Here is a 57,671-nt window from a genome sequence, read left to right on the forward strand (position 1 = left end):
GGCCATTTACCTCGCACGATATAGCCATCTTCTTTATCAAAATCTTCCGTCTCAAAGAAAGAAAAGTCGGTCATACCAATATTGTGGCAATACAAAACGAGATACATGTTGAATCCTTAACGCTGAACACTTAACTAAGCTAAAAACCGATCGACAACCGATCCGAAAGCCAATTCAAAAAAACAGGCTCAAGGTTACAATATAAAAAGCAAATCGAACACTCAATCGAATAGCACATAGAAAACTTAAGCAGCCTGCACTTTTTCGTTAATCATCAAACATCATATTAATTGCAGCACCTAACAGGATCAGACCAACAATTGGGCCCATGACTGCTAATGGCGCGCGTTCAATGTAGGGCAAGTTTTCTGCAATCATCAAACCCCATTCCGGTGCAGGAGGCTTAGCTCCCAAGCCGATGAAGCTAAGCGAGGTCAGGCTCAATGTGATTACTGGCAGCCTCAACATCGCGTGCCTTAGCAAAGGTGGCAATACATAAGGAAGCAAGTAGAAACGGAAGATTCGAAGCTTGCTAGTTCCCCATAGTGGCGCGAGATGCGTATATGGTTGAGCCTTGGCTTCTACGATTAAACTTGAGCAGTGGGCGGCTAACGGCGCCCACGACACCAATACAATCGCGATTAATGCGCTGTTCGGATTCATGCCCGTTAAGCCCGCAACCAACAGACCTGCAATGATGTAAGGAATGCCCTTAGTGATCTCGATAAGGCCTTGGCTAAAGCGGGTATTGAAGCCCATGACGATGCCCGTCACCAAGCTCAAAAACGTTGCCAAGATACCCGCTTGGAAGGTCGAGATCATACCCGAGCCGATTCTCGCCAGTAAGTCTCGGCCAATGCCATCCGCACCCAAAGGCGCTTGCCAACTAGGTGATGCCAAACGTGCGAATTGGCTAGTGTATGGGTCTCGGAATGCAGCCCATACAACGATAGCAATTAGGAAAGAGAAGATCGCAAAAGCAGTGACACGCTTTGCGCGGTTCTGGGTAAAACGAAACGAAGAGTGGCTACTGATGAGCTTGCCGCTTTTCAGGCTGTGGCCAAGAATCAATTGCTGAACAAACAAGCTCATGCTGCTCACGGCAATTGAAAATAGCAGCAACACCAATAAGCCGCCTTGCAGCGTTGGTAAGTCTTGCGCCTTAGCTGCACCAAGAATCATGCGCCCGATACCAGGGATCGAGAAGATAAGCTCAACCGCGACTGCGCCACCAGTTAAGCCAATCACGATCATCGCGATTTGCGGGATCAGACTGCTCAGCGCTCTTTTCAGCGCAAAGCGAATAATTTGATTGGAATGAACGTTGGCACTGAGCCAAGTGATCACCCAAGGTTCATTGAGAACGCGTTGTAAACTGTCTCTGAGTAGGCGACTAAACAAGCCACTTGCAGGCAGTGCGAGCGCTAAACTCGGTAGCCATATGTCTTGCCAACCTTGCCAACCATACGGTGGTAGCCAACCTAACCAGATAGAGAACACCAATATTAATACCGAGGCCACCACATACTCTGGCAACGATATTAATACGGTGCTTAAACTGCTGTAACTCTGCCCTAATTTGCCCTTCTTCCAACTGCGTAAGGTAGCAAGTAAGCCTGCACCACACAGTACGAAAGTCATCACCAATGCGCTAGACATCAAAAACAGAGACGTAGACGCTGTTTTTTGAATGCCTAATGCAACCGAGGAACCATCAATCCATGATTTACCTAGATCACCTGAAAAAGCACTTCCGACCCAGTCGATCAGGCGCTCAATGGCTGAACGGTCAAGCTGAAGATCAGCGCGTACCGCCGCTAAAGCTTCAGGCGTCAGCAGGTGTTGTTGCCCCGCCCTAGCCCGAAGGATGGATTGGCTTGGGTCGATGCCTGCAATGTCAGGCATCAAACCAACAAGAATCACCACCACAATCAGTGACGCTATTCTTGATAGCCAAGGCGTCAAGATAAATAGAGTTCGACGCAGAGTCTCAGCAGATAACATTTATTTAGTTAGCCTGTTTCACTTGTTTGATCTGTGTAGTTTGGTCAACTAAACGGCGCTCACTTGGGTCACGAACCACATTGCTTACGCGCTTGCTTTCACCTTGAATCACACGTTCGTGAAGCAGTGGAATCGCAGCAAAGTCGTTCAAGATTTTTTGCTCAGCTTCGATGATCGCTTGCTGACGTAGTGCACCTAGTGGTTGTAGGTCAGCGTGAGTCAGCGCTTGGTCTACTTCTTGAGAACAGAACTGGCCAAGGTTGAAAGAACCCTTACAGCCAAAGTCACTCATCATGTAAGCCACTGGGTCACCCGAATCTAGAACCGTTGCACGAGAAAGGATAAACGCGTCGAACTTACCAGATAGCGCATCGTTCTCGATCTGAGCGTATTCACGAATATCCAGCTCAACCTTGAAACCAGCCGCTTCAAGTTGTTGTTTCAGTAGCGCTGCCACTTCTGGAAGCTCTGCGCGGTCGGTAAAGGTACCGATAACAATGCTTTCACCGTTCGCTTTTAGCGTTTTGTCGACTGCCGGACCTTCAGGTCGAATTGGCTCAGCCCAAGCAAGTGCAGGACCTAATAGACCTTGCGCGATATCCGCGTGTTTTTCATAAACAGTGTTCACGATCTGCTCACGGTCTACTGCAGCTGCCGCAACCTTACGCAAATTGATATCACTGAACACGCCTGACTTGTTGTTCAGGTACAGCGTATTAGTACGAGGCATTGCCACTTCGTAAAGTAGGTTCGGATCAATAGTCGCGATTTGTGAAACGGGTACCGCTTCAACGACGTCAGCCGTGCCGGTTCTTAGAGCCGCAGCGCGCGCAAAACCGTTCGGAACGTATTCTGCAATCACAGATTCAACCTGTGCTTTTTGACCCCAGTAGCCATCAAAACGTTTCAGTTTCGCGCTGGTTGTACCGTTGATTTCAGTCAGCTCAAACGGGCCAGTACCTGCACCAATTGGGCTAACACGGCCATCTTCTTGATAAGCACTTGCTGCAAGAATCGCTAATTGAGGGCTTGATAAACGGCTTGGTAGAAGAGGGTCATCAAAGCTGGTTTTGATCTCTACGCGGTAGTTGTCCATCGCTTTCACTTCTAGCTCTACACCATCTAGGATGCGTGGCTTAGGTGCTGCTTCAAGCGCTTTTTGTAGAGAGTTCACTACAGAGTTTGCCGTTAATGTCGAACCATCATGGAATTTAACGCCTTGGCGAATCGTGAACTGCCAAGTCAGAGGATCAAGATGTTTCCAATCCGTTGCTAGCATAGGTTCTGCTTCTGAGGTTGGGCTCAGGTTAACCAGAGTTTCTGCTGTACTCCAACGAGATAGCTTAAAAGCATCATCAGAAAGTGGTGATAAGCCCGTTCTTGGCGGTTGCATCATCGCAACTCGGATTTCAGATTTTACTGCGGCATCGCTCGACTCTGGCTGAGAGTCAAAACAGCCCGTCAAAGGCAGAGCCAACGCAAGCGTGCAAGCCAGTTTGATTGAATTAAAACGCATAGTTATTTTCTCTGTAGCTGTATTTTTTAATAAGATGTATTTCGTTAATAAATAAGGTTGTTTTAACAAGTAGATTTCGAAAGAGGCTGAGACTCGATCAGCATCTGAGTTGCAGGGTGAGCAGGTGTACCCATCACTTGATCGGTCGGTCCGTGCTCGACCATTTCACCATGGTCGAGAACCAGTATTTCTTCACAAAGAGCTTTTGCCGCACCGAGATCATGCGTAACCAAAATAAGGCGCATATCACGCTTCTTTTTCAATGAATTAACCAAGTCCAACAACCTTTGGCGATTCACAGGGTCAAGGCTGGCAGTAGGTTCATCGGCCACCAGCACAGCGGGTCTAACGACAAGAGCCCGAGCAATAGCCACACGTTGAGCTTGACCTGTAGAAAGCTGATTAGGTTTCAGTAAGAGCAAACTGGCAGGCAATCCAACGTCTGAAAGCGCCTCTTCAATGATGGCTTCATGATTACCCGAAACATCTAAGTTTCTTAGCGGTTCGGCTAAGATCTGTCGAACGGTATAGTAAGGGTTGAGGCTAGTGTGGGGCTCTTGAGGCACCAATTGAATCAGCCGACACACCGTTGCTTGCGCTTTGCTATCGCGAATTGGGAGCGAATAACCGAACAAGTTTATTTGACCAACGGTTGGCGCTTTAAGGCCAAATAGCAGTTCAATTAACGTTGATTTACCGGCACCAGAACGCCCAACAATTGCTAGGCTTTTGTCTTCAACATTAAGGTCTATGTTCTGTAGCGCTTTGAACGCTTTACCACCCAACCAACTTGGTACGGAGTAGTAGTGAATACTCACATTGTCGAACTTAATCTCTATCGGTGTTTGTGTTTCTGAATCAGTCACTGGCATTAATGGCGAGGCTTCTGAGTTTAGTGGTAAGGTCGAGCTCATTCGATTAAGTCTCTCAATGAACAGCAGAAAGCGTGAGAGCTCGACTCAAGTGCGTGTTTTGGTGCACCGTAAGCCACCACACCACCATCATCGATGACTAACAGCTTGTCACACGACAACGCGCTATGCAGGTCATGGGTGATGAGTAAACCACCAATTTGACGCTGTTTAACATTGTGTCGAATCAGCTTAAGTATCTCTTGCTCTGTCACCGGATCTAACGCACTGGTTGGTTCATCGGCGATGATAATATCGGAGTTACTCAGCAAGCCAATCGCAATACACACACGTTGGCGTTGCCCGCCCGAAATTTGGCTCGGGTACAACGGCAAGATGGTTTCTGGATTAGGAAAACCAAGTTGAATCAGCAACTCGGTAATTTTGATTTTGTCTTTTGATTTAAGCTTAGTGCGAGTTCCCGTCAAGGCAAGGCAGAGTTGACCTTCTATTGAAACCAGAGGGTTCAAAGCTTGAAGCGCATCTTGGAAGATAACTGCGGGGCGCTGTGCGGCAGTTCTTTGCAACATAGGCAAACCACACACCGCTTCACCAGATAGAGAAATATGACCTTCAACTTCAATCGTCTCAGGCAGAAACCCGGCAATAGCGCGAGAAAGCATCGACTTACCAATGCCTGAAGGTCCCATGATCGCCAACAACTCACCGCGATAAACATCGAAGTGGATATCTTGAAAAAGGGTTCTCGAAGAGGTTTTGATCGTTAGGTGGTCAACAGACAAAAGTGGGGCGTTCACGCAGATACTCATAGATAGATGTTATAACATAACAATCTTATCATTTGGCTGAGACTATGAAAAGCGGACATTGAACTGTATCGCGTTTTACTTACAATTTTATTGACCATTTATAGTGAGTCATTACATACAAAAAAGCGCTCACCAAATTTATCGTATAAAAATAGTAAAGCGCTTTCATAAAATATTAATAATGTATTAAAAATGGCGATTAGACAGCTTAGTTAATGGCACCCTGTGCTGCATCTTCGACTGGGTAACACTTCTGCTTAACTTGTGCGATGAACGGATACAGGAACGCAATACGCCCAAGATAGAACAGAGTAAACGCAAGCCACAAACCATGATTGCCCCAAATATCGATGGTGAATGCCTGTACCGCTAAGAATACCAACAAAGTCGCGATGCTTGAGTCTCTAACCGGACGCGTGGTTCCCGTTCCGGTAAAGATGCCGTAAACCGTTAAGCCAAAGCCAGCCACTAGCGGGAACACAATCAGCCACGGGGCCATCTCTTGATACAAGGCAACCAGCACTGGAATATCGGTAAACAAGAAAACAATCATGTCTTTGAATATCAGGGTTAAAAGCGTCAGCGCAGCAATGAAACCTGCCGTCCATTGGAAGTTAAGCCTTAATACTCGATCCAACATTGAAGGATTCTTCTGTCCCACGGCTTTACCCGCAAATACACTTGATGCGTTAGCAATACCGTCAAACATGTAGCTGACAATGAAGGTCACCTGCATCAAGATCGCGTTAGCCGCAAGAACATCCGTACCCAGTCTAGAGCCCGTACGCGCCATCATGTTGAAGAACACCAAGATACAAATGGTGCGAAGCAATAAATCAGTATTCGATGAAATGATCTTCGATAGGTCTTTCTTAGTCATCTTCGAGCCTTGCAGGAACTCAGAGATCGAGATATTGCTGGTCTTCATCACCAAGGTCACACCGATCGCAAAGGTGGTAATTTGTGCAATCAAACTTGCGTAAGCCACACCTGCGACACCCAAATCGAAATAAAGCACAAACACCGCATCCAAGACAATGTTCAACACATTACCAAACACTTGTGTATAAAGAACTTCTTTGGCTTTCGCCTGTCCCATTAACCAACCAATAATGGTGTAGTTAAGCAACACGAAAGGCGCACCATAAATCAAAATACTGAAGTAGATATGCGCGTGCTCGGCCACATTGGCTTCAGGCTCTATCACCCACATTGCGCCTTGCCAGATGAGTGGTTGTATCAAGATAAAGATCAACCCCACCAAACCAGACAGCACGAACGGACGCATCAAGCTACCCGTCAAATCAGTGCGGTTTCCCTTACCCAGTGCCATCGCACTTTGCCCCGTGGTACTGACACGGAAAAAACCAAACAACCAATACATGGTGTTCATAATAATGGTGCCGATCGCTACGCCACCAATCAATTCAGCAATACCAAGTTGGCCGATAACAGCGGTATCCACCGCACCTAACAGAGGTTGTGTCACCGTTGAGATGATGAAAGGGAAAGCGATTTTCAGATAATCTTTGTGGGTAATGGTCATATTCTATCGAGTGATATTAAGAACTATTTGCAATTAGAACGAAATGCTATCGTTTAATCCGTACGTTGTCATCATTTACTTAGAGTAGATTATCAACAAAGTATCTTTATCTTAGTCCAACTGCATAGAATCGTTGGCTGCTATTGGTTGTGCTAATTTTTCTCAACAAAAGATCAAAGTCTGGTTCAACAAAACAGCACAACCATCGATTAGTAAAAGCTCACGGGAAGGTAGAAATCGAGTTCGAACACTTCATCGGTGTTGAGAAAATGATTCTGATGATAATGCACATACGCGGGAGTCGAGCGCTGTTTGAAACCAGATGTGGGTAGCCACTTTTCTAACACCATACTGATCTGTGGGAGCAGTTCTCCATAGCGACCATTCAGTCGAAACACCGCATGTAAGCCGCCCGGAATCACCATCTGGTTTACCACACTGCGATACTTAATCGGCTCATCAATCGCGATACACGCGACATAACGACACTGATCCATCTCAACCCAAGCAGGGTTTGAGTGATGTAAACCAAATTGACTCGAGAAATCACGCTGTTCCGAATTCGCCCACGCTTTCAATATCAACCACGCATTGCGAATGGATCGGTTATAGCCCGTATGTCGAACATAGGCCGCCATGCGTTCAGGCACTTCAATAATCTTGGGCTCGGGTAACACTCGCTGCGCCACATTCAAATAACCCGCCGCCACTTCGGGATCTTTCAAATAGGGCTTTTCTGCTACTTGTAAATCATGCTTACGCCACTCTCCGGGCGACATATTGAAGGTCGCTTTAAATGCTCGACTAAACGAAGATACAGAACTAAAGCCACATTTATGAGCGATCTCAACCACAGACGAGCTGGTATCAAACATCAATTGGTTGGCTGCATACTCCATTCGAGTGCGTCGGATATATTGATGCAACGACTCCCCAACCACACTTTTAAAGGTGCGATGAAAGTGCTGTTCTGAATAGGCCGCTATCTCAGATAACTCTTTTGCAGACAAAGGCTGACTGATGTCTTGGTGAATATGGAACAAGACATCATTGATTCGCGATATGTGTTGACGTGACATCGTTTAAATAGCATAAATGGACATGTTTAAGAGCATAAACGGACACGCTAGTTTTTACAATTGCCGTGTAATATCAAGCGATAGAATAAAAACGATAAACGACGAGACACAACACATGGAAATCGCACAGTCATTACAACAGATTCAATCTTCATACATTCGAGAGATCCTCGCAGCCGCAAGTGATCCAAATGTCATCTCATTGGCCGGTGGTTTACCGGACGAGAAAACATTCCCAATCGATTTAATGAAGCCAACGCTAGAAAACCTAGCGAACATGCCTGAAGTTTTCCAATATGGTTCTACTGCCGGTTACGGCCCGTTGCTTGACCACCTAACACAAAGCTACCAGTTGCCAGAGTCACACACAGCAATGATTTGTACTGGCTCTCAGCAAGGTTTGGATTTGATTGCGCGTGCGTATGTTGACCCGGGTGATGTGGTTGTGATGGAAGCGCCAAGCTACTTAGGTGCGATGCAGGTGTTTGGCCTAGTTCAAGCAAACATTTCGACCGTGTCTCAAACTGAATTTGGCCCGAACCTAGACGAGCTGGAAACGTGCTTTGCACAGCAATCACCGAAGATGTTCTATGCCGTGCCTGATTTCCACAACCCAACAGGTGTGTGCTGGGCAATAGAAACTCGTCAAAAAGTCGCTGAGCTGTGTATCAAATACAACGTGGCATTCATCGAAGATGCACCATACCGTGAGCTACGTTTCACAGGTACAGAACTGCCGTTGGTTTCTTCGTTCTGCCCTGATAACTCTATCGTTCTTCGTTCATTCTCTAAGATTGCATCGCCAGGTTTACGTATTGGCGCAGTAACAGGAAAACGCAGCTACCTTGAACCACTGATCAAAGTGAAGCAAGGCGCGGATTTACACTCAAGTGTACCAATGCAAGCGCTGCTTGTTGGTCTTCTAAAACATGAAGACTTTGGCGTGCATATGGAAAACATTCGCACCCTGTACAAATCTCGTTATGAGGTGCTGTTCTCAGAGCTAGAGAAACAACTGCCTGCAGATTGCGTGTTAAAAGCCGTAGATGGCGGGATGTTCATTTGGGTTGAGATCCCAGAATGCGACACCTTCGAACTGGCGAAAACCTTGCTATCGAATGGCGTGGCGGTTGTACCAAGCCCAGTATTTTATCCAAAAGCCGATGAAGCCAAAGCCGCACTGCGCTTAAACTTCACCAACGCCAACCCTGAAGAATTGACTGAAGCGGTAAAACGCTTAGCAGAAGTACTTAACCAAGCGTAATCGCTGACAGTACTGGCCGCTTTGGTGATTGCCTGATCGGCTTATTAACGAGAAAGCTGTCACCAGTCAGCATTAAAGGCCAATGTCATTCTCAACAAGAGAATCACATTGGCCTTAATTTTAGGTCTCCATAAAGCACAGAAAGGACATCAGTTTGCCGCATTGTATAATCGAACACTCATCCACTATTGATGGTCAGCAACTCAACCAAAAAGTGTTTCTCGGCGCGATGGAGTCTCAGTTGTTCTCACCAACAGGAGAAGACATCAAAGTACGCAGCCTTGCCTATCAGCATTACCAAACCGGTGAAGTAAAAGAAGACTTCGTGCATGTCTCTGTGCGTATTTTGTCTGGGCGTAACGAAAGCGTTAAAGCGATGCTCTCCAAGTCCATTTTGGACCAATTACTTACTCTTCCACTATCCAATACTTCACTGACCGTAGAGATCATCGATATAGAGACAAGCAGCTATTCAAAAGCCTTAGTTTAAGGACAAGTTACAAACGTACAGCCCCTCACAAATAGGGTATTTTCAAAACATTCGTTAGCAGCATGGAGCAATGAAATGGAATTGGTGATTGGTAACAACCCAGAATTGATAACGAAAGCACAGTCCATTCGTCATCAAGTATTCGTTGTTGAACAAGGTATCCCACAGGTATTAGATCTTGATGAGTTAGACCCAGTATCACATCATGCACTCATCACCGATGAAGATAATTTAGTCGCGACGGCACGCTTGCACATTGATGAATCAGGACACTCAACCATGGCGCGAGTTGCTGTTCTGCAGCCTTATCGAGGATCTGGTACCGCGTCTAAAATTGTTCGCGCACTTCTAAAACACGCCTCTGAACATGGTGCCAAAGTCATTGAAATCCACGCCCATCAATACCTAAAGGGTTACTATGAAAAGTTTGGCTTTGAGTTCATTCGTGAAGTAGAAATCGTCGGAGAACACCAACTCATTGAGATGAGATACTACATAAGTGCTTAGCCGAATATTCAATAGGCAACAAAACACCACTGCTTATTTGAGCTAACATTCCTTATCAAATAACGGCCTTTTCACCACACCTAAAGCCACACCAAAAATGATGTTATATAGCCCTACGTTTGGTTGGTTTTTGTCCCGCACCGCCTTGGTTATACTGCGCCTGATTTTAATAAGCCAACAAGACAGAACTAAGTTGAAATACTCAGTTCTGATCAAAACAGGCAACCGCTCTGGATTTACGTTCCAGCTCGCAGAAAGGAAAAACCATGTCTCAATATGTTGTATGTGCTCTGTATAAATTCGTAGCACTTGATGATTACCAAGAAATTCGCCAGCCACTAACCGACGTGTTAGAAGCCAACCAAATCCGCGGTACTTTGTTACTTGCGAGTGAAGGTATCAACGGCACCGTTGCAGGTAAACGCGAATCGATCGACGCCCTTCTTCAATGGTTCAAACAAGATTCTCGCTTGGCGGATGTTGTTTACAAAGAGTCGTTCAACGAAGAACAACCATTCAACCGAACCAAGGTTAAGCTTAAGAAAGAGATCGTAACCATGGGTGTTGAGGGCATCGACCCACGCCATGTTGTCGGCACTTACGTGAAACCAAACGAGTGGAACGCATTGATCTCTGATCCTGATGTGATTCTGGTTGATACTCGTAACGACTACGAAGTGGACATCGGCACCTTCAAAAATGCCGTAAACCCAAACACAGAAACCTTCCGTGAATTCCCTCAGTACGTTGAAGACAACCTTGATCCTAAGAAGCACAAGAAAGTTGCGATGTTCTGTACTGGCGGTATTCGTTGCGAAAAATCAACAGCCTACATGAAAGAACAAGGCTTTGATGAGGTTTATCACCTTGAAGGCGGCATTCTTAAGTACCTAGAAGAGGTACCTGAAGAAGAGAGTATGTGGGAAGGCGACTGCTACGTATTTGATGGTCGAGTTGCAGTAAACCACCAGCTAGAAAAGAGCGGTTACGATGTGTGTAACGCGTGTCGCCTGCCAATCACTGACGAAGACAAAGCCTCTAAACACTTCGAGAAAGGCGTAAGCTGCCCTAAGTGTATTGATAAGCACAGCGACGAGCAGAAAGCCCGTTTCCGCGAACGTGAAAAGCAAGTTCAACTGTCGAATGCTCGTGGCGAAACCCACGTAGGTGGCGAAGCTGCTCACCTTATCGAGCAACGCAAAAAAGAGAAGCTTGCACACAAAGAGCAGCAGCGCTCTGGCAAGAAAACTCAGTAGTATTTGATCCTACTAAAATAACAAAGGGCATTAACGCATCCAAACTGGAACGTTAGTGCCCTTTTTTGATCCTGCTCTCGCTTTGTGTTTAGGAACACATTTATCTTCAAAAATAGGCTCTATACTGAAGTTAATTAGACAAGTGAGGAAGTGCCAATGCTCAATGAAAACCATGCCTTTATCTTAGATTTCCCAGATCTTAAATTAGACATTGTTCAGCTCAACCACGACGACGAAAAATTCAAAGCAGATATGCAGAAGTACCACCAACTCGACTACGACATCCGTCAGCTAGAAATCTCTGGCAGCCCTATCGATGACGACAGCATGCACAACCTCAAAGTAGAACGCATGGAGCTCAAAGACTCGCTACACAAACAGCTCACACGCCATCACGCGCTTAAGATCGTATAACAACTCATTATGCTAGTGTGGCTGACTTGGCCACACTACTCTCCTTCTCAAAGAGTTCTTTGTTTGAAATCGAAACTACCTGCTACCCAACTTGATTATTCGCTGAAAAGTCTAAGTAAGTACTAAATTGAAGCCCATCATCTTGAGTTTCAAAACTCCAACCCATTCGCTCACAAATTCGTTGCACAATCACTAGGCCACAACCATAGCCAGCATTGTAAGTCTCATTGCCATCATGACGGTTAGTGATTACTAATTGATAACCTGTCACCACAATTCCAACATCGCCAACACTGTAGCTAAACGCATTTTTAATTAAGTTATTCAATACAATAGTAATAAAGCTCTCTGGCGCATACACAGTGACAGTCCCTTTTACGTCTAGGTTATAACTCGCATCCTGCTTGGCAAACAAAGGCGCCATTTCAAACAGCTGATTCTGAACTTCGACTTCCAGGTCATAGTGACCGAAATGGTGCTCATCGATACTCTCTTTACCAAGCAGCAAAAACATTTCAGTCAGCACTCGCATCTGTTCACTCGCTTCTTGCAAGCGGTTAATCGCTTTTAACGCAACAGGAGGTTGATTGGGTACTTTAGTTAGCAGATCAGCCGAACCTTTAATCACCATAATCGGGGTTCTTAGCTCGTGAGATGCAAATCGATTGAACTCCTCTTCCCGCTGAAAAAATCCTGAAATGTGATTCTTTGAATCTAAAAGTGTTTGCTCGATATGTCGTGTTTCAGCGTAAGACGTCTCGACTTCAAAACTTGGCTGCTCAGGGTGCATTTGCCCTATTTTCTTTTCTATCTGATTGAGTGGCCTCGACAGCGAGCGTACAACATAGATCCCATACAAAACCATGAAGATTGAGGTTAAGCCACCGAGTATGAGGGTGTAGTTGTGGAGGCTCCATTCATACTCGTCGAGGTAGTCGTCGGCGTCATCTTGAAACAAGATATACATCAGCCCTTTGCCTGACGGGTGCTCGAATACGTAAAAATGTTTATCTTCCGTACCCAACAGATGTTCATAGAAACCGGGCTCTTTGTACCAAGCTAACCAATTGGGCAGTTCTCTTTCACTCCAATAGGTTGAAAACTCATTTTTATTCGGCAACAACGCTTCTTCGCCAAGCAACTGATATTCAGACGTATAACGATTCGCTTCAGTGTCTAGCCAGTGGTGCAGGCTGATCACTTCCATCTGGTTTTCAGCGATATAAATAACTGTCCAGAAAAGTCCGAACATGACCAAGGTCATCAAACCAAAGCTGCGACGGATTTTTCGGTAGATGCTCGGGTAATCGCCGTGTCTTGAGGCGTTATGCTTTGAGTCGGTAACCTTGTCCATGAATAGTCTCTAATCGTGAGTGTTCAAACCCTTTATCGAGCGCGTTGCGGAGGCCATAAATATGGCTTCGTAGTGCATCACTGCTTGGCGATTCATCACCCCAAACGGAATCAATCACTTCAGTTCTTGAAACAATTGCTGGCGCATGGCGCATAAGGACTTTTAGTATCTTAAGCTGAATACGACTCAACTTAATAAGCCTACCTTCTCGGCATACCTCGTCTGTCTGCGAGTTGAGAGTAATATCGGCAAAAACCTGCTTTCCAATACCTTGTCGTGGCCCTCGGCTTGCCAATGCGTTGAGCCTTAAACTGAGCTCTTGCATGGCGAAAGGCTTAACTAAGTAATCATCTCCGCCCGCTTGAAAGGCAGCGACTTTGTCGTCCAACCTATCTTTAGCGGTTAAAAATAAAATTGGCGTAGGGCACTGCACCTCTTCTCTTAACTTTCTAACAGCTGAGATGCCGTCTAATTTAGGCATCATGATGTCCATGATAATCACGTCATAATGATTCTCAGACGCTAACTTCAATGCCGCTTCACCATGATAAGCACAATCGATCACCATCCCTTCCAACTCTAGATAATCGGCAATGGTTTCTGCAACATTGTGGCTGTCATCAACGATCAAAACTTTCATCGATTTATTTCACCTTTCTTCACGAGTGCTTCACGTTTGAGTTTATAAGATACACCCTCAATAAACCAAATAAAGAGTATATAGATGAAAAAGTTAGCGCTGATTTCAGTTGTCGGTTTAATTCTAACTGGCTGTGGCGGTAGTGACAGCAATAGCAATGGAAGCAACGATAACAACACGCAAGCTCCATCAGCAATTCAGGGAACCATTGACTCTGTTTCAGGCAACACCATCGTTGTTAATGGTTATAGCTATGAAGTAGACAGTGCGAACTATGCAGGCGAAGATGTGGCAATTGCAGACCTAGAAAAGAACATGATGGTCTCTATTTCATCTAATGCTCGTAGCGCTTCAGCTCACACTAGCGGAGCTCAAGTTGGTCTTGAACCGACCATCGTTGGTCTTATTTCAAACACCAACCATAATAATGGCACATTTAAAGTCAATGGCATCGCATTGACCTTTACAAATCTGTCAGGTGAAATTGAAAATGGCGATTGGGTTATGGTCTCTTCTTTACCAACAGCGAATGCAGGTTACAAAGTACTTTCTGTTGTTAAGTTTGAGCACTCTAACTTAACTGAATCCGTTGAAGTTGAAGGGCTAATAAGCGATTTAAATGAATCGACTTTCAAACTTGGTGCAAATCTAAGTGTTGATTATTCAATTGCCCACATCGACAACGATAAAAGCAGCAACGGATTATCTAACGGTCTTTGGGTTGAAGTGACAGGCTCAATGGTTGGCTCGATATTGCAAGCAGATGAAGTAGAAGTCGAAGATTTTGACGAAATCGATAATGACACTGAAATCGAAGGCATTATTACTTGGGTAGCTAACGACAAATCAGCATTTGATTTAAGCTACAAAGGTCGCTTTCTTGTCAATGACAACACTCGTTACGAAGACGGCAACAAGTCAAACTTGACCATAGGTACAGAAGTCGAAGTAACAACGAAACAAGCCAACGGCGAAAATGTTGCTACCGAAATCGAATTTGAACACAACGATGATTCACAGGATTGGAATGACAACGACATCGATTTTGAAGGTGTGGTTCAGAGTATCGACGAGCAAGCATTAAACTTTATTATTAAGACAATCTCAGGCAGTCAAACCGTATACGTTAACCAAAACACTCGCTATGAAGATGGTCTAAGTTTCCATACTTTACATGGTCAACGTATTGAGGCTGAAGCTTACAAGGTTAACAACCAGTACATCGCGAGTGAAATCGAAGCAGAAGACAACGACTAACGCATAGAACATCCTTGTTATTGAGTTCAGAAGCCACGCTCTACGCGTGGCTTTTTTGCATCAAAACAACCCGCACCTTAAGTGCAGCCTACCTCTTCAATTATGTTACTGTTTGCTTATTCAAAGGCGTTTGATAAGGAAGCGAGTAAAGTGGCAATAACAGAAGAAAATATACAGTTCCAACGTGTTTCAAATTCTGAATTCGATGAACTATTTGCGTGTGTTAAACAAGGTCTTTTCATACACGTAGATGACATTTTCGGCTGGGATGACAACTTCCAACGCCAACGACTTTTAAACGAATACCATCCATCTTGGTTTCATTGGGTATATCGCGAAAATAAAAGAGTAGGACTCGCCTGCTTTAAGCCTTATGACAACGCATACCATATTCACCTGCTGATCATTTTCCCTCAATACCAAGGTCGTTCGCTAGGCAAGAAAGTCATGACTCTCATACATAAGAGAGCCATGGAAGAGCAACGAAGCCAAGTCACTCTATCGAGTTTTAAAAGTAATGCTCGTGCTATTAACTTTTATCAATCACTGGGCTATCACGTTGCTGATGATAGTGATGTTCACTTTACCTCGTTGAAATTAAAAGTTTATAAAATACAGTGAGATATATAACAAAACCAATTGATAATCATGTAAATTACAGACACTAAACATTCACCATAGATATCACTCGCATATATAACTCAGCCAATTAGATATGTCTCTAGAATAAGTTTTCCTGCTATTTCCACTACACGCCGTTTTGATACATTCCTCTCCAATGGTGTTCAATTTATAAATAGTCATATTTATCAATGACATTCTCCCAATTGATTCCAGAGTAGTGAATTTTTATCAATAACTTAATAGGAGAACTAACATGAATGGTCAACGTTCACTGTTAGCAGTGGCAATAGCCCTAGGGATAGCAGGATGTGGTAGCGACAGTTCGGATAGCTCCACAACTGATACTGGCGGTTCAACAGCGACTTCAGCGTCTTTAACAGCAAAGGCCGCTGATGGCTATTTGGTAGGAGCCAATGCGTGTTTGGATCTAAACAGCAATAAAGTTTGTGATAAGGATGAGCCAAGTGCCGTAACGGGTGACGATGGTTCGTTTACGATTGATAATCTAACTCAAGAACAACTTGAACAAGGTACTTTGTTGATCGAAGTGGTTGCCGGACAAACCATCGATACCGATAATCCAGGTGTCGTTCTAAGCAAGAGCTATCGCCTAACTGCCCCACCAAAATCGGCATTTATTAGTCCATTAACGACTCTCATTCAAAATGAAATCGAGAGTGGTTCTTCGTTAGAAGAAGCCAAAACAGCTATTCAAGAAAAGTTGGGAACAACACTCGACTTAACGCAAGATTATATCGAAGCCAAAAACAATAATGACTTAGCCGATTCACAAAAAGCGGCTTTTGAAAGCCTACACCGCGTAGCTCAAGTTACCGCTTCAGTCATGGCAGAGAACACGGATGCGTTATCAGAAACGGCAGCGGGCGCCGGTATTTCTGTAGAAGCACTCACCGCATTGATTAATGAAGAAGTCACTCGAGTCCTCGACGAAGTTGTAAAAAATATTGAAGCCGCTGGAGAAAACTTCAACCCAAGCGACATCGCTAGCAACATTAATCGCGATCACATCGCTATTGATGACTCTAATCTTGAAGATAAAATTAAAGAAAACGAGGCAAATAAAGGCTCTAAGCAAGCCGACCTTGCGAAACTCATTAAAACGGATGGCATCAATTGGTTTGGCGGTGCGAATGAGACAGGTACAGACTTAGTGGTCGCTTATGGAACATTAAAAGCGGATACAGACAACTCAGTCACCGAAATCAGTTATATTTATGATTACTTTGCTGAGCAATTTATTGAGTTTGAATATACCCCTGACACAAATAGCATGGTGTTGGGTCAAAACGGTTGGGAAGCGAGCGATGATACCTTAACCAGCATTAAGCCGAACAAAGACGGCAGCTTAACTCTAGAATCTAGAAGCTCGATTTTTAATGAAGTTGCTAGCGCTAAGCAATTAGATATCAGTGGGCTCAATGTTCGTTCCATCATGGATCAAACGGATGATGAGAACGTTTGGTCTAACATTATGCCTGTAGGTTTAAAATTCCCGGATAACACAACGGCATACAAATTGTCTGTAGAAGATATCTACGACAATATTTATACCTTTTACAAGGGGGATTGGTGTGCTGAGTATAGCCCTGACCGCTATGAGGCACTCAATAACTCGTGCAACGGTATTAGCGCCTTTAAGAATGGCAGCGATACATGGCTTGCCACTTTGGCATCGACCATTGCTGACGATGAATCAGACCGTCATGACACAGCGTCTAACAATCATGCAGACTTAATCCCAATGGCAGGCATGGAAAGTGCAGAAATATTTGCACAGCTGCTTTCTAACGGCACCGTGGTTTATTATTCAAGAGCGTGGAATTTAGATTCTACATTTTCCAAATTATCAGAACTCGGTTCGTGGAAAGATATATCAGTAAATGGCGAGGTATTACGTCAAGTTACGATTCCTGAATCTATCCACTCGCGAGCTACATGGTCTAACTACCAAAAAGAAGATAATTCCGCTTACTTGTCTGTAGTCGATGGCTTTGTACGTATTACCTACAAGGAAGTTGAAGATGCAGGCAGTGAGGCTTATGTTTTTGATGAAGCGACTAAGCAATTCATTTTGGATAACGCATTAACACCACAACCTTTACACCCTCTCAATCTACAGGCTTGTCTTGACTCGCTACCGGATGCTGAGTTCATTGCGACAGCTAATGACGTCACGGTTTACGATGTACAACGCACACCTATGTGGGAGCCGGAGGCAGTAACACAGAACCTAACTTATGAGTTTACCTACTTGGGTGACACTTTCTCTTGGCTGAATGACGTTACGTTAGTAACTGGACTTCCAAGTTGGATTTCTTACCTAGAGGGTAACCTAGAAAAAACGCGTATCGATATTAAAAATTCGGAAGGTATTTTAATCGGGTATGAGTTCTCATATAGCTCTGAAGATCACTATCTAGGTCAAGAAGGCTTTAACTCTGATGACTCACTAGGTTGGGGGTCAGCTAAAGCAGTATTACCACTGACGATTACTGACAACCAAAAAATTATCAATCAAACGGTAGACTTTGGAACGTCAACTAACGCACCACTCGCCTCTCAGTTTGATTATTGGTGGGACGAAGACAGCGGTGAAGAGTTCGTAACTGAGTACCCTGGATTAAGAACCGTTTCTGTAGAGACCTCACTAAACGATATTATCAACGGACAACCTTACTTTCTGCCCACTTTCAACTACCAAGAAACCTACCTAGGTAAAGAGGAAATCACTGTACCTGCAGGTACTTTTGCAGCATGTAAAGTAACAAGTGAGACACAGTTCGCAGACTACGGACCTATTGATACTCAAACCACCTGGGTGACCAACCGAGGTTCAGTTAAGTCCACCCGTGAAGAATCTTCTTGGGGCATGTCGATTAACATGGAAGCAGCTAGCTTACCTTCTATTAAATAATTGATAGATGATATGAACAAGCCAGTATCTTATTGGCTTGTTCTTTTTCTTATTAGATCTTTAAGCCAACCTATTAATTTACCAAACTTGATAGCATTTCCAGCAGACCACGCCCTTAATTAAACGCCCTAGCCACTCGGCCGTTGCTGCTCAATTCGTAGTGGCCAATATAGGCAGGGATAAATACCGATTGCCCTTTGGTGAGTGTTAGGTGCTCGCCTTTCTGACTCATTAGCGATAAATCATCATCGATTGCCATTAAGATTTCAGCACCGCTTGTGATGACTTCTTCTCGCTGAGGACGATGAAAGATATTGAAATTGAAATCACTGACCGGGATATCATAACGATCACACTGACCTAACTTTGAGGGCGCTAACAACAAGCGTTCGAACGGGATTGGCGTAAACTCTGTACACGCCACTAATTCAGCGACATCAATGTGTTTTGGCGTTAAGCCAGCTCGCAGCACATTGTCTGAATTGGCCATAATCTCGAGCCCAGTTCCCTTGATGTATGCATGCGGAGTGTTCGCATTCAAATACATCGCTTCACCTGGCTTCAGTGTGATCAAGTTAAGCAGCAAAACACAAAACAGACCGATATCGTTCGGGTACTGCTGACTAAGCTCAGTAACCAAAGCAAACTCAGCTTGGTCTTGATGAGATGCTGCGTAAGTCAGAAGTTGCTCTAATGCACGGTGTTTACGTTGGTCATTCAACGTTAATAAATCACGGAAAAACGCCTCTAAACCTAGAGAATCAAGGTGGTTGCCAAACTCTTCAACCAAACCAGCCAGCTCACTCGAATCCAACTTTCTGAACAACCCTAATATTTCATCGAATTCTCGAAAGCCATTCATTGCTTGATATTCAGTGATAGCGTAAACCAATTCAGGCTTGTGGTTTGAGTCTTTGTAATTACGATGCCCTGCTGTTAGAGGGATTCTTGCTTGCTCTTCTCTTGCAAAACCAACCTCTGCTTGCTGCTTGTTTGGGTGAACCTGAACAGATAGCGCTTTTTCTGCTGCCAAGATCTTAAATAAGAACGGCAGTTCACCGAACTCCTGCGCAATATCAGTAGATAAATAAGCCGGTTTATTCTTGTTAATGAGCTCAGATAGAGGCACTAAATGTTGGTCCAGCTTGACCATTGAGCAGCCCTTCGGATGCGCTCCCATCCAAACTTCCGCTTGCGGCTCTTGTGACTCATTCTTAAAGCCAAACAGTTCACGTATCGAAGAAATGCTCCCCCATGCATAATTTTGGATGGTGTTTTCCATTGGGAAAAATGAGTGTTCTGAGAAGTGGCTGAGTGACATGGCGTTTTCCGTAGTAAGCCCTTTGAACACAATTCAGAGAGCTAATTTCTAATAACGTAAATAATTAGAAAGACTACAGAGCTCGGCTAGAACCCACATGAGATGAGGTCTTAGACGCAATAGGAAAAATTCTTAGAAACAGGTGAAAACGATGAAAAGCGTGAAAAGGGTCACATTTGAGTATCACGTATAGAAAGCGCCGAAAATAAGATAGCGGCTTGTATCGCACTGGTTACAGCAGCGATACAAGCATCTGAATCCAAACACCAGCGACTATCTTATTATCGTGAAGAGCCCTTAAAAACCAGAGCGAGCCTCTGCACTTTTCTGAGGCGATTGAGCTTGTAGGAAAGGCAGTAACAGCAAGCCAATAACGGCCGCACAAGTAGAGATGGTAATGAAGAATCCACTCCAGCCATAAGTTTCTAGAACGAGCGCCAATGGGTAACCAGAAAGTGCTGCTCCCATATAAGCAAACAAGCCAACAAAGCCTGTCGCCGCCCCGGCAGAGTCTTTATGCGAACATTCAGCCGCCGCCATACCAATGAGCATTTGAGGGCCAAAAACAAAAAAGCCAACACAAAACAACCCAGCCGCTTGAAACACAAAGTTGGTTAAAGGCATAAGCCATAAAGCGGATACCGAGAGGAAAATACCAATCGCAAACAAGATGTTCATCGGGCCTCGGTTACCACCAAACAGCCTATCCGATCCCCACCCAGCAACAAGTGAACCAACGAAACCGCCAATCTCAAACAGAGACAAGGCAGCGTTAGCGTTTATCAAACTGTAATCGTGTTCTTCGGTGAGATATAAGTTGCCCCAGTCGTTAACTGCCGTTCTTACGATGTAAACCAACACATAGCTAAAGGCGAGCAACCAAATGTACTTATTGCTGAACACATAGGTTTTCAGGATCTCTCGATAGCTTAACCCTTGCCCATGGCTCTCTTGCGCTAATTCCAGGTGATCATTACGCCACTTTCCTACCGTCGGAAGTCCCATGGTGGTGGGCTTGTCACGTAAGCGCCAGCAGACAATAAGACCGATAAAAACACCAATAACACCTGGCCAGATAAACCCAGATCGCCAACTGAACTGCAGCGTTAGATAACCCACAAGAATAGGGATAAGCGCTCCACCAACGTTGTGCGCTGTATTCCAGATTGCCCAGCGAAAGCCTCTTTCGGAGCGAGAATACCAAGTCGTCAATAACTTGGAACACGATGGCCAGCCCCAACCTTGGAACCATGCATTCAGTACCCATAGCGAGATAAAAGCCACTAACGAACTCGAAAAGCCAAACGCGATGTTTATCAGACCAGTCGCGATTAGGCCAAGCCCCATGAAGTAACGAGGGTTTGACCGATCCGATATCGTGCCTGAGATAAATTTCGATAAGCCATAAGAAAGATAAAAGAGTGTGCCAATTAAGCCGATATCGCCTTTATCCAAACCAAGATCGGTGATCATGGCAGGCGCGGCGTAATTAAAGGTTTTACGAGTGAAGTAAAAACCCGCATAGCCGACATACATACCTATCATGATATGGAGGCGCCAGTAACGATAACTCTGATTGATCTCATCATCTGTTAGAGCATCACTCTTGGACGTTGTTGAGCGCAGAAATCCAAACATATTCGTTCTCACACTTTAGGTAATGTAACGCTGATATTGGTACCCGAAGATGAGCCATTAGCGTTGATTGTCATCTTGCCGCCGAGCGCCTGAACACGCTCTTGCATACCGCGAACACCCATTCCTTTGAGAAGGTCTTGCGCTGTAAAACCAACGCCATTATCTGTAATCTGAAGGTCAGCTTGGTCGCCTAAAATCAGTTCAATTTTAATCTCGCTCGCTTTGGCGTATTTAGAGGCGTTGTTTAGAGATTCTTGGCACAGCCTGAAGATCGTGACCTTGAGCGTGTCACTCAAACACGAGTAATCACCTTGCCAATTTAATTGGATATCAACGCCGTGATCCGAAAACTCCATCTCTCGAATAAGCTGTTCCACGGAATCTTTTAAGTCCAGATCGTCCAGCATCTTAGGTCTTAGCTTTGTAAGTAGACGTTTGGTGGTGTCATAAACATTCAAAGACAATGACTCAATCGTGCCCGCACAACGAACACTCATTTCAGCGGCATCAACACGCTTAATAATGTTTGCTTGAGTTCGAATTGCCGTGATGTTTTGGCCGATTTCATCATGCAGTTCACGCGCAATATCACGACGAACCGACTCTTCAGCGGTAACTAACTGACGTGAAAGATTTTGATTTCTGGAAAGCTCACTGCGCAATTTCGAGTTGAGATCTTTCTGCTTTTGAACCGCTAAACCAAGCAGTATACCTGTGATGGTTTGAGCAGATAGAGACAAGAGTAAGTCGGTAATTTCGAGTTTGGATGTTCCGCTGTGGGCTGCAATCAACGCGACACTATTTAGCATTGTTGCAAGCAGAGCGCCTTGCCATCCGTAACGAACGGCGAGCAAGATAATAGGGATCGCCATACAGAACGGGGCGAAACGCCTTAGTTCATCAGGCAAACTGGTTTGTATCAAAATACTGGCCACCAGCAACACACTGTATAAAGCGATGTGACGAATTTTGAACTCTACAACATTATGGATTAAGTAAGAGCTCAGTGGCGCCCACTTATTTTGGAATAGATAGTTCCAGACTAGATAACACATCGGCACCAGCATCAGTCCGCCAGTAATACTCACCAACCACACCATGTAAACAGCCGGAACATGAGAACCCACAACGGCAACATTAATGAATGCTGTGACCATGATTAAGCTCGTCATCACTAACAAGTGACGATTCTGGTCACCAGAATAATAACGCTTAGCAATTAGCGTGGCAGGAATACTCAATCCACTGGCGATGAGTATCGTCAGCCATTGAGGTTCATCAAGCAGCAGAGCTAAAGCGATCGCAAGCCCCCACTCGGCAATATAGATAGCAGGCCAATAGTGAGTGCGAGTGTGCAGCGTCATTCCCAGTCGAAGTGAAAACGGGAAAAGCAGAATGGCTAACTCAGGGTCATTAATGAAATAGAAGGCAATAACCCATAAACAGAACCATGCACAGCCAGCCATAAAAACCCCACACAGGGAGGTGGCTAGGTAAGAACGCATTAGTACTGGTCTTGTGTAAACAGTTTCGCTAACTCGACGTTGTTCTTAACATTGAGTTTGTCCATCGCATTGGCACGATGTACATGCACCGTTTTATGACTAACCCCTAACTCAACGGCGATAGATTTCACATCGAGCCCTGTTGCCAATAACTGACACACTTCGCTTTCTCGGCGGGTGAGCTGATTTAAAGAGGCTTTATTCTTCATGGGTGTCGCAAGCTTTATGGCGATATCAGGCGTGAGATAACAGCCACCATTTGCGCTCGTGTGTACGGCTTGGATTAACTCATCAGGGCTACAGCGCTTGCTGAGATAACCTTTGGCTCCTAACTCTAATGACTTCTCAACCATCGCCGGAGAGTCATGAACGCTCAACATGATGCTGGCAATGCCCGATGGAATCTCTTCCAATAAGCTCAGACCACTTTCGTCCTGCATTGAGATATCCAAGATCACGACATCAGGGTGACAACTTGGCAATCCTAGGCGCGCTTCTGCCGCAGAGTTGAATTCACCCACGACCGTAATATCAGCTTCAAGACTGAGTAATTGAGCAAAGCCAGATCGAACAATGACGTGGTCATCAACAAGCGCAACATTAATCATGATATTAACCAGAATTAAGAGTAAGAAAGAAAAATAGCCCCAACAGGAGCTATCTAAAATTAAGTTTATTGATAGAGATGATACTGAATCGAACTAACGATTGGTATGATCTCACGTGCTTTAAACCAATAAAGCACGTGAGACTCGCTACGCGTTTTGAGACGCTAAGTGCATTTTCTTAGCGTGGCGAATCTTCTTCTCTTCCGCAACCGCAACGAATAGCAGTAACACGATACAAATGGCAGCTGACGTATCAAGCGCTGCGAACGTGCCTTTCCAACCCGTTAAGCCAAAAATAGGCGTGCCGTCTGCAATCATACCTAGGCCAAGTTTGGCAAAGCTGTCACCAATTAAGTAAGCAAATGTGCCTTTCACACCATCCGCAACACTGATTGCTTTCTTAGGCACGAAACCTACTGCAGCAACACCAATCAGCAACTGAGGACCAAACACAAGGAAACCAAGTACAAACAGTGATGCTAGGTACATGAACTCACTGGTTGCATGCTGGTAGAACTCTAGAGAAACGATGATCAGGCCAAGTGACACACAAGCAACCAAAGCACGGCGTCCGTTCGCAAGGTCTGACAGATAACCCCACATTAACGTACCGACCAGTGCACCAACCTCAAACAGCGTGAAGCCTGAAATCGCGGTTTCTTTTGATAGACCTAGCTCTTGATACGCATAAACGGTAGACCATTGATCGATACCGATACGAACAATGTATAAGAAGATATTCGCGAAGCAGAGCAACCAGATCACTTTGTTCTTCAGGATGTATTCAACAAAGATCTCTTTCTTAGTCATTTGATTTTCTTCAGCAGCCGTATCTTCTTCGCTGACTTCTTCATCAAACAACTCTTCAACCGTACCTAGACCATAGGCTTCTGGAGAGTCATTACCAAAGCGCATACCAATAAAGCCAACCACAATCGCAATAATTGATGGGAACACGAACATACCGATCACGTTGCCATCAAATAGGTAGTTAGCACCGAACAGAGCAACACCAGCCGCACCTGCGCCACCCACGTTGTGCGACATATTCCAAAGGCCTAAATAAGAACCACGCTTGTTACGAGGCGTCCATTTAGTGATGGTCGAGTAGCTTGAAGGACCGCCGGTACTTTGAAAGAAACCACTCAACGCATAGAAGGCAACCATCAAGAATAAGCTAGCGCTGCCGCCGCCCATACTGAAGCTGAAGCCCAACATGGCAATACCAGAAAGGACAAGCATGAATGGTAGGAACTGCTTAGTGTTTTTACCATCGGCATAATAGGAAACAACAGTTTTACCGATACCGTAAGTGATAGAGAAACCCAGACCGATAAGACCTAGATCCGTCATCGATAACCCATAAGTAGAAATCATGTCATTTTGCGCGACATTGAAGTTCTTACGGATCAAATACATGGTTAGATAACCAATGAACACGACTAGGTAAGATTGTAGGAATGGCTTAAACCACATTTTTCTTCTAGTTTCGACCGGAAGATCCAGCGTCGGTTTTCGAACCTGATCTAGGAACTTTAACATTGTGAACTCTCTTATTATTTATGAGGTCTGCACGGCATAATTGCGACCATGCATTGTTTGTTATTTGACAGGGAAATAATAAGGAGTCTAAAAATCGACCGCATGAGAGAGGGTCTTAGAATAACTAGGAAAAATTCTTAGTTCAGAATTGGGAGTCAAGAAAGCGTGAACAGCATCACTTTGTTTACGGTCTGTTATGGATTGATATTACTATAACAAAAGTCTCTCATTTCAAGGCGGACGAACCTTGTAAACAAACAGAAACAAGTGAAACACTTCGCAACAAACATAGCATTATTCATAATGGTTGCCTGACATTGCATTGATAAAGTTTGGATCCTTTTTGTAAACACATTTTTAGGTTCCAACTATGAATTCAATGGTCAAATCATCACTTGCGATTGCTATCAGCCTTCCACTACTGGCTGGGTGTGTGACACCTGGTGAAGATGATCCCAATGCGAGCACCAAGCAGGGCGCAGTCGGTGGCGCACTGTTAGGGCTCACGATAGGTGCATTAACTGGTGATGCTGAGCTAGCAATGAAAAGTGCCGTTGTCGGCGGAGTAGCCGGCGGGGTCGCAGGTGCAGGTAACGACATTAGAAGTAATCGAGACAACATCCGTCACGATAGCCGTAACGAAGCCATTGCGCATACCAACGTGAACGCCGCAGCAGCAACAGCACCCACAGAGACGAAGCAACAAAATTGGGAAGAGCTCAATAATTTCATTGGCGAATGGGATGTCACTATCCACAATCACGTTAACACTCTGGATACTATCTCGGACTTAGAGTCGACAGGAAAACTGAACAGCATTAGTCAAGCAGAGGTGAGCGTAGCTAATTCACAAGGAGTCAACCTAACGGCTCAGTTCTCTTACGATGAAGCTCAAGGCTACCAAATGGATGTCACCAACCAAGCTACCCAGGTGAATGTCAACTTTGCTGGCGAGCCTCAATCTCAAAATAATCGTTACAATTTTTATCCAACTAACATCCAAGATGTCATCTATGAGGGTGTAAATAGTGCTGATGTTCGCATTGAATTGGGAATGCTCAATAGCCAGCTTTGGATCTTAGAAAGCTACGCTTACCTAGATGGTAGTGAAAAGAAAATACAATCGATTCGATTTAACAAAGCCAGCTAGCTTTTCGTTATGAGCGGTTCGTTATTAATTATTAGTTATTAACTTCTAAATCGCAGATCAAATAAAACACCAGTATCGGTTCATCACCATCAGACTCCATGGTATGGTCGATACTGGTTCAACATTCATTCTTATTAAAATAGATTCAATCGGCTTGTTACGTTTCGAGTGAATTGTACTACAGTCGTTTACCGCTACCGTCTTCCCACATCACTTCGCATTCATCCTTGATGGCGGCCTTTAATAGTTCAACCAGTGGGAACGCTCGGCTACCAATATTAACAGGTGCTTCAACCACCTCTTCTTCATTGTCGTCATCAGTATTTTCTTGCTCTACGGGCTTGCTCTGCTCTGCTGCAATCGCAGCACGTAGATTATCCAGAGCTTGAGGAACCTCTGAAGCATCCATAGCGCCTGGGATGGAGCCGCTATGCCCAAGCATCTTAATGAATTGAAGGCCAACTTCACCAAACATCGTGACGCTAGCATGAGCTTTACAACTAAAGGTAATTAACATAATGAGCCTTTCTTAATTTTGGTCGTTTACAAACTATGTGGAGTAACTCACTGGAAAGCAAGTAGATAAACATCAAACAACGGTTATAAACTTGGTGCTTAAATCTAATCTTCTAGAGATGACCTGTACCGTCGGTGATATACATCACTATTTGGAATTGGTTGAACAGTCTTTCATATGAAACCTTGATAGTAGTCACACTAAATAGACATCTAAACCTCTGCATAGCTTGTTATTTAATCTACTATTAACATCATTATCAAAAACTTTGGCACAGATCACATGAAAAGGCTCGTCGGCAGGCACCTAGAAGAAATGGCGGACATACGATCCACCCGCAAGCAAAAAATTGTCCACTCCTTTTCACTGACTGCCGCTGCGTTATTTATTTTCTATACTTGGGCTTACTTCCAAGGCCAGCATTACACGCTGTCAATGTTCGAATTGTGCTTCGCCATCATTGCCATCTCTAACGCTTTATATGTAAGAAAAGTCATCAATCCTGAGTATTCCGAATTGATTCTGAGTGGTGTTCTTCTAGTGCAGGGCGTCATCCTATTCTTGTACAGTCACGCCATCCCAGATCGCATACTTTGGCTCTACCCAATTCTGGCCGCGGTCATTTTCATTAATGATTTCAGAATTGGCATTATCTTCAGCACTTCGTTTTGCCTGTTCATCAGCACCTTGATCACAGCAATGCCTAACAACTTTTCTTTGCCATTTAACAGCACACACAGATTTGTCCTTAGCTTATTTACCATGAGCTTGGTGTGCCACACATCCGCCTATTACTACACCAAAGCCGTCAGTTATATTCAACGCCTGTATAAAGAAGGCATTGAAGATCTCGCTTACAGAGATCAGTTAACAGGCTTGGCAAACCGCTGGAGCTTTGAACGCTGGGCGACAGAAAAACTAGCTACCGTGGATAGTGAGCGGTCACTTACGGCATTGGTCTTTTTGGATATAGATGACTTTAAAGGCATTAACGACAGCTACGGGCACGATGTGGGAGACAGTGTCTTACAGCATTTTGCCAATCGCTTGAGCAACAACATTCGAACCAGAGACAGAAAAAGCCATGAATACGATTATTCCATCGCGCGCTTTGCTGGAGACGAGTTTGTTCTGATGCTCTACGATGTGCCAACTCGTAAAGATCTAGACGGCATTCTAGATAGGATTTGCGGGCTGTTCGAAAGCGGCTGCCAAACAAACGAGAGAATCAAGGAGTTGACGCTCAGTGTTGGGGTTTCTTTGTATCCGCAAGATGCACAAGAATTACATGAGCTGACGAGATGTGCTGATAAAGCGATGTATGTGGCCAAGCATTCAGGAAAAAACCGCTACGCTTATTACCACGACAACCCAGTATCGACTTTGATAGAAGAACTACCAACGAGCCTTGTTAGCTCAGCACCGGATTCATCTGAACTGGAAGATTGCTTTGAAGCGAAGATCGAAGGGAACAATGTTACGCTATTAAAAGCGCGTCAACGCTAGCCATTCCTATAACTGAGCGGCGCTGCTAACCTGCAAAGTACATAAGCCAAAGGCTCACTAACCCGATCATAATAATCCATATGACTTGACGTGTTCGGTTTGGGTTATTCCCTTTAGGTCGCCTCACCACGGTTTTAAAAGCGGCTTGCTTAGCTGACTGAATAAACGGCGCTTCTATCTCGCGTTTTTTCACGCGGCGTTTTACCGCACTGTTTGCAACCTCTGTAAAACGCTGACTTTGCTCCGTTGTAAAGTCGTTATCAAAACCCATCCGACCATGCCTTTCGCCATGTTTTTGCTGAACTGCCATAGCGGCCTCCTTGGCGGTCTACTCTCTATTCAAGTATAGACATAATTTCATATTGTTACCTGTTCAAGATTTTCGAATAAGTCACTCAACGTTGTGCCATCTTCTTTTTAAATCAAATTACATAAACTACAGCTATTCAAGTTTACGAGGGTTTCAAAATGACGAATGTAAGAGCAGTAGATCATGTGATTGCAGCACATGCCACCTCAGATGGTGATGGCGTCAAAATCCAACGACTCGCAGGTTTTAATAACGCACGTTTCTCTCCATTTTTAATGATTGATGAACTTAAGTCGGATGAAAGCAAAGACTATGTTGGCGGCTTTCCTCCACATCCTCACCGTGGGATAGAAACGCTCACTTATATGCTCCAAGGTCACTTCCAACACAAAGACCATATGGGGAATGTTGGAGAGCTACGCAGCGGTGGCGCTCAATGGATGGCCGCAGGCCGTGGTGTCATTCACAGCGAAATGCCAATGATGGAAGAAGGTGCGCTGCATGGTTTTCAGATTTGGATAAACCAACCTGCGACACACAAAATGCAGCCAGCGCAGTATCACGATTTCCAAAGTGAAAGCATCGCGGAGCATCAAAGTGAACAAAGTGGTTTGTTAAGAGTGATTGCCGGAGGGTTTGAACTGCACAACCAAACTGACGATGATTCAGAGGCTTTACGAGCGCAGGGTCCATTACAGAAAACAGGTGTGCCATTAAGCGTTGCGGATTGGCGCTCTCATTCTGGGCAAAAAGTCACGTTAGGGACTAATGTTAATCACAATGCCATGACTTACGTGTACAAGGGTAGTATTCAGATCGGCGACAAAGTGATCAACCAAGGTCAACTTGCCCTGCTCACCAAAGCTGACTTGCTGTCTTTGGGTAGCTTGGAAGATTCAGGGGTACTGATTTTTTCTGGTGAACCGATTAATGAACCTGTTGTGCACTATGGTCCGTTTGTCATGAACTCGATGGAAGAAATTGAACAGACAATTCAAGACTATAACAACGGTGTGTTTGAGACTTACTGATGTCTTGGCTTGAGCTTTGAAGATTGAAGAGATTTTGCAACGAACAATGATTTGGTCATCCATTTGATGACTACAAAAACAAGTGACACTATCCACTGCCGGTTACTATCACTTATTTAACCACGCTCCTAGAGCGTGGTTTTTTTCTATTCAATCAGAGGCAAATGATGCCCTGATTGAACAAATTTAGACCTGATTACAAGTACTCACACAGGTAAGCCGTCGCTTCTTTTACCTGTAGGTCGAATGATGAATCACCCGCAACGTCAAAAGACTCACCAGATTGGTATGTCGTCCAGTCATCATCGCCAACACGCTTTACAATCAAAGCACCTTTAACAACGGTCATCTTTTCTGGAGCCGCAGTACCAAAAGTGTACTCACCAGCCGCCATTACACCAACACTCACATCAGCACCAGACTGGTTAAACGCTAACGACTTAACGCCACCTTCAAAGTATGTGTTTTCTTTAATCATTGTACTTCCTTGTTATCTTCAAATTGCAATTATTGAGCTCACCGAGTAAGCCTATGCGTAAATTTAGGTGATAATTGTTTTAACCAATTCGAGACTTTCCTACAAGAAATAAATACGCATAGCTTAAGCATTTCTGGAATTCGCTTTCATTGATAACGTAAATAATGAGGAGCAAGGCTAAAAATCACTAACGCAACCACATTTATTAGAACATTCGATCCTGCTTCTAACTCTTAGAACAATTTTTGCAAACTAAGGTTTTAGTTAATAGAATCTAAAACAATATCAGTCGAAAAATGAAGAGATAATGGCAAAAAAGCCGACTAAAAGCAGAGATCTATTTGCCAACTCGTTACTCTACGGCTTCCTATTAGCTGGCTTTATGGTTGCCCTCACCGCCGGCTATTTTGCTTACCAAGCCCACCAGCAATCTGTCAGCCCAAGCAACGTCTATGGCACATGGATAGAGATTGCGGCGCCACCTTACAACACCGACATCCTGACACTTTCAGAAAACGGTGTGATGATGAATCATCGTCTTATCACTACCTCATTCGATTTTGACGGGAAGATCGTCACGATCAACACTGGCTCTGGAACCACCGTTTACACCATCAGTGGTACTTACGATTCGCCTCGCTTGAAGCGATTAGAGCCAAGCGTGCCATCTCAGCAATTTATTAAAGAAGGCTACGAAGATACTGCGACTGGTGATACCCATAGTGTCATGCAACAACGACGCGCTTCCCTAGCAGAGCAATTCAAAAGATAAACCTCGCTTCTCCCTACTCCAAACTGCATTCGCCTTCAAGTTTACTCGTCGATCGAACACGCTCGCTCAACATACTTCACTTTGTGATTCTGCTTCAATCCGCAGTATTTTCTTATAGTTTGTCGCACCTTTTCATAACTTCATGTCGTGTATTTTCACTTGTGAGATTTTCCTACTGAAGGATGTTTTATTTTATAAAACATGGACTCAGCCTCTCATTCATTAAGCAACAGAATTGTAACAAGATACAATTTTTTAGTTGTCCATCGAAAACGGATTTATTTTCAGTTATGAAATTAAAACTCTCTCGAATACTGACTGGGAAGCTCCTTCAAAACTGATTGGAGCCGTTTATGGGGCCAATTGGTTCTCGTAATCTTCAAGGAATGAGAGAAATAGTATGATTCGTATAAATACCTGTGCTGCAAGCATTGCTCTAGCGCTATCTGGTACAGCATTAGCTGCTCCAACAGCACCTAGCATCGACATGTACGGTTCCAATAACCTGCAATTTTCTAAAATTGAACTCGCGATGGAAACCACCTCTGGCTACAACCAGATGGTGAAATATCACGACCAAGCGAAGGTCGACGTCAAGTTCAACCAATGGAGCGGAACGTCAGGAAACACGTACAACATCTACTTTGATGGCGTTAAAGTAGCCACCGGCCCAATCACTGGCAGCCAAACCACGGCCTCATTCGAATACGGCCAAGGCGGCTTATTCGATATGGAAATTGAAGCGTGTGACGAAACTGGTTGTAGCAAGAGCGCACCCGCTAAAATCACCATCGCAGATACCGATGGCTCCCACTTAGCGCCACTTGCGATGAATGTGGATCCAAACAACAAGTCATACAACACAGATCCAAACACGGTAGTAGGTACTTACTTTGTTGAATGGGGTATTTATGGTCGTGACTACACGGTAGATAACCTACCCGCTGACAACTTGACCCATATCCTTTATGGCTTCATCCCAATTTGTGGTCCGAACGAATCAGTTAAATCAGTAGGTGGTAACAGCTACAACGCACTCATGACGGCATGTCAGGGCGTTAACGATTACGAGGTGGTGATCCATGACCCTTGGGCGGCTTTCCAGAAGAGCTTCCCTCAAGCGGGTCACGAATACAGCTCACCGATCAAGGGTAACTACGCAATGATGATGGCGCTCAAACAGCGTAATCCTGATTTGAAGATCATCCCATCAATTGGTGGCTGGACATTATCTGACCCGTTCTTTGATTTTACAACCAAAGCCAACCGTGACACCTTCGTTGCATCTGTTAAAAAATTCCTAAACACATGGAAATTCTACGATGGTGTAGATATCGACTGGGAATACCAAGGTGGTGGCGGTGCTGCGCCAGAGCTTGGTGACCCAGAAAATGATGGCCCAGCCTACATTGCACTGATGGCAGAATTACGTGCGATGCTCGATGAGCTAGAAGCAGAAAATGGCCGTACTTACGAGCTAACATCTGCGATAGGTGTTGGCCACGATAAAATTGAAGACGTGAACTACGGCGATGCTATCCAATACATGGATTACATCTTTGCGATGACTTACGACTTCTACGGCGGTTGGAACAACGTATTAGGTCACCAAGCAGCATTACACTGCGGTAACTTCATGCGCCCTGGTCAGTGTGATGGCTCAGGCATTGATGAAAATGGCAAACCATACACAGGCCCAGCTTACACAACGGACAACGGCATCCAATTGCTGCTCGAACAAGGCGTTCCAGCGAACAAACTTGTGGTTGGTGCAGCAATGTACGGTCGTGGTTGGGAAGGTGTATTACCCTCATCACTTTCGGATCCTAGCGACCCTATGACAGGTGTTGGTAACGGCAAACTGAAAGGTAGCTCTGCGCAAGGCGTCTGGGAAGATGGCGTTATCGACTACAAAGGCATTAAGGCGAACATGCTTGGTGCGAATAACCAAGGTATCAATGGCTTCGAATACGGTTACGACGAAATGGCAGAAGCGCCTTACGTATGGAACCGCACTTCAGGTCAGCTGATCACATTTGATGATGACCGCTCGGTAAAAGCAAAAGGCGCGTACGTTCGTAGCCTTGGCCTTGCAGGTCTATTCTCTTGGGAAATTGATGCAGATAACGGCGATATCCTAAATGCAATGCATGAAGGCCTTGCTGGCGGTACAACAGATCCTGTCAACCGCAAACCAACGGCAGCTGCAGGTGCAGACCAATCGGTTGAAGGCCCAGCTTCTGTTTCTCTAGATGGCAGCGCTTCAAAAGACAGCGACGGTACGATTGCGAGCTATGCTTGGTCACAAGTAAGCGGCACAGCAGTAACGCTAGCCAACGCTAATGCCGCTGTTGCAAGCTTCGATGTGGTTGAAGTCGCTCAACAAGAAGTACTCACGTTCAGCCTGACGGTAACTGACAACGAAGGCGCTACTTCTACTGACACCGCTGTTGTAACCGTAACTCCTAAGGACACAGGCCCAGTCAATACAGCACCGGTTGCTGTGGTTACGGCTCCGGCTGAAGTTAATGCGGGTGATGTAGTCGTAGTTGATGCTTCGGCTTCAAGCGATGCAGACCAAGACACATTGACCTTCACATGGGATGTACCTGCTGGTATTGATGCAACGGTTCAAGGTCCTTCAGTGAGCTTTGTCGCGGCGGAATACACGCAAGATACAACGCTGAACTTCTCTGTAACGGTCAGCGATGGCACAGAGACATCAGTAGCGGCTACTTCAGTGAAAGTTATTAAAACCACAGGCGGCGGTACGTGTACTAACGCTTGGGATTCAGGCGCGGTTTACACTGGCGGCGACCAAGTGACTCAAGGCGGTAAGGTTTGGGAAGCGAAATGGTGGACAACAGGTGAAGATCCAACAACGACAGGCCAATGGGGCGTGTGGAAAGAGATCGGCCCAGCAAGCTGTGCTAACTAAGGACAAGATTAGTTAAAGCTAACTAAGCAACTAAAAGCAAAGGCCAACCAGAACATATCTGGTTGGCCTTTTTAGTGTTTTTTTCTCAACCCACGTTCTAGTTGTTTGAGTAGTTAAAGTTAACCAATTAAGTTCTCAAAGCTCTCGAATACTTGCGGGCACTTCATCACTCGACCGTGGCCTTGGCCTTGAGTGGCAATCAAGGTAACGCGACCCATTTCATTAGCAGCACGCTGAGACACATCAAACTTAGTAAACTTGTCTTGCTCATCATGCACGATGATCGTTTGAGACTCACGAAGCGCTAGCTTTCCATAGGGATCAACAGACTGAATTGGGTAGTTAAACTGCTCTTCTACTTCTCCAACTACCGCCTCGAACAGTTTCATTGAGTAGCCAGAACGCGCAACGCTGCCAAATAGGTTTTCTAGATAATCCAGTACAGGTGCAATCAGCAATAGTGGCTTATTTTCCAATTTAACGTGCTTACATTCCAACGCAGAAGCCGTCCCCATACTATGACCGACCAAACCAGCTACCTCACCCACCGAATCTAGAATCGCTTCAAGGCCGTTCACAAATGCTGGGATATGACCATGAACACCTTCACTGCCACCATGCGCCGGGTGATCGTAAGCCAGAGCCGTAAAGCCTTTGGCTGCGATATGTTCCATAAGAGGAAAGAACTGACTCGCCGTACCAGACCAACCATGAGTCAGCACCCAAACTGGACCTGTACCCAGAGAGTACGTTTTTAGCACACCATCACGGCCTTTGATTTCGCTCTTAATCAGCCCTTTCGGATCAGCATTTTTCTGCTCGGTACGCATTGGCGTGAGCAATAACTTGCGCGCTGTTTTCTTTGCATGGCTCGGCGCGAGAATGTAATGCAGGTTGGTTGTTGCACCAATCAGGCTGCGCTTAAAGCTGAATTTGTTCGATGTATTAAAATAGATTTTGTCACTCATGACCGTTCCTTGTATCGCCATCATCATTGGCGGATCGAGCTCGGCCAAAAAACGAACGACCGTGCTATTTATTAATATAAAAAATGGCGATAGCGCTTTTTATGACTGCTTGCCGCCACTTCTCTTAAAGTCTTTTGCAACCTTAGTTAAGCAAAGTCACATGGTTTGCGAGTTAAACCGCTCTCCAGCTAGCAATTAAGCGATCTACACCACTCCAAAAATGCGTGTGGCTCGCTTGCTGCCCTCGCAATGAGTAGAACAAGTTTGCACTCAAATAGAGCCCATACAACTCGAAGGTTGCCTGTTTTGGGTCTAGATCGGCTCTAAACTGCTTGCTCTCCACCGCTTTTGCTACCTGAATCGTCAAGTAATCAATCCACACTGAAATGGTTTTCTGCAGTGCCTTCTGAATCACAGACGTTTCGCTGCCTGCATCTTTCCACGCATCAATAAACATACAGCTGCCTTGGAATGAATGATTCCAACCCAACCAGTTATCGAGCAGTTGTTTAAGCTTGGCTTCAATATCACCGTCGCCCAACTCTCTCGCAGGAATGATGACTCTTTCAGTGAATATGGCGTTGGAATATTCGAGTACAGAGAGCTGCAGGTTCTCTTTAGAGTTGAAGTGCGCAAACAAACCACTCTTAGACATGCCACACTGCTTGGCTAATTCGCCAATCGTCAAACTCTCGAGACCATTCTCACTCGCAAGTGCGAATGCATGGCTCAAAATATACTCTTTGGTTATCTTTCCCTTGCTCATTATTCACCAATAATAAATCTGATGGTTTATTTTTAGCACGCTCGTACTTTTTTTCAAGTTTTTTGCCTAACCACTGGGATTTAATTTCTCTTATCCAAGAATTATGGAAAAATGCGACAATATTCAAAGGAATTTGAGTTAACCGACTATTGAGTTTAATAACTAGGGAAGAAGAATGAACACACTTTGGGAACAGTTTGCGTTTTCGGCGTCGGTTACAGGCCCTATCTGTTTAATGCTGTTTCTTGGTGTGATGCTCAAGCGAATCGGATTAATCAATGACAATTTCATTGATGTCGCATCTAAGGTGGTCTTTCAAGTCACCCTACCCGCGATGCTATTTCTGAGTATTGTTCAATCGAATCACAACTTTTCAGCCAGTAGCGCGTTAGTTGCCTTTGGCGTCATCGCTAACTTTGTCTTTTTCTTGTTCACGATTTTCTCGACCAAGTTAGTATTTAAAGGTTCGAAAGATCAAGGTGTGATTGTCCAAGGTGGATTCCGCGCTAATACCGCGATCATCGGCCTCGCCTATGTAGCTAATATCTATGGTAACCAAGGCGTGGCATTGGCGGCGATCTATGTCGCATCCCTAACCGTGCTATATAACATTCAAGCCGTAATTGCACTGACACCCAAAGGCGAAGACACAGGCGCGAAAGCGATTAAAGTAATCGCCAAGTCGATTACCAAAAACCCATTGATCATCGCTATTTTCTTAGCGGTCGTCTTCTATGCGCTTTCTATTCCTATCCCAAAAATGGTCACTGACGCTGGTCAATACTTTGCCAACATGACGTTGCCTTTAGCACTGCTGTGTACCGGTGGGTCGCTGGACATCAGCTCGCTCAAACAAGAAAAACTGTCGACGTGGTTCGCCTCTAGCTACAAGTTAATTGCCTCACCGTTACTGATTACACTGGCGGCTGGGTACTTAGGATTTGAAGGGCTCGATCTCGGGCTTATCTTCTTGATGAGCGCAGCACCAACAGCAGCGGCAAGCTACGTTATGGCTCGTGCGATGGGAGGAAACTCAACACTCGCGGCTAACATCATCGCACTTACTACTGTTGTTTCTCTTATCACTTGTACTCTCGGTATTTTTGTACTTACTGCAATGGGTTTAATATAGCTGCGACAGGCTTCAAAAAACCGACACAAGCCTTGAAACAAAGGTCATAAGCCTTGATTTAGTACTAACTGGGTGGGCATAAAGACTGCTAGATTTCGTAAAAATTTTACTAAGAGATCTGATATGTCTTCCGTTCAACATACGCCTTCACAACACATCGCCAGTGTCGAGTTAGGCCGAGTGATTGCTATCTTGGCGATCATTGGTTTACACGGTCAAATGGCACTCACTTATTGGCAAATAGATGAAGTGCCTTGGATCGGTTATGTACTCAACCAAACCGCTCGTTTTGCGGTACCTCTGTTTTTCCTAATTTCCGGTTATCTTATTCAGCCCAAGTTGATTGTATCCCCGTGGCAAACCGTCATTAATTACTCTAAACCACTGCTTAAGGTTTGGTTGGCATGGAGCATCATTTGCCTAGTGATGCCATTCAACCTCGCGAAGGTAGAAGAGTTTGGATACCTGGGTGAGCGCCAAGGCTATTGGGGTTTCTTAATGAACACGCCGCTTAATTCTTTCTTAGAGGGTGGATTGGTTCATTTATGGTTTATTCCCGCTCTCGTATGTGCAGTGTTGATCATTGCTTTGATAGTCGAAATGAAACTCGACAAATTGCTATTACCGGCGGCTATTGTACTTTACGTTTATGGTGTTTTGGCAGGCAGCTACGCAACGCTAACCGGGTTAGAAGCACCCTTCTTCACGCGTAATGGCCCGTTCTTTAGCACGTTAATGGTGACCTTAGGTTTCCTTATTCGTCAGAATCAATGGAAGGTGTCATCAACTAAAGCGTTGGGGCTATTAGCGTTAGGCATGTTGATTCACTTTGCTGAGGCGGCATGGCTCACCACGTTCGACGTCGGATTCAACATGAATGATTTCTTGTTTGGCACGGCGCTATGGGGAATGGGCGTATTTATGTGGCTTTTGGCTAATCCAAACATGGGTAACTACGCTTGGGTTCGCGCCATTTCAAATCGCATGCTGGGTATCTACGTCTGCCATCTGCTGATCATTATCGTGTTGTTCAATGTCTGTGGAGTCTTAGGCATTACGGAATTGGCAAAAGACGTTACGGTATTTTTTGGCACCGTATTGTTGAGCTTCGGGTTGGTTGTTGGAATCGAAAAAACACCACTGCGACGCGTGCTACTTCGCTAAATCAGTTTTAAAGTGCAACAAAAAATAAAGGCAAGATAACGGACTATCTTGCCTTTATTTCATCATGTCAGTAACGAGAGTCTGTCACACGTTGAAGTGTTATCGGAACGCCATTGCGCCCTTGCCAACACCTTCATAAGCGACGATTTGTAGTGATTGGTTCTCTGCTAGGCTAGGCTCAACTTGATCCGCAATATAGCCCGCAAGTAATTCCACCGTGGTATCGGTCGGCAAGATTTCCGTCTCACTCTTAGCAATCGCTAGCTCAAATTCGCCTTGTGGCGCAGTGTAGCGGAAGCCATAGTGACTTTCATCATTCACACTGTTCGCGTTTTCACTCAGGTTAAGTGATGAAACTGAAACTTGGTCTTCTTTAGAACCTAAATAAATGTCTTCCCAACACTGAGCAAATGCTTGTTCACGTTGCTCGTCACGCTGACCATCGACCACAATTTCTACTGGAGAACGGTGACCGTGGGCGATGCGTTGGCAGTTGCCATCATGCTTTTTCAAACCATGAGTGTAGTGGTAAAACGCGCCATTAATGTTCTCATGACGTAGGGTGATCTCTAACCCTGTGACGTTACTTGGTAGGTTATCGCGAAGAATATTGTAAACGTGTGCAGTCACACTCTCGATGGTGATCGCTTCTGCATCAATCAAACAATATGCTTCATCAGGGCAATGTAGATGAAGGCTCTTGTCACCACGCAACACATCAACCTTAGAGTAGCCCGCTTTACTCGCTTGAAGAACAATTGCAGCGCTTTGCATTGGCAGCAGTAAACGGTGATCAACGTGCTCATCGACGAGCTGTTTGATCTGCTTTTTGACCTTGCTAAAATCCAGCACCATGCTCATTTCATTAAGTTCACCAGACATGGTGACATCTAAAATCCAACTATCTCCTACGACCCCTCTGTGTTCACAGATGTATGAAGAATCGATAACGGTAAGGTCTCTTACAAATAGGTTCAAGTTGAACTCCTTAATACTTTAATGAGATACGGGAGGCTGAATAATGTTCAGCAGGCACTTCGTCTCATTGGTGTCTAGATAAAATAGGACGGGCAGGATGTTACAACGAGCTTATAAAGTCCACCTTTTTACACCCTCTTCCGATAAAAGAACAAACTACATACAATTTCCGCTAAAACATAGACCAGCCTGATGCGAATAGCCATAAACCGGGTGGGGTTGTCCGGCGTTTCACGACGCATTTTGTTTTAGCCAAAGGCGTGGCGACACTCCGGCAACATGTTGAAAAGCACGCGAGAATCCTGAGTAGCTATTGTAACCCACTTCATCAGCGACCCAATTGATCGGCTTATTTTGCAATAACAGAGATTGAGCCACAGAGACTCGCCACTTTTGTACATAATCTCCCGGCGTTTCACCCACTTCCCGTTTGAACGCTTCAATAAACTGAGTACGAGACATCGCGGCCAGTGACGCCATTTCGGCAATCGAATAGTGACGAGCAGGTAATCGATGAATAGCCGTAACCACAGAAGCCAATCGTGGGTGAGCAAGTGCTGAGAAAACGCCGCTATCAATTTTCTGTTGTTCGATGAGATGGCGGAAAATCAAAGCCATCAAGGCGTCACTCAATTTGTCCATTAAGTACTGCTGCCCCGACGATTCTTGGCTCGACTCATTAGATAACACCTCGATCACTGGCATTAAGTTAGGTGCCTCCTCAAGGGGAATCACTATCAAGTCAGGCAGAGCCGACAATAAAGGATTCATCTGCCCTGAACGATACTCCACGTTCGCACACACAACTTCTGCCCCCTCCCCAACCCCTTCAATTGCATGTGGCGTGCTATTCGGCAAATAAACAATGCACGGCTGCGACAAATGCCGGTGTTCCGTGTGAGCGCTAGACAAGCTCAACTCCCCCGCGCTCAATACATGAAGGTGCCCCTCTTTAGCTTGTTGCGCGTTAAATGACGACACCCCACACAGGTTTCCTGAATAGAAAACGCCAGTACGTATCGAGAAGTGTTCCATTAGTTGTGAAAGCAGATCCATGCATCCTCCGAACGATTCGCTTAGTTTTTAGTTCTTTTGTCCCTCTATAGACCGGACGAGTGGGCTAAATTATTTCAAACAAGATAACCAACACTGACAAGGAACTTGATATGTCACACATGAAATCGACCAGTCAAAAAATCACTCTATTGGCCGCGTTACTAGGCACCAGCTTTTCGTTAATGGCAGCAGACCTTGATATGAGTGTCGACAGCAATGACCTCGCGATCAAAGGCTATGATCCTGTCGCTTACTTTGCCAATGAAGGGCCAGTTAAAGGCACATCGGAGTTCACAGCGACCTATAAGAATGCGATCTATAACTTTGCGAGCAGTGAAAACCGAGATGAATTTCGAGCCAATCCAGAAGCCTATGCCCCTCAATATGGCGGTTACTGCGCCTTTGGGGTAGCCATGGGTAAGAAGTTTGAAACCGACCCTCTCGCTTGGAAGGTGGAAGATGGGAAGTTGTATCTGAACTTAGACAAATCGGTTCAAAAACGTTGGCTGGAGAATACACAAGAGTTCATCCAAGACGCCAACAGCAACTGGACAACCATCAAAACCGTAGAAGCCTATAAGCTCTAAGCTCTAAGCTCTAGCCTACAGCGCTTATCCATTGCCCAAGAATAAAACGGAAGCGACCGAACGCTTCCGTTTTCATTGGGATTTTCCCCAAAGAGGTCAATCCAAAGCGATTAGCAACACCTAAAAAGTCCATTTCTATTCTATACTCCTAGCAGATAAGCTTTTCTTTTTATGGAAGAATAATGACATTACCTAGGATTTTGGTACTCGGCCTCTGCGCCCTATCGACACTGACTTATGCCAACCCATGGCAGTTCGTCAAAAGTGAAGATGGCATCATGATTGATAAAAGGCCACACAGCGAAGGCTTGGTCGAAATACGAGCACAGATGCAGACGCCCACCACTTACTCCGGTTTTTTACTGTTATTGGAAGACAGTGAGAACGTACCAAACTGGATAGATAATGTATCGCAAAGCCGTGTGTTGATGCAGATATCTGAAGATGAAAACATCGTCTATACCCAATTCAAAGCACCGTGGCCTGCCAGAGATCGAGACATGGTGACCTACTCAAAATACAGCATCGAGGGTGGGCAGTTTGTTTTGTCGATAAAGGATGCGTCGAACTATTTGGCGAAAGAGTCGGGGTACATTCGAATCTACGATGTGGACGCACTTTGGACACTGCAACCGCTGACTAATGGCAATACCTACATCACCTACACCGCATATGCGAACGCAGGGGGCATCTTGCCAAATTGGTTGATGAACAAGTTATCGATAGGCAGTGCACTGAGCACGTTTAAGGGGCTAAAAGAACAGTTACCAAAGTACCAAGGCCAACAGCACCCTAACCTGCCAAATGAGTCTCGCTAACGATACAAGTCGATAAGTAAATGGAGGAATTAAGGTTAAAGATTAAGGTCTTCTAGCGAGGTCGCGAGCTAAGATAAGCGCCAAACCAAATACTTGGAGAAACAAGGCAATGTTCTTATAGAAAGCCATTTTCTCATCAAGCCTTTGGATTAACTCAACCAAAGTCAGGTTATCCAAATAGTAATCATCGATTCGGGTTCGTTGCGCTTCTTGTGCACTGTTTATCAGCATCATCAGTTTTGGCAAGTGAGCCAAAGAGATACTAGGCACTTCGCTACTCACCCAACGCCTAAGTTGCCCGCGCAGTGCTTCGTCGAGAACCGTGGTCGGCTGCACCGTTTCTGGTTTATCCAGGTGAATCAGAATCGCTTCACGCTTGCGCTCTAGGGTTTCGATCGTATTCCAAGCAAGCTGTATTGAGTACACATTGCCGTATTTGCGATCGTTGTACTCCGCTTTCTCAGCTTCAATTTTATCGAGCACCAAGCTCGACATGACAATCGCCATGATGTTGAGTATCAAGCCTGCAAGGACAATCGCCCAAGCAGGAGGAAGACGCAACGCCATAATGCTCCCTAGAACATTTTATCAAAAGGTAGGTAAGCTAAGTTTAGAACAATCAAAGAGATCATGCAGATAAGCGTTAACACCATCCCCACTTTTCGACCTTTGAAGTTCTTCGCTAAGATCCCTTTCGCATGAATCACACGCCCCACAATAAACGCGACACCAATGACATGAATCAGCCACACACCAGCACCATTCATCTCTAACAATCCCATCAAAATCACCGTGATTGGGATGTAATCCATAGCATTACTTTGTGCCGAACGTGCTATCTGTAACGACTCAACACCGCCATCAGCATGAGCAACAAGATTGATTCGCCTTTGCTTGATCACCTCTATCGCTAACCAAATCATTACGACCGTCAGCAAGGCTGCGTAAAGTGCTGTAACCATCATATTTCCCTATTATTTTGTGTTTACTCAGTATTCTTTGTTATCTGTTCGACAACACCCGCCGAGATAAAATGAAAATCGCGCCCGAGCACTTGTAAGAGATCTCTCACACCGAACGTAAGAGATCACAATCAAGCTTCGCAGAAAATTCGTAAAATACAAACCCAAGCCCTTGTTTTGTATGAATCCACGCATATTTCTTTCGATCAGCGGGTACATTTATTTCTTAGGGTGGATTGTGAGTAAAGCCTCTGCAGTGTTTAATACACATGTCGACAGGGAGTTGGCAGGAACAGGAAAAAGCCTAACGGATTAGGTATCTTCAGGATGAAGATTTGATGACTTAGGATGAGTTATCAGCAAGGAAGTTATGCTCTAGGATAGAGTCGCTTATCAGGATGATGAGTTTGCAAGGACACCGCTAGGACGGCGATGAATTGGATAGGTTAAAGGATTTAGCCACGTCAAGGAACGATGCAGGGAGCACCAGTTACCTATTGAAAGATAAGTAACGCGCAGTAGCAGGATGGCTACGAAAAGAATAGACCCCGTTTGGTGAAAGCCAAACGGGGTTTCCTTTTTTGTAACGCCTGAAAGCTGTTAGCAGCTAACCGTTCAAAGTCACGTCACAAAATAATGTTCATCAAGAACATTGCACCAAAGGCATTCAATACCGAAATCGCAATCATCACCGGGATGTAGCGACCTTCAGTACCAATTGGCCCCATAATACGACCCATGTACTGCACTTGAGAGCCCATCAAGTAGATAGCAGGCGCCAAGATAGCGATATGATTGCCGTTCAGAATACCTTGGTCAAACAGCGTGATAACCACGCCCACAGCGCCACCCATCGACATCCACGCACCGATCAATACTGCTGCCGCCTCGCCAGGCAAACCAAATACCGCCATGATTGGAGCAAATACACTGCCCATCAAATCCAGCGCGCCGGTGATCTGCAATGCCTTGATGATCACAAACGCCATCAGAACATTCGGTACTGTAGAGGTAGTCGCAATAACCCAGCCTTTCTTGGCACCTTCAACGAAAATATCAGTAACCATTGGTTTCTTTGCTTTCACTTCGCTCATTATGCTACTTCCTCTTCCAGTTTTTGTTCTTTGTCTGATTTTGGTTTGTCTTCTTTGCCTTCAGTAATGTTGAGGTAAATACGGAACAGGTTCGCGCCGACAAATTTAAAGATAAACATCACAGCGACAGCTAAACCAATTGACGATGTCACCGCTAAAGAGCCGTCCATCGCGGTTAGAGTGAACAGCACCGCACCTGAAGAGAAAAAGTTAACGATCGCCGCGCCTGCCGTAAACTGGAACATGGTGAACACATCGGTTTCACGCTTAGTGAGATGCCCTTCGTCTTTCAGCTGACGTGTCATCGCTGCGCCAGCATCGGTACTTTGCAAAGACGCGATCAGTGCCAAGCCTGAGTTACCCGGAATACCCATTAAAGGGCGAAGCAGAGGTGTCAGCAGTTTACGAGCCGCATCCAGTGCACCGTAGTGCTCAAGCACGTTGATCATACCCAGTGCAAACATCACGGTCGGAATAAGTGTCAAAGCAAAAATGAAACCGTCGCGAGCACCACTACCGCCTTTACCACGCAGTGACGTCGTTGCCGCTTGAATACCATCGGCCGTTTCACTCACATCGTAAGCGACCTTACCGAATGAACCGTTGAGCGTTGTAAAATCGAACACTCCATACCATTCATTGGACTGCATTAAGCCTGAAAAGAACACAATCGCGAACGCGAGTGCGATATAGCTGCCGATCGTGACTTTACGATCGGTTTTGGTTGGATTAGTCATAAGGACCTCTATACATCTCGTTTATGTGGAACAGAACACGTATAGATAGTGCAAACTAATGAACGAAAGGTTAATGACCAAAATCAAATAGCGTATCGGTTTGAATAAAAGAAGCACAGCAACATATAAAACTGTGATTTGGATTTAAAAGCAGGACCATACGCTAAATAAATTAGAATATTTCACATACAAAACTAAACAAATCTTGCTTCAACAGCGCAACCAAAAACGCACACAATCGCCACACAAACCTGGCTTCTAGTGAGAAGTGTTTACCTAGTGCGATCTCTGATAATGTTGTAAGAGATCTCTTACATTACTTTTGTTGGTCAATTTTAATTCGATTATAATACAGAGACTTAAAAGGTGATTTCGCTTCAAAAATACAACCGTTTACTCTTAGTTGATTGAGTTTTAAGCCAAGCGCAAACAGTGAGCCATTTTATAAAGCATTTGAGCTTAATTCGAAATTTCAGCCCTCAGAGGTGCTATAGACTTCGCCCAGCCAATATAGAAGGAGAACGGTGATTACTATGGAAATGAGAACGCTTAAATATCAAGTAATGGGCAAAGGCATGTGGATCACTGCAACAGTATCTCGCGTAGTAGCGGACAAACTTGCGCTTGAATACCAATCCTATGGCTGGCCTGTTGAAGTATGTGCAGCAGAACAAACACTGACGTTTGATCTCAATGCTGCATAATGTTGGCAATTTCGAATAAGCTCTATCGGCACTGAGTCCGGTAGGGCTTTTTCTTTAGTCTTTAGTCTTTAGTCTTTAAGTTACAAGACAGTAATGTTGAGCATGTAAGACCGTATTTCGTTCACATCACAGTCTATTCCTTTCATTATAATCTATTGAATTATTAAGATATCTATCACACTGCACATGGTTATTTAGGTCTACGCTTTTACCCGTGTTAATAACTTATTAACTTCGGAGCGTAATCCATGTTAGGTATCCAGCTTTCTGCTGTTCTCTCTTTGTTACTCTTTTCTTCGGTAGCAGGTGCTGCCACTTCTCAGTTGGGAGAACCACTTAAGCTCACCAACTCATTCGCTGGCTACCTATCCCTGACCATTTTCGTTACCGCCTACATCGTGGTGATGATGGAAGAGTACCTAAAGCTCCGAAAATCTAAACCAGTGTTACTTGCAGCAGGACTGATCTGGATAATCATTGGTTTTATCTACCAAGAACACAACCTTGTTGAAGTCGCTAAGCAAGCACTCGAACACAACTTACTGGAATACGCTGAGCTGTTACTTTTCCTACTCGTCGCCATGACCTACATCAGCGCCATGGAAGAGAGAAGACTGTTTGATGCGCTGCAAGCGTGGATGGTAGGCAAAGGCTTTAATTTCCGCTCTCTGTTCTGGCTAACCGGTATTCTGGCCTTCTTTATCTCACCGATCGCCGACAACCTCACCACCGCTCTATTGATGTGCGCCGTGGTTTTGAAAGTCGCAGGATCTAACCCTAAGTTCGTTAACCTAGCCTGTGTGAACATCGTGATAGCCGCTAACGCTGGCGGCGCATTCAGCCCATTCGGTGACATCACAACGTTGATGGTTTGGCAAGCTGGCTATGTAAGCTTCAGTGAATTCATCCCCTTGTTTATTCCTTCAGTGATGAATTACCTCGTCCCTGCGCTGATCATGTCTTACTTTGTTCCCACAACCCAACCCGACACGGTGCATCAGCACGTTGAATTAAAACGCGGGGCAAGACGCATCGTGTTGTTATTCATCATGACCATCGGCACTGCGGTTGCTTTCCATGCCGTACTCCACTTCCCTCCAGTAATGGGCATGATGATGGGGCTGGCGTATCTACAGTTCTTTGGCTATTTCTTGCGTAAGACCTTGCCAAATTCACTGGCGAAGAAAAAAGCGGTCGCGATTGCCAACAATGATGAGGGGGCATTGAAGCGACTCGGTTCAGTCGTGCCCTTTGATGTATTTCGAAGAGTGTCGCATGCCGAATGGGACACCCTGCTGTTCTTCTACGGCGTGGTAATGTGTGTCGGTGGCTTGAGTCTACTGGGATACTTGGAGCTTGCCTCTGGCGTGATGTATAGCCAATGGGATCCAATTTGGGCCAACATCATGGTGGGGATCTTATCTGCGATTGTCGATAACATTCCGGTGATGTTTGCCGTGTTATCGATGGAGCCTCAAATGTCGATGGGTAACTGGCTACTGATCACCTTAACTGCAGGCGTTGGCGGCAGCTTATTGTCTATTGGTAGTGCGGCAGGTGTGGCGTTAATGGGCGCGGCGCATGGTAAATACACCTTCTTTGGTCACTTGAAATGGATGCCAGTGATCATGATTGGCTATGCCGTCAGTATCGCTGCTCACCTATGGCTTAATGGTGGGCTTTTCTAATTCGGAGGTCTTTTTTAATTCAATTCAACTTTCAAAGGCTTATCAACACGTGTCCAGACGTTACTCAATTGTATCGCTGGGCATTGGTTGCAAGTTAACATCTCGCCCTGATGTTGAATTCGCATCACCAATCTAGAGTCAGTTCGGCTGCTTCCAGAATTGAACTCAATGGTGATCAAGTCATCATCAACACGATAGGTTCGAGTCACGGAATTGTCCGTTGTTTGATAAGTCACTTGCCCGGATTCAAAAAGTAGATAACTGTCATTATCTGCGTTCTCATACATACCTTTGAACAGAGCAAGCTGTGGAACCTCGAAAGGTCGGCTGGTATCAGTTAAACAACCTGTCAGCAATAATGCAGAGCTGCAGCCAGATATAAGTAACGGGAATCTATTCATTTGGGCATCCTTGCCTAGAGAACATAGTCAAAGAATATGCAACCAAATCAATATTTTCCAGAAAGCGTTGATTTTAATGCAAAGTCACTTTTTAAGAACCACTCGCCTTCATCATAAGTAGTACGTGATCCTCGTCCAGCATCTCGACAGGCTCATTGCCAAATCGCTTGCTAGTCTTGCTCTCTTCCTTCTATCACCAATAAGCGCTGTTTGCGTTCTACGCCACCCGCATAACCCGTCAGCTTGCCATTTTTACCAATCACACGGTGACACGGCACAATCACTGAAACCGGATTTTTGCCATTCGCCAAACCCACAGCACGAACGGCTTTCGGGTTGCCTATCGCATCAGCCAGTTGTGCATAGCTCCAAGTTTCTCCATAAGGAATAGTCGTCAGCGCCTGCCAAACCGACTGCTGAAATGGCGTGCCCTTGGCTGCAATCGGCACAGAAAATTGGATAGCTTCACCCGAGAAATAGCGATTAAGCTGCTCGATAGCCAATGCAAAGATCGGAAAGCTATCATCTTGAACACCCAACTGTTTCGGCTTGGTGGTATATGTTTCAAACCAAAGGCCGAGCAAGCCTTCATCGTTCGCCTGTAAAGTCACGGTTCCCAATGGGCTCTCATAGTAAGTAAAACGGTTGTCCATGATATCTCCTAGCTTAGTATTCCGATTAAGACTGATTCCAACAGTGGAACGTGGCGTAACTACCCCAAGGTGAAACGCTCTCTGTGTTGATGGCAGGTCGATGCTCAATGAACTTCTTCACCACCAAATCACCAACCAACAAATGATTAGGTTCGCTTAACCCGCGAAGCAGTGCATATTGAATCGTCCAAGGCCCAATGCCTTTTAGCTCAATCCATTTAGAAGGATGCTCAGCTTCATTGTCGACCATGTATTCGGCAAAACGCTTTAGGGTCTCTTTGCGGCTTCCCGGCATTCTCAAGAAGCTAACATCGGCCTCCGCTATCTGTTTTGGTGTTGGGAAGCTGGCTTTCTCATGTTCATCAGAAAGCTCTTTGACCAATAAGTTAAGTTGACCAATCGCCGCCGTTACCGAGACTTGCTGCCCGAGAATCGCTCTCACGCCTGCCTCCCAAGCACTCCACACGCCAGGAATACGGATGCCACTCTTAGCCACCAAATTAGGATCGATAGTCGTAAAGAACGTCTCGACCTTGGCAATATCGACATCAAGATCGAACATACGGCGTATATTCGCAATCAAGCTTCTTAATTGGCTTATATCATCCAACTCAAATTCAATATCCAAGCGGTTTTCTTTGTCTAAAGTCGCCTTAAACCAACCCTTTGACCCGTTCACATTTACCGAACGCTGATAATAATCTTCGCCAACATCTTCTAAGCCCTCAATCATTCTTCGTCGATAAAACCCCAACAAGTGATTCCAATCTAAGGGTCCATGAAAACCAAGCTGAATATGATTACGCAGGGTGTCACTTGGCTTGGCTCGCCTAATTTGGGTTGGCGAAAGCTGCAGCTCTTTTTGAAAGGCATCATTAAAACGGCGCGTACTATTGAAGCCACTAGCAAAGCCGACATCCGTAATGCTCATGCTGCTGGTGTGCAGCAACTGCTTGGCGAACATCAGTTGGCTGTACAGACTATATTGCTTGGGTGACACACCGATGTAATTTTCGAATAAGGTTCGTAAGTAACGATCTGAAATACCTAGCCGCGTTGCAAGGTCGACGATAGATCCTGAATTCAGTGCGCCATTATCAATCAACTGCATCGCACGCAAGAAAGTGGTTTCGACGCCCTTCCATGCTGGCGAAAAAGGCGCGCTGTCTGGTCGGCAACGTAAACAAGGACGATACCCCGCTTTCAATGCTTGAGCTTGATGGGAAAAATATTCGACGTTTTCTTCTTTGGGCGGACTTGCTGGGCAAATCGGGCGACAAAAAATTCCTGTCGTTTTCACCGCTGTAAAAAACATCCCATCAAAGCGAGCATCTCGCGCATATCGAGCCAAATGGCACTGTTCACTGGTTAAGGTGCTGTTGTGATTGATCTTTTTCGACATGCCGTACTCTTCCCATTTACCATAGCGTTTGATCCGATACCTAAAAGTTTACCGTGAACCACCATTGTCGCTAGCCACTTTCGGAAGCGAAGGTCAGATAAATCACAAAAAAGGGTTTTAATTTTATTCAATTCGACTAAATTTAACCTAGAGAAGGCAATCTTCTCACAACGTCAACGATCGGTACTTAGCACGCCAAGATGCAGAGACCGATCGAATATAAATATAAAAAGGAAAAGGCTATGGTTCTTCACACGTGTCGTATTGTTTTATCAAACCAACAGGTTCTCACCAGTCAATCAGTCGAGCAGTCTCTGAGCTTTCTTGAAGACAAAGCGGACAACGGGATTTCTATGATTGAGATTGACGCAACGGATGGCAGTCAAATCCATTCGTACATGTCACACTCTCTTGAAGAGTCTATTGAGAATCTAATGAACCTATAGGGCTTCTAAAAAGGCTACACATACCAGGCTTAAACGATATTTATGGAATTAGAAACGATCTCTAGTTCCGAAAAGAAGTACATTTCTGGTTTAAAACAAAAATGGCTCCCAACTATACAATTAGTTGGGAGCCATTTTTTATTGAATCTAATCAATAAAGCCATTGCTTACCGCGAATGCCGTTACTCAAGCGCTTGTTCCGCGGCTTGCTGCAATGTGTAAGCCGTCGATGGGTCAATCTCATTAACCAACTTCTCAACCTGCATGATCGCATCAACCGAAGTACTGCTTTTACGGTAGCTCAGATAAATTGGGCGATACCAGTCTTCAACCCCTTTCACCTTGTGCAGCTGACCCGAATCGATAAAAGGTTCGACTAGAGACACCGGAAGATACGCACTGCCGCCTTTCTCTAAAATGAAATCGAGGGCGATACGGGCTGTAGAGGTACGTAGATAAGGTGCTGGCACTTTAGGGTGACGTTCTGCGTGTTCAGAACCAAAACGCGTACCCCAATCCACATACACATACTTGTGTTGGAATACAGATTCCAGATCATCTTGCTGCGTTGATACCAACACCAAAACCAAGTCAGCGACTTTTTTACAGTTCAGCTCTTCTGCTTTGATCTGATCGAACGCGAAAGCCATATCTAAGGTTCGTTCTAACAAATTACGGTTCAGTTGCTCGCGCCCCATCACCTCTGCCATAAAGCCGTAACCGCCAAAAGAGTCGGTCACCACACTTAAACAGTTTTGCAGATACGCATCCCAAATATTCGGCGTGCCGCCCAGCGTTAGCTGTAAAGCTTTACCACTCTCTAACGACAGCTCAAATTTGGCTTGTTGTAAGGTGGACACCATCACTTCGGCATAACCAATCAAACGTTCACCGGAAGATGTGAGTTTGATGTTATTGCGGTCACGGATGAAGAGCTGAGTATCAAAATAGCCTTCAAGCTGTTTGATCCGCGCACTCACCGCCGCTTGTGTTAAATACAAGTTTTCAGCTGCACGCCCAAAATGGCGCACCCTTGCAACCTCAAGAAAGGTTCTAAATACTTTCACATCCATCAAATACATCTCTGTAATAAATCTGCTAACTAGCCGATCTAGGATTGTTTATCGTAAAGGCAAAAACGTTTTGTTTCCTATTTTAGCCTTTTAACAATATTTTCGCGTGAGCAATAAACACTAATTTCTATCTAACCACATTACTGAGGCTGATATGTCTGAGACCGAATTCCGACACGGAAAAAAACGTTTTTATGACACCATTAAATTCCCGAGAGGGTTCGCTAAGTCGGGTGATTTTACTCTTTCAGAAGAGGAAATCCTAACCTTGTTTGGTGACACTATGCTTGCACTTGAAACTGGTGAACTAGCACCAATCAATGCAGAAGAAAAACACTTCATTAAAGTGTTGTCTCACCCTCATAAGGCAAAGTCCAAGTTAGAGCGTGTTTGGTTGAAGTACATTCAACTGGCTCGTGGACGCCGTCGCTTTCACACCCTAAACGGCTGCAAACGCGGCGACGTATCTAGGGAAGAATACGAAAGTGAGTTAGTGTTAGAAGATTAGTAAAATCGCTCAAAGTGATACCTCATCACTTTGGGCTTTTTTTTGCCTTCAAACACACATCTTCTTTGTAATTGGTAAGTTTAGCCAACCTGTCCATTTTTACCAATATTTATATACAATTCATAGCGATAGCGTGACTAAAACACAGCTCTCGTTCAATCTTATGGGTATTCATCCCACTGAGATTCATCGTTCTTCACCCTGCCCCTGTCTTTTATCACGATAGCGCTCCATTGCCATCATTATTTTTCTAGTTTCAACTGTAAGCTCAACGCTTGTTTATACGCGAAACACGTTAATGCACCAAAATTCGTCAATGGTTCGAGCGATGCGATTATTGCAATAATCGTATCAAGGCATAGAAACACACCAACCCTTTCAGGTGCTGAATTAGATCAACATTGCTGTATATGACAAACGTATTAATCTTGTTTAACGCCACCAAATATCCATACAAAAATTGTGCAATATTGAGAGTTCCAGTCACAGTTACGACGAAAAAAGCAAAAACTTGACCTAAAACAATAGCGGAACTGGATAACTTATTTTATAATGCGAATTAATGTTTCAGAACACTATAAAATTTTATTTCTAGGGGCAAAATCAATGAGACTTATTCCATTAAGCAACAAAGCAAAAGTAGGTAAATGGGCTGCTCGTCATATCGCAGATTCGATCAACAAATTCGCTCCAACTGCTGAGCGTCCATTTGTACTAGGTCTTCCTACTGGTAGCACACCTCTAACTACTTACGCTGAGCTAATTGAACTTTACAAAGCTGGCGAAGTAAGCTTCAAGCACGTTGTAACATTCAACATGGATGAGTACGTTGGTATCGAACCAAACCACCCAGAATCTTACCGCACATTCATGCACGAGAACTTCTTCAACCACGTTGATATCCAAGCAGAAAACATCAACCTGCTAGACGGCAAAGCTGAAGATATCGATGCTCACTGTGCAGCATACGAAGAGAAAATCCGTTCATACGGCAAAATCAACCTGTTCATGGGCGGCGTAGGCATCGACGGTCACATCGCATTCAACGAACCAGGTTCTTCTCTATCTTCACGCACTCGTATCAAAACGTTGACTGAAGACACTCGTATCGCGAACTCTCGTTTCTTCGATGGTGACATCAACCAAGTTCCTAAATACGCACTAACTATCGGTGTTGCGACTCTTCTAGATGCAGAAGAAGTGATGATCCTTTCTCTAGGCCACAACAAAGCTCAAGCGCTTCAAATGGCTATCGAAGGTTCTGTAAACCACATGTGGACTGTTACAGCTCTACAGATGCACCGTAAAGCTATCATCGTTGCTGATGAGCCAGCTCAACAAGAGCTAAAAGTTAAGACTCTACGCTACTTCCAAGAGCTAGAAGCTGAGAACATCCAAGACCTATAATTCCTATAGTCTTGAATAGCAGGGCGTTTTTAATAAAGAGAGCGTCTTGAATAGAAAAAGCCACTGAATGTGGCTTTTTTTGTGCCTGTTACTTTCGTGTTTAATGGGAAGAGGTTTCGGATATTTTTAGAGGCACAAAAACAACAAAGCGATTTCTCCAACGAGAGAAACCGCCATCATTTTAAACTTTGTATTGAAACGAACGAACAACTACAAGATATGTAGGGTGTGAAACAAGATAAGCAGGGCTGCAAACTAGAGCTAAGAGCTCAGCGCGTTATCTCGGCACAAGGTAGTGATAATGTCAGTGATAGCTAATACGATCGTCGACTTCACCTTTTGATTATGTCGCCCCAAGAACATTTCAAGCATTGGGCCAGACATGGTTTCCACCATCTCCGCGTCATATTCGATAGGCATAATACGCTGAATAGCGTGCACCTTGTTGAGCTCAAATATCACATCAACTTCTGTGAAGCTGGTGTCTTCACCCTGTATTTTCGCCCACTCTTTCAAGGTAACGAAAACCTCGAGATCGTCGTAGAGTTCTTTACTGATCACGCCAAGCCCGAGTAGCAACTTAGCACGAATCATGATCTCGCCTAACGGCCCACCACTGTTGAGAAGTGGTTCGACAACGAACTTAATTGCAGTGTCGTCTTTCTTAAAGATGTTTTTTAATACGGCATCTACCGTGTCGTCCAATGCATCATAAGCAGCCATTAGGCAGGCGCCAGCACTCTCAGCTTCCGAAAGGGCTTCGAGTAATTCAGTTTCATGGCTTGTTTGTATTGGCATAACGGCTCGACAATAAGAAAGTGCCACTGGTGTGGCACTTTGATGGTTTATCATTTCAATGCTAGATAAGCTTCTTCCGCTAGTTTAACAACTTCTGAGTCACTATTCAGCTCAGAATAATGCGCTAATGTCTCAGCAAAGCCTTTTTCTGCGAACATTGCTTGAAGTTCAACCGCTTGTGGGTCGTCTTCGTTCTTGTAATGGAACGCAGCAGCGATTGCTTTTACTAGGTGAGCATTCGGTAGGCCGTACTCTAATGTACCGTTTAGAGGCTTAACTAGGCGGTCTTGCGGGCTCAGTTTACGAATTGGCTGACGACCAACGCGGTCTACTTCATCACGTAGGAACGGGTTAGCAAAACGACCTAGAATCTTTTGGATGTAGGCAGCGTGAGCTTCTGGATCAAAGCCGTAACGCTTAATCAGAACCGCACCACTCTCTTCCATCGTCGCTGTTACTTCTGCGCGGATTACGTCATCTTCGATAGAGTCTTTAATAGTCTCATGACCTGCAAGCACACCAAGGTATGCCGTTACCAAGTGACCCGTGTTTAGAGTGAACAGTTTACGCTCAACGAAAGCCATTAGGTTGTCAGTGCATTCCATACCTGGGATGTTTGGAATCTCACCTTTGAATTGTGTTTGATCTACGATCCACTCGCTGAACGTTTCAACTGTTACCGCTAGAGGGTCTGTTTCGCCCGCTTCTGCCGGTGGAACAATACGGTCAACCGCTGAATCAACAAAGCCAATGTGCTCTTCAGTGAACGCTTTCATTTCATCAGAAAGGTGCTCTAACACTGCTGCTTTTAATTGGCTAGTACCGCGAACCATGTTCTCTGCCGCGATGATGTTCATTGGTGCAGTGTTGTTTGCTGCTGCACGCTTTTCAATGCCTTGAGCGATAGACTTAGAGATGATTTTAAGAACCGTAGGGCCCACTGCAGTCGTCACAAGATCAGACTCAACAATGCAATCTACTACTGCGCTTGTCGCTGAGTTTACTGCTGTCACGTTCTTAACAACTTCGATAACACACTCTTCGCCAACAATCTTAACTGGGTATTCTTGGCGTTCAATTAACGCATTTACAACCGTTTCATTTACGTCAGCAAACGTAACCTTCATACCAGCATCAGAAAGAAGCTTACCAATGAAACCACGACCGATATTACCTGCACCAAAATGTAACGCTTTCATAATTTTGACCTTATAAATATTTGAATCTAGATAGCTAACTGCTCAACAACATGCCTTGACGATGTGCCCTAGGCATTAAGCAGTAAGCTATTCAGACTGAATCTTGTTAGAAAGATTAAGACCGAAAATGAGGCCAGTAGGGGGATACCGGCCTCCTTCACTCAGGAGCTTGACTAGAGCTTTTTAGTTTCCGTTGAGAATACGTAGAACATCAGCAGGGTTTGTTGTGTTCTGTAGGCATTCCACAGCTTCTTCATCATCGAGTGAATTGGTAATAGCCATCAGCACCATGTTGTGCTCATCGCCTTGTGCGGCAATACCGATAACCATCTTCGCGATATCATCTTCATCTTCGCCCCACTGAATACCTTCAGGGTACTGACAGAAAACGATGCCGGTTTTTTGTACGTACTGTTTCGCTTCGATTGTGCCGTGTGGTACTGCGATAGACTCACCTAGGTAAGTAGACACAAGCTCTTCACGAGCAAACATGCCGTCTACGTATTCTGGTGATACGTTGCCAAGTTTTACTAATTGTTCGCCAGCAAACTTGATTGCGTCTTCTTTTTGAGTCGCTTTAAGGCCAAGGAAGATGCTGTCGTCAGTAAGTGCAAGCTTGTTGCCTTCTTGCGCTGGAGCTGCTGCAGGAGCCGGAGCTTCTACTTTCGCTTCACCACTTTGAGCATCGACAAGCTCAGCAACTAGTTGGTCGTATACGCCGCCGTCTAGGAAGTTGCTTAGAGACATATGCATCGCACCTGGCACAGTGCTACGAGCACGGTCTGTTAGGTCTTTATGCGTAATAACGATTTGCGAATCAGCTGGTAGGTTGTTGATTGCGTAGTTGGTCACTTCAATGTCTAGGCCAGCTGTTGCTACTTTCTTACGTAGTAGACCTGCACCCATTGCACTTGAACCCATACCCGCATCACACGCTACATAAACTGCTTTTACATCCGCTAGGTTTACGTTTGCTTCTGCTGCTGCACCTTTAGAAGACGCTTTCATGTCTTTCATTTGTGCTGAAGCTTTCTCTAGTGAATCTTCCTCATCATCTTGCGCTGATGTTTTAAGAAGGATTGACGCTACAACAAACGATACTGCCGTTGCTGCGATAACCGATAGAATCACGCCGATGTAAGAGCCTTTTGGCGTCATCAGTAAGACTGCGAAGATAGAACCTGGAGATGCTGGAGAGATAAGGCCAGAATCGAACATTACGTTAGTGAATACACCCGCCATACCACCTGCGATTACCGCAAGAATTAGACGTGGGTTCATTAGAACGTAAGGGAAGTAAATTTCGTGGATACCACCTAGGAAGTGGATGATAGATGCACCAGCAGCAGATTGCTTCGCGCTACCTTTACCAAACACCATGTAAGCAAGTAGAAGACCAAAACCAGGACCTGGGTTTGCTTCGATTAGGAAGAAGATAGAGCGACCCATCTCTTCAGATTGCTGGATACCTAGTGGAGAGAAGATACCGTGGTTGATTGCGTTATTTAGGAATAGAATTTTCGCAGGTTCAACAAAAATAGATGCTAGAGGTAGTGCACCCGCTTCTACCATTGCGTTTACGCCAGCCGCAAGTCCGCCAGACAGAATCTTAACCGCAGGACCAATCACGATGAACGCGATGATCGCACAGATCATGCCGATGATACCCGCAGAGAAGTTGTTCACTAGCATTTCGAAACCACTCTTCACTTTACCGTGAACAGCTTCATCGAATTTCTTAATTGCGATACCACCTAGTGGACCTACAATCATTGCACCCATGAACATTGGGATATCAGTACCAACGATAACACCCATTGTTGTGATAGCGCCCACTACCGCACCGCGGTCACCACCAACCATTTTACCACCGGTGTAACCAATCAATAGTGGCAGTAGGTATGTAATCATAGGACCAACCATTGATGCTAACGTTTCGTTAGGCCACCAACCCGTTGGGATGAATAGTGCAGTAATGAAACCCCACGCAATAAATGCGCCGATGTTTGGCATTACCATATTGGATAAGAAACGACCAAAGTTTTGAACCTTAATCTTTGCTTCTGGTGATAACATAGGTAGAACCCCGTAGTGTATTGGTTGGTCAAATGACCGAAAGTGTGTACTCAAAAGTCGATTAAAATGTATCACAACATTTCCAAAATGCACCCTAGCCCAACTTTCGTGATGGCCATCACACACGAAAAACACTTTCGGGTTAACAAGCACATCTTAGATCACAAAAACACCATGAATTTAAATTACAAAGCCAAATTAATGAGAATAGATATCATTAACACACGATCAAGATCACATTTTATTTTGTAATACTTAAAAATAAACAGTGATCAAAATCACACTTAGTAAAATATAGCATCTGAGATCTATATAAACCGTATAAAAGAACATCGTGTCACGCATATAAAATATGCACCCAGATGAGCAAAATCGCTATAAATGTAATTTAATTACAGTCTGGGCTACATTTTGCTAAAAATACAAAACGAGACCTAACGCTCTACTAAAAACATAGACCACTGAACTGCAGTTAGTATTGATAGATGTGATATGGTATTTACCAACGCTATCGCATCATATATATCTCCAACACCCATAAGCTGATGACTCCGCTATTTGAGAAAAGACTATGTCAGACAAAATTTCCACATCCGCACTCGCTAAACAAAAAGGCATAGAAGCTAAAGCTTTATTTAGCGATCTAAAAACAGCGGGCTATATAGTGCGTTCACAAGAGCGTTGGATTCTCACAGAACGGGGAGAAAGCTTTGGTGGGGAATATGTCGAACACAAGAAGTTTGGTGTCTTTATTGTCTGGCCAGAGAAACTACTTATCGATTTGGACTCATTCTCAGGAAAAACACTAACTGCGACTCAACTGGGTAGTGCTTTTCAACTTAGCGCAAAGAAGATCAACTTATTGCTCAATGAACTTGGTTGGATAACAAAAGAAGAAGACGGTTGGCATGTCACCTCTACAGGCTTAAAAGCCGGTGGTGAACAAAGAGAAGATAAAGCGACTCAAAACTTATTCGTGGTATGGCACGACTCACTGGTTCGCAATAAACGTTTGAAGCAGTCTGTTGTTGAATTCCTAGGGCATGATGCTGAAAGCCACTCGACCGATGTGTCATTCTCCAGTTTTCGTCAGAAATTTGAGGCGAAGCACCGAAGCTTAGATGGGCATTATGTTCGTTCAAAGGGAGAACTGATCATCGATAACTGGCTT

At 44.8% G+C, this 57,671-nt stretch carries 56 protein-coding genes (2 of these 56 running past the window's edge); 23 read left to right on the top strand and 33 right to left on the bottom strand.

The features are described 5' to 3' along the window. From MSG38_RS08550 to MSG38_RS08580, 7 genes are all read right to left on the bottom strand, one after another. Window positions 1–107: the start of a hypothetical protein gene (locus MSG38_RS08550; RefSeq protein WP_248401616.1), read on the bottom strand. 136 nt of this gene lie to the left of the window's left edge; 107 of the gene's 243 nt are visible here — the first part of the coding sequence; the start codon lies at window positions 105–107; its stop codon lies off the left edge, out of view. 160 nt (window positions 108–267) lie between these two features. Continuing rightward, window positions 268–2,004 carry an ABC transporter permease subunit gene (locus tag MSG38_RS08555; protein WP_248401617.1) on the bottom strand — a complete coding sequence of 579 codons (1,737 nt, stop codon included), beginning with the start codon at window positions 2,002–2,004 and terminating at the stop codon, window positions 268–270. 4 nt (window positions 2,005–2,008) lie between these two features. Further along, window positions 2,009–3,520, bottom strand: coding sequence for an ABC transporter substrate-binding protein (locus MSG38_RS08560; RefSeq protein WP_248401618.1), 1,512 nt, complete (start codon window positions 3,518–3,520; stop codon window positions 2,009–2,011). A gap of 62 nt (window positions 3,521–3,582) precedes the next feature. Beyond that, window positions 3,583–4,434, bottom strand: a complete 852-nt coding sequence (locus MSG38_RS08565; RefSeq protein ID WP_248401619.1) for an ATP-binding cassette domain-containing protein — start codon at window positions 4,432–4,434, stop codon at window positions 3,583–3,585. Continuing rightward, a complete protein-coding gene (locus MSG38_RS08570) occupies window positions 4,431–5,189 on the bottom strand; it encodes an ATP-binding cassette domain-containing protein (RefSeq protein ID WP_248401620.1) in 759 nt (252 codons plus the stop codon). The genes MSG38_RS08565 and MSG38_RS08570 overlap by 4 nt, the downstream gene beginning before the upstream one ends. Window positions 5,190–5,409: 220 nt before the next feature. After that, the gene (locus MSG38_RS08575) at window positions 5,410–6,747 is read right to left on the bottom strand and encodes an MATE family efflux transporter (RefSeq protein WP_248401621.1); all 1,338 of its coding nucleotides are present in this window, start codon (window positions 6,745–6,747) and stop codon (window positions 5,410–5,412) included. A gap of 209 nt (window positions 6,748–6,956) precedes the next feature. Further along, the gene (locus MSG38_RS08580) at window positions 6,957–7,826 is read right to left on the bottom strand and encodes a GyrI-like domain-containing protein (RefSeq protein ID WP_017077027.1); all 870 of its coding nucleotides are present in this window, start codon (window positions 7,824–7,826) and stop codon (window positions 6,957–6,959) included. A 115-nt stretch (window positions 7,827–7,941) separates the two neighbouring features. On the opposite strand from MSG38_RS08580, the gene MSG38_RS08585 reads away from it, so the two are divergent. From MSG38_RS08585 to MSG38_RS08605, 5 genes are all read left to right on the top strand, one after another. After that, a complete protein-coding gene (locus MSG38_RS08585) occupies window positions 7,942–9,090 on the top strand; it encodes a PLP-dependent aminotransferase family protein (RefSeq protein ID WP_248401622.1) in 1,149 nt (382 codons plus the stop codon). A gap of 154 nt (window positions 9,091–9,244) precedes the next feature. Then, window positions 9,245–9,580, top strand: coding sequence for a 5-carboxymethyl-2-hydroxymuconate Delta-isomerase (locus MSG38_RS08590; RefSeq protein ID WP_248401623.1), 336 nt, complete (start codon window positions 9,245–9,247; stop codon window positions 9,578–9,580). A 75-nt stretch (window positions 9,581–9,655) separates the two neighbouring features. Then, window positions 9,656–10,087: a GNAT family N-acetyltransferase gene (locus MSG38_RS08595; protein ID WP_248401624.1), complete on the top strand. Its 432-nt coding sequence runs from the start codon at window positions 9,656–9,658 to the stop codon at window positions 10,085–10,087. A 266-nt stretch (window positions 10,088–10,353) separates the two neighbouring features. Next, window positions 10,354–11,343 (top strand): rhodanese-related sulfurtransferase, encoded by a 990-nt coding sequence (locus tag MSG38_RS08600; RefSeq protein ID WP_248401625.1) that lies wholly within the window; start codon window positions 10,354–10,356, stop codon window positions 11,341–11,343. A 156-nt stretch (window positions 11,344–11,499) separates the two neighbouring features. Further along, entirely contained in the window at window positions 11,500–11,757 is a 258-nt protein-coding gene (locus tag MSG38_RS08605) for a YdcH family protein (protein WP_009846137.1), read from the top strand. Between the two features lie 82 nt (window positions 11,758–11,839). On the opposite strand, the gene MSG38_RS08610 is transcribed toward MSG38_RS08605, so the two are convergent. After that, window positions 11,840–13,111, bottom strand: a complete 1,272-nt coding sequence (locus MSG38_RS08610; RefSeq protein ID WP_248401626.1) for a HAMP domain-containing sensor histidine kinase — start codon at window positions 13,109–13,111, stop codon at window positions 11,840–11,842. Beyond that, window positions 13,083–13,751, bottom strand: coding sequence for a response regulator transcription factor (locus MSG38_RS08615; protein ID WP_248401627.1), 669 nt, complete (start codon window positions 13,749–13,751; stop codon window positions 13,083–13,085). The genes MSG38_RS08610 and MSG38_RS08615 overlap by 29 nt, the downstream gene beginning before the upstream one ends. Window positions 13,752–13,835: 84 nt before the next feature. Here MSG38_RS08615 and MSG38_RS08620 point away from each other — a divergent pair, with 84 nt between their 5' ends. From MSG38_RS08620 to MSG38_RS08630, 3 genes are all read left to right on the top strand, one after another. Then, window positions 13,836–15,008, top strand: a complete 1,173-nt coding sequence (locus MSG38_RS08620; RefSeq protein WP_248401628.1) for a DUF5666 domain-containing protein — start codon at window positions 13,836–13,838, stop codon at window positions 15,006–15,008. Window positions 15,009–15,110: 102 nt separating this feature from the next. Next, on the top strand, window positions 15,111–15,629 hold the full coding sequence (locus MSG38_RS08625; RefSeq protein WP_248401729.1) for a GNAT family N-acetyltransferase: 519 nt from the start codon (window positions 15,111–15,113) through the stop codon (window positions 15,627–15,629). A 256-nt stretch (window positions 15,630–15,885) separates the two neighbouring features. Next, window positions 15,886–18,567 (top strand): hypothetical protein, encoded by a 2,682-nt coding sequence (locus MSG38_RS08630; RefSeq protein WP_248401629.1) that lies wholly within the window; start codon window positions 15,886–15,888, stop codon window positions 18,565–18,567. A 115-nt stretch (window positions 18,568–18,682) separates the two neighbouring features. Here the strand turns inward: MSG38_RS08630 and manA are convergent, their stop codons facing one another. The 5 genes from manA to uhpT form a co-directional block, all read right to left on the bottom strand. Continuing rightward, entirely contained in the window at window positions 18,683–19,888 is a 1,206-nt protein-coding gene (gene manA / locus MSG38_RS08635; protein WP_248401630.1) for a mannose-6-phosphate isomerase, class I, read from the bottom strand. A gap of 297 nt (window positions 19,889–20,185) precedes the next feature. Beyond that, window positions 20,186–21,526 carry an MFS transporter gene (locus tag MSG38_RS08640; RefSeq protein WP_248382987.1) on the bottom strand — a complete coding sequence of 447 codons (1,341 nt, stop codon included), beginning with the start codon at window positions 21,524–21,526 and terminating at the stop codon, window positions 20,186–20,188. Window positions 21,527–21,534: 8 nt separating this feature from the next. Further along, the gene (uhpB, locus tag MSG38_RS08645; protein WP_282450361.1) at window positions 21,535–23,031 is read right to left on the bottom strand and encodes a signal transduction histidine-protein kinase/phosphatase UhpB; all 1,497 of its coding nucleotides are present in this window, start codon (window positions 23,029–23,031) and stop codon (window positions 21,535–21,537) included. Beyond that, on the bottom strand, window positions 23,031–23,639 hold the full coding sequence (gene uhpA / locus MSG38_RS08650) for a transcriptional regulator UhpA (RefSeq protein WP_017061545.1): 609 nt from the start codon (window positions 23,637–23,639) through the stop codon (window positions 23,031–23,033). The genes uhpB and uhpA overlap by 1 nt, the downstream gene beginning before the upstream one ends. A 147-nt stretch (window positions 23,640–23,786) precedes the next feature. Further along, on the bottom strand, window positions 23,787–25,181 hold the full coding sequence (uhpT, locus tag MSG38_RS08655) for a hexose-6-phosphate:phosphate antiporter (RefSeq protein WP_052879412.1): 1,395 nt from the start codon (window positions 25,179–25,181) through the stop codon (window positions 23,787–23,789). Between the two features lie 370 nt (window positions 25,182–25,551). Here uhpT and MSG38_RS08660 point away from each other — a divergent pair, with 370 nt between their 5' ends. Then, window positions 25,552–26,331 (top strand): hypothetical protein, encoded by a 780-nt coding sequence (locus MSG38_RS08660; RefSeq protein WP_122082270.1) that lies wholly within the window; start codon window positions 25,552–25,554, stop codon window positions 26,329–26,331. A 178-nt stretch (window positions 26,332–26,509) separates the two neighbouring features. Here MSG38_RS08660 and MSG38_RS08665 read toward each other — a convergent pair whose 3' ends face one another. Further along, window positions 26,510–26,848 (bottom strand): DUF1840 domain-containing protein, encoded by a 339-nt coding sequence (locus MSG38_RS08665; RefSeq protein ID WP_048610005.1) that lies wholly within the window; start codon window positions 26,846–26,848, stop codon window positions 26,510–26,512. Between the two features lie 315 nt (window positions 26,849–27,163). Here MSG38_RS08665 and MSG38_RS08670 point away from each other — a divergent pair, with 315 nt between their 5' ends. Further along, window positions 27,164–28,354 (top strand): GGDEF domain-containing protein, encoded by a 1,191-nt coding sequence (locus tag MSG38_RS08670; RefSeq protein ID WP_122082269.1) that lies wholly within the window; start codon window positions 27,164–27,166, stop codon window positions 28,352–28,354. 25 nt (window positions 28,355–28,379) lie between these two features. Here the strand turns inward: MSG38_RS08670 and MSG38_RS08675 are convergent, their stop codons facing one another. After that, entirely contained in the window at window positions 28,380–28,664 is a 285-nt protein-coding gene (locus tag MSG38_RS08675) for a hypothetical protein (protein ID WP_048610314.1), read from the bottom strand. Between the two features lie 158 nt (window positions 28,665–28,822). Here MSG38_RS08675 and MSG38_RS08680 point away from each other — a divergent pair, with 158 nt between their 5' ends. Beyond that, on the top strand, window positions 28,823–29,695 hold the full coding sequence (locus tag MSG38_RS08680; protein WP_052879409.1) for a pirin family protein: 873 nt from the start codon (window positions 28,823–28,825) through the stop codon (window positions 29,693–29,695). A gap of 196 nt (window positions 29,696–29,891) precedes the next feature. Here the strand turns inward: MSG38_RS08680 and MSG38_RS08685 are convergent, their stop codons facing one another. Then, window positions 29,892–30,173, bottom strand: a complete 282-nt coding sequence (locus MSG38_RS08685; RefSeq protein WP_017057600.1) for a pyrimidine/purine nucleoside phosphorylase — start codon at window positions 30,171–30,173, stop codon at window positions 29,892–29,894. 307 nt (window positions 30,174–30,480) lie between these two features. Between MSG38_RS08685 and MSG38_RS08690 the strand changes: the two genes are divergently transcribed. Continuing rightward, entirely contained in the window at window positions 30,481–30,945 is a 465-nt protein-coding gene (locus tag MSG38_RS08690) for a DUF2850 domain-containing protein (protein WP_017065063.1), read from the top strand. 400 nt (window positions 30,946–31,345) lie between these two features. After that, on the top strand, window positions 31,346–33,883 hold the full coding sequence (locus MSG38_RS08695; protein WP_248401631.1) for a glycosyl hydrolase family 18 protein: 2,538 nt from the start codon (window positions 31,346–31,348) through the stop codon (window positions 33,881–33,883). A gap of 119 nt (window positions 33,884–34,002) precedes the next feature. On the opposite strand, the gene MSG38_RS08700 is transcribed toward MSG38_RS08695, so the two are convergent. Both MSG38_RS08700 and MSG38_RS08705 read right to left on the bottom strand, forming a co-directional pair. Then, the gene (locus MSG38_RS08700) at window positions 34,003–34,851 is read right to left on the bottom strand and encodes an alpha/beta hydrolase (RefSeq protein ID WP_086969130.1); all 849 of its coding nucleotides are present in this window, start codon (window positions 34,849–34,851) and stop codon (window positions 34,003–34,005) included. Between the two features lie 172 nt (window positions 34,852–35,023). Continuing rightward, window positions 35,024–35,617, bottom strand: coding sequence for a TetR/AcrR family transcriptional regulator (locus MSG38_RS08705; RefSeq protein ID WP_048660624.1), 594 nt, complete (start codon window positions 35,615–35,617; stop codon window positions 35,024–35,026). 175 nt (window positions 35,618–35,792) lie between these two features. Between MSG38_RS08705 and MSG38_RS08710 the strand changes: the two genes are divergently transcribed. Together MSG38_RS08710 and MSG38_RS08715 are read left to right on the top strand one after the other, a co-directional pair. Further along, window positions 35,793–36,749, top strand: a complete 957-nt coding sequence (locus MSG38_RS08710) for an AEC family transporter (protein ID WP_248401632.1) — start codon at window positions 35,793–35,795, stop codon at window positions 36,747–36,749. A gap of 123 nt (window positions 36,750–36,872) precedes the next feature. Next, entirely contained in the window at window positions 36,873–37,913 is a 1,041-nt protein-coding gene (locus MSG38_RS08715; RefSeq protein ID WP_086969128.1) for an acyltransferase family protein, read from the top strand. 99 nt (window positions 37,914–38,012) lie between these two features. Here the strand turns inward: MSG38_RS08715 and MSG38_RS08720 are convergent, their stop codons facing one another. Continuing rightward, entirely contained in the window at window positions 38,013–38,891 is an 879-nt protein-coding gene (locus MSG38_RS08720; RefSeq protein WP_248401633.1) for a 6-carboxytetrahydropterin synthase, read from the bottom strand. A 231-nt stretch (window positions 38,892–39,122) separates the two neighbouring features. Continuing rightward, on the bottom strand, window positions 39,123–39,947 hold the full coding sequence (locus MSG38_RS08725; protein ID WP_086969124.1) for an AraC family transcriptional regulator: 825 nt from the start codon (window positions 39,945–39,947) through the stop codon (window positions 39,123–39,125). Between the two features lie 110 nt (window positions 39,948–40,057). On the opposite strand from MSG38_RS08725, the gene MSG38_RS08730 reads away from it, so the two are divergent. Further along, window positions 40,058–40,534: a YHS domain-containing (seleno)protein gene (locus MSG38_RS08730; RefSeq protein ID WP_048610296.1), complete on the top strand. Its 477-nt coding sequence runs from the start codon at window positions 40,058–40,060 to the stop codon at window positions 40,532–40,534. 10 nt (window positions 40,535–40,544) lie between these two features. Here MSG38_RS08730 and MSG38_RS23985 read toward each other — a convergent pair whose 3' ends face one another. Then, window positions 40,545–40,667 (bottom strand): hypothetical protein, encoded by a 123-nt coding sequence (locus MSG38_RS23985; protein ID WP_258956871.1) that lies wholly within the window; start codon window positions 40,665–40,667, stop codon window positions 40,545–40,547. Window positions 40,668–40,716: 49 nt separating this feature from the next. Here MSG38_RS23985 and MSG38_RS08735 point away from each other — a divergent pair, with 49 nt between their 5' ends. Then, on the top strand, window positions 40,717–41,352 hold the full coding sequence (locus MSG38_RS08735) for an START domain-containing protein (protein WP_122082264.1): 636 nt from the start codon (window positions 40,717–40,719) through the stop codon (window positions 41,350–41,352). Window positions 41,353–41,394: 42 nt separating this feature from the next. Here the strand turns inward: MSG38_RS08735 and MSG38_RS08740 are convergent, their stop codons facing one another. The 4 genes from MSG38_RS08740 to MSG38_RS08755 form a co-directional block, all read right to left on the bottom strand. After that, a complete protein-coding gene (locus MSG38_RS08740; protein WP_017061527.1) occupies window positions 41,395–41,919 on the bottom strand; it encodes a hypothetical protein in 525 nt (174 codons plus the stop codon). Window positions 41,920–41,927: 8 nt separating this feature from the next. After that, window positions 41,928–42,314 carry an MAPEG family protein gene (locus MSG38_RS08745; RefSeq protein ID WP_050632578.1) on the bottom strand — a complete coding sequence of 129 codons (387 nt, stop codon included), beginning with the start codon at window positions 42,312–42,314 and terminating at the stop codon, window positions 41,928–41,930. A 626-nt stretch (window positions 42,315–42,940) separates the two neighbouring features. After that, window positions 42,941–43,408 (bottom strand): YjiG family protein, encoded by a 468-nt coding sequence (locus MSG38_RS08750; RefSeq protein WP_004737023.1) that lies wholly within the window; start codon window positions 43,406–43,408, stop codon window positions 42,941–42,943. Then, entirely contained in the window at window positions 43,408–44,145 is a 738-nt protein-coding gene (locus tag MSG38_RS08755; protein WP_048610036.1) for a nucleoside recognition domain-containing protein, read from the bottom strand. Before MSG38_RS08755 ends, MSG38_RS08750 begins: the two co-directional genes overlap by 1 nt. Window positions 44,146–44,678: 533 nt before the next feature. Between MSG38_RS08755 and MSG38_RS08760 the strand changes: the two genes are divergently transcribed. Both MSG38_RS08760 and nhaD read left to right on the top strand, forming a co-directional pair. Beyond that, the gene (locus MSG38_RS08760; RefSeq protein ID WP_162926817.1) at window positions 44,679–44,849 is read left to right on the top strand and encodes a hypothetical protein; all 171 of its coding nucleotides are present in this window, start codon (window positions 44,679–44,681) and stop codon (window positions 44,847–44,849) included. 248 nt (window positions 44,850–45,097) lie between these two features. Beyond that, window positions 45,098–46,537, top strand: a complete 1,440-nt coding sequence (gene nhaD / locus MSG38_RS08765) for a sodium:proton antiporter NhaD (RefSeq protein ID WP_122082263.1) — start codon at window positions 45,098–45,100, stop codon at window positions 46,535–46,537. A gap of 14 nt (window positions 46,538–46,551) precedes the next feature. Here nhaD and MSG38_RS08770 read toward each other — a convergent pair whose 3' ends face one another. The 3 genes from MSG38_RS08770 to MSG38_RS08780 all read right to left on the bottom strand — a co-directional run bounded on the left by MSG38_RS08770 (window position 46,552) and on the right by MSG38_RS08780 (window position 48,993). Beyond that, on the bottom strand, window positions 46,552–46,938 hold the full coding sequence (locus tag MSG38_RS08770; protein WP_019820003.1) for a hypothetical protein: 387 nt from the start codon (window positions 46,936–46,938) through the stop codon (window positions 46,552–46,554). A gap of 170 nt (window positions 46,939–47,108) precedes the next feature. Next, window positions 47,109–47,591: a methylated-DNA--[protein]-cysteine S-methyltransferase gene (locus MSG38_RS08775; protein ID WP_122082262.1), complete on the bottom strand. Its 483-nt coding sequence runs from the start codon at window positions 47,589–47,591 to the stop codon at window positions 47,109–47,111. Window positions 47,592–47,616: 25 nt separating this feature from the next. Further along, entirely contained in the window at window positions 47,617–48,993 is a 1,377-nt protein-coding gene (locus MSG38_RS08780; protein ID WP_122082261.1) for an AlkA N-terminal domain-containing protein, read from the bottom strand. A 242-nt stretch (window positions 48,994–49,235) separates the two neighbouring features. Between MSG38_RS08780 and MSG38_RS08785 the strand changes: the two genes are divergently transcribed. Further along, window positions 49,236–49,439, top strand: coding sequence for a hypothetical protein (locus MSG38_RS08785; RefSeq protein WP_048610044.1), 204 nt, complete (start codon window positions 49,236–49,238; stop codon window positions 49,437–49,439). Between the two features lie 182 nt (window positions 49,440–49,621). On the opposite strand, the gene MSG38_RS08790 is transcribed toward MSG38_RS08785, so the two are convergent. Next, window positions 49,622–50,512: a LysR family transcriptional regulator gene (locus MSG38_RS08790; RefSeq protein ID WP_248401634.1), complete on the bottom strand. Its 891-nt coding sequence runs from the start codon at window positions 50,510–50,512 to the stop codon at window positions 49,622–49,624. A 154-nt stretch (window positions 50,513–50,666) separates the two neighbouring features. Here MSG38_RS08790 and MSG38_RS08795 point away from each other — a divergent pair, with 154 nt between their 5' ends. Then, entirely contained in the window at window positions 50,667–51,020 is a 354-nt protein-coding gene (locus tag MSG38_RS08795; RefSeq protein ID WP_017061517.1) for a DUF413 domain-containing protein, read from the top strand. Window positions 51,021–51,626: 606 nt separating this feature from the next. After that, on the top strand, window positions 51,627–52,427 hold the full coding sequence (gene nagB / locus MSG38_RS08800) for a glucosamine-6-phosphate deaminase (protein WP_019819998.1): 801 nt from the start codon (window positions 51,627–51,629) through the stop codon (window positions 52,425–52,427). Window positions 52,428–52,688: 261 nt separating this feature from the next. Here the strand turns inward: nagB and MSG38_RS08805 are convergent, their stop codons facing one another. The 3 genes from MSG38_RS08805 to MSG38_RS08815 form a co-directional block, all read right to left on the bottom strand. Beyond that, a complete protein-coding gene (locus MSG38_RS08805; protein ID WP_017065079.1) occupies window positions 52,689–53,225 on the bottom strand; it encodes an MltR family transcriptional regulator in 537 nt (178 codons plus the stop codon). Window positions 53,226–53,275: 50 nt separating this feature from the next. Continuing rightward, the gene (locus MSG38_RS08810; protein ID WP_248401635.1) at window positions 53,276–54,424 is read right to left on the bottom strand and encodes a mannitol-1-phosphate 5-dehydrogenase; all 1,149 of its coding nucleotides are present in this window, start codon (window positions 54,422–54,424) and stop codon (window positions 53,276–53,278) included. A 183-nt stretch (window positions 54,425–54,607) separates the two neighbouring features. Next, the gene (locus MSG38_RS08815) at window positions 54,608–56,500 is read right to left on the bottom strand and encodes a PTS mannitol transporter subunit IICBA (protein WP_017066361.1); all 1,893 of its coding nucleotides are present in this window, start codon (window positions 56,498–56,500) and stop codon (window positions 54,608–54,610) included. 571 nt (window positions 56,501–57,071) lie between these two features. On the opposite strand from MSG38_RS08815, the gene MSG38_RS08820 reads away from it, so the two are divergent. After that, on the top strand, window positions 57,072–57,671 hold the 5' portion of the coding sequence (locus MSG38_RS08820; RefSeq protein ID WP_248336358.1) for a glycerol kinase. Its footprint extends 267 nt past the window's final position; the window shows 600 of its 867 coding nt (coding positions 1–600); it begins with the start codon at window positions 57,072–57,074; the stop codon falls past the right edge of the window.

The sequence above is a fragment of the Vibrio sp. 1CM24A genome, from assembly GCF_023161725.1.
GTDB lineage: Bacteria > Pseudomonadota > Gammaproteobacteria > Enterobacterales > Vibrionaceae > Vibrio > Vibrio coralliirubri.

What these genes read in the sequence shown, in the direction of transcription:
- MSG38_RS08605 (WP_009846137.1), top strand. Translation starts at nt 11,500, where the DNA reads ATGCTCAATGAAAACCATGCCTTTATCTTAGATTTCCCAGATCTTAAA.
- MSG38_RS08665 (WP_048610005.1), bottom strand. Translation starts at nt 26,848, where the DNA reads ATGTTAATTACCTTTAGTTGTAAAGCTCATGCTAGCGTCACGATGTTT.
- MSG38_RS08670 (WP_122082269.1), top strand. Translation starts at nt 27,164, where the DNA reads ATGGCGGACATACGATCCACCCGCAAGCAAAAAATTGTCCACTCCTTT.
- MSG38_RS08580 (WP_017077027.1), bottom strand. Translation starts at nt 7,826, where the DNA reads ATGTCACGTCAACACATATCGCGAATCAATGATGTCTTGTTCCATATT.
- MSG38_RS08685 (WP_017057600.1), bottom strand. Translation starts at nt 30,173, where the DNA reads ATGATTAAAGAAAACACATACTTTGAAGGTGGCGTTAAGTCGTTAGCG.
- MSG38_RS08775 (WP_122082262.1), bottom strand. Translation starts at nt 47,591, where the DNA reads ATGGACAACCGTTTTACTTACTATGAGAGCCCATTGGGAACCGTGACT.
- nhaD (WP_122082263.1), top strand. Translation starts at nt 45,098, where the DNA reads ATGTTAGGTATCCAGCTTTCTGCTGTTCTCTCTTTGTTACTCTTTTCT.
- MSG38_RS08695 (WP_248401631.1), top strand. Translation starts at nt 31,346, where the DNA reads ATGATTCGTATAAATACCTGTGCTGCAAGCATTGCTCTAGCGCTATCT.
- MSG38_RS08730 (WP_048610296.1), top strand. Translation starts at nt 40,058, where the DNA reads ATGTCACACATGAAATCGACCAGTCAAAAAATCACTCTATTGGCCGCG.
- MSG38_RS08750 (WP_004737023.1), bottom strand. Translation starts at nt 43,408, where the DNA reads ATGAGCGAAGTGAAAGCAAAGAAACCAATGGTTACTGATATTTTCGTT.
- MSG38_RS08755 (WP_048610036.1), bottom strand. Translation starts at nt 44,145, where the DNA reads ATGACTAATCCAACCAAAACCGATCGTAAAGTCACGATCGGCAGCTAT.
- MSG38_RS08585 (WP_248401622.1), top strand. Translation starts at nt 7,942, where the DNA reads ATGGAAATCGCACAGTCATTACAACAGATTCAATCTTCATACATTCGA.
- MSG38_RS08675 (WP_048610314.1), bottom strand. Translation starts at nt 28,664, where the DNA reads ATGGCAGTTCAGCAAAAACATGGCGAAAGGCATGGTCGGATGGGTTTT.
- MSG38_RS08595 (WP_248401624.1), top strand. Translation starts at nt 9,656, where the DNA reads ATGGAATTGGTGATTGGTAACAACCCAGAATTGATAACGAAAGCACAG.
- MSG38_RS08615 (WP_248401627.1), bottom strand. Translation starts at nt 13,751, where the DNA reads ATGAAAGTTTTGATCGTTGATGACAGCCACAATGTTGCAGAAACCATT.
- MSG38_RS08770 (WP_019820003.1), bottom strand. Translation starts at nt 46,938, where the DNA reads ATGAATAGATTCCCGTTACTTATATCTGGCTGCAGCTCTGCATTATTG.
- MSG38_RS23985 (WP_258956871.1), bottom strand. Translation starts at nt 40,667, where the DNA reads ATGGACTTTTTAGGTGTTGCTAATCGCTTTGGATTGACCTCTTTGGGG.
- MSG38_RS08790 (WP_248401634.1), bottom strand. Translation starts at nt 50,512, where the DNA reads ATGGATGTGAAAGTATTTAGAACCTTTCTTGAGGTTGCAAGGGTGCGC.
- MSG38_RS08735 (WP_122082264.1), top strand. Translation starts at nt 40,717, where the DNA reads ATGACATTACCTAGGATTTTGGTACTCGGCCTCTGCGCCCTATCGACA.
- MSG38_RS08780 (WP_122082261.1), bottom strand. Translation starts at nt 48,993, where the DNA reads ATGTCGAAAAAGATCAATCACAACAGCACCTTAACCAGTGAACAGTGC.
- MSG38_RS08620 (WP_248401628.1), top strand. Translation starts at nt 13,836, where the DNA reads ATGAAAAAGTTAGCGCTGATTTCAGTTGTCGGTTTAATTCTAACTGGC.
- MSG38_RS08575 (WP_248401621.1), bottom strand. Translation starts at nt 6,747, where the DNA reads ATGACCATTACCCACAAAGATTATCTGAAAATCGCTTTCCCTTTCATC.
- MSG38_RS08625 (WP_248401729.1), top strand. Translation starts at nt 15,111, where the DNA reads ATGTTACTGTTTGCTTATTCAAAGGCGTTTGATAAGGAAGCGAGTAAA.
- MSG38_RS08760 (WP_162926817.1), top strand. Translation starts at nt 44,679, where the DNA reads ATGGAAATGAGAACGCTTAAATATCAAGTAATGGGCAAAGGCATGTGG.
- MSG38_RS08795 (WP_017061517.1), top strand. Translation starts at nt 50,667, where the DNA reads ATGTCTGAGACCGAATTCCGACACGGAAAAAAACGTTTTTATGACACC.
- MSG38_RS08560 (WP_248401618.1), bottom strand. Translation starts at nt 3,520, where the DNA reads ATGCGTTTTAATTCAATCAAACTGGCTTGCACGCTTGCGTTGGCTCTG.
- MSG38_RS08565 (WP_248401619.1), bottom strand. Translation starts at nt 4,434, where the DNA reads ATGAGCTCGACCTTACCACTAAACTCAGAAGCCTCGCCATTAATGCCA.
- nagB (WP_019819998.1), top strand. Translation starts at nt 51,627, where the DNA reads ATGAGACTTATTCCATTAAGCAACAAAGCAAAAGTAGGTAAATGGGCT.
- uhpB (WP_282450361.1), bottom strand. Translation starts at nt 23,031, where the DNA reads ATGCGTTCTTACCTAGCCACCTCCCTGTGTGGGGTTTTTATGGCTGGC.
- MSG38_RS08715 (WP_086969128.1), top strand. Translation starts at nt 36,873, where the DNA reads ATGTCTTCCGTTCAACATACGCCTTCACAACACATCGCCAGTGTCGAG.
- MSG38_RS08700 (WP_086969130.1), bottom strand. Translation starts at nt 34,851, where the DNA reads ATGAGTGACAAAATCTATTTTAATACATCGAACAAATTCAGCTTTAAG.
- uhpA (WP_017061545.1), bottom strand. Translation starts at nt 23,639, where the DNA reads ATGATTAATGTTGCGCTTGTTGATGACCACGTCATTGTTCGATCTGGC.
- MSG38_RS08745 (WP_050632578.1), bottom strand. Translation starts at nt 42,314, where the DNA reads ATGGTTACAGCACTTTACGCAGCCTTGCTGACGGTCGTAATGATTTGG.
- MSG38_RS08610 (WP_248401626.1), bottom strand. Translation starts at nt 13,111, where the DNA reads ATGGACAAGGTTACCGACTCAAAGCATAACGCCTCAAGACACGGCGAT.
- MSG38_RS08805 (WP_017065079.1), bottom strand. Translation starts at nt 53,225, where the DNA reads ATGCCAATACAAACAAGCCATGAAACTGAATTACTCGAAGCCCTTTCG.
- MSG38_RS08640 (WP_248382987.1), bottom strand. Translation starts at nt 21,526, where the DNA reads ATGTTTGGATTTCTGCGCTCAACAACGTCCAAGAGTGATGCTCTAACA.
- MSG38_RS08815 (WP_017066361.1), bottom strand. Translation starts at nt 56,500, where the DNA reads ATGTTATCACCAGAAGCAAAGATTAAGGTTCAAAACTTTGGTCGTTTC.
- MSG38_RS08785 (WP_048610044.1), top strand. Translation starts at nt 49,236, where the DNA reads ATGGTTCTTCACACGTGTCGTATTGTTTTATCAAACCAACAGGTTCTC.
- MSG38_RS08630 (WP_248401629.1), top strand. Translation starts at nt 15,886, where the DNA reads ATGAATGGTCAACGTTCACTGTTAGCAGTGGCAATAGCCCTAGGGATA.
- MSG38_RS08740 (WP_017061527.1), bottom strand. Translation starts at nt 41,919, where the DNA reads ATGGCGTTGCGTCTTCCTCCTGCTTGGGCGATTGTCCTTGCAGGCTTG.
- MSG38_RS08725 (WP_086969124.1), bottom strand. Translation starts at nt 39,947, where the DNA reads ATGGATCTGCTTTCACAACTAATGGAACACTTCTCGATACGTACTGGC.
- MSG38_RS08600 (WP_248401625.1), top strand. Translation starts at nt 10,354, where the DNA reads ATGTCTCAATATGTTGTATGTGCTCTGTATAAATTCGTAGCACTTGAT.
- uhpT (WP_052879412.1), bottom strand. Translation starts at nt 25,181, where the DNA reads ATGTTAAAGTTCCTAGATCAGGTTCGAAAACCGACGCTGGATCTTCCG.
- MSG38_RS08705 (WP_048660624.1), bottom strand. Translation starts at nt 35,617, where the DNA reads ATGAGCAAGGGAAAGATAACCAAAGAGTATATTTTGAGCCATGCATTC.
- MSG38_RS08660 (WP_122082270.1), top strand. Translation starts at nt 25,552, where the DNA reads ATGAATTCAATGGTCAAATCATCACTTGCGATTGCTATCAGCCTTCCA.
- MSG38_RS08680 (WP_052879409.1), top strand. Translation starts at nt 28,823, where the DNA reads ATGACGAATGTAAGAGCAGTAGATCATGTGATTGCAGCACATGCCACC.
- MSG38_RS08555 (WP_248401617.1), bottom strand. Translation starts at nt 2,004, where the DNA reads ATGTTATCTGCTGAGACTCTGCGTCGAACTCTATTTATCTTGACGCCT.
- MSG38_RS08690 (WP_017065063.1), top strand. Translation starts at nt 30,481, where the DNA reads ATGGCAAAAAAGCCGACTAAAAGCAGAGATCTATTTGCCAACTCGTTA.
- MSG38_RS08810 (WP_248401635.1), bottom strand. Translation starts at nt 54,424, where the DNA reads ATGAAAGCGTTACATTTTGGTGCAGGTAATATCGGTCGTGGTTTCATT.
- MSG38_RS08710 (WP_248401632.1), top strand. Translation starts at nt 35,793, where the DNA reads ATGAACACACTTTGGGAACAGTTTGCGTTTTCGGCGTCGGTTACAGGC.
- manA (WP_248401630.1), bottom strand. Translation starts at nt 19,888, where the DNA reads ATGTCACTCAGCCACTTCTCAGAACACTCATTTTTCCCAATGGAAAAC.